General features: G+C 64.1%; 52 protein-coding genes, 4 tRNA genes and 2 pseudogenes (2 of these 58 running past the window's edge). 36 read left to right on the top strand and 22 right to left on the bottom strand.

Annotated elements, in window-relative coordinates:
- Both GGQ64_RS16090 and GGQ64_RS16085 read right to left on the bottom strand, forming a co-directional pair.
- On the bottom strand, positions 1-1,846 hold the 5' portion of the coding sequence (locus GGQ64_RS16090) for an ATP-dependent helicase (RefSeq protein ID WP_183806128.1). 83 nt of this gene lie to the left of the window's left edge; 1,846 of the gene's 1,929 nt are visible here — the first part of the coding sequence; the start codon lies at positions 1,844-1,846; its stop codon lies off the left edge, out of view.
- Positions 1,847-1,937: 91 nt separating this feature from the next.
- A complete protein-coding gene (locus GGQ64_RS16085) occupies positions 1,938-2,486 on the bottom strand; it encodes a hypothetical protein (protein WP_183806126.1) in 549 nt (182 codons plus the stop codon).
- A gap of 79 nt (positions 2,487-2,565) precedes the next feature.
- Between GGQ64_RS16085 and GGQ64_RS16080 the strand changes: the two genes are divergently transcribed.
- A complete protein-coding gene (locus tag GGQ64_RS16080) occupies positions 2,566-4,167 on the top strand; it encodes an adenylosuccinate synthetase (RefSeq protein ID WP_183806124.1) in 1,602 nt (533 codons plus the stop codon).
- Positions 4,160-4,849: a DUF7002 family protein gene (locus GGQ64_RS16075; RefSeq protein WP_183806122.1), complete on the top strand. Its 690-nt coding sequence runs from the start codon at positions 4,160-4,162 to the stop codon at positions 4,847-4,849. Before GGQ64_RS16080 ends, GGQ64_RS16075 begins: the two co-directional genes overlap by 8 nt.
- On the opposite strand, the gene GGQ64_RS16070 is transcribed toward GGQ64_RS16075, so the two are convergent.
- Positions 4,846-6,219: a hypothetical protein gene (locus tag GGQ64_RS16070; protein ID WP_183806120.1), complete on the bottom strand. Its 1,374-nt coding sequence runs from the start codon at positions 6,217-6,219 to the stop codon at positions 4,846-4,848. The genes GGQ64_RS16075 and GGQ64_RS16070 overlap by 4 nt on opposite strands.
- Before the next feature lie 1,428 nt (positions 6,220-7,647).
- Between GGQ64_RS16070 and GGQ64_RS16065 the strand changes: the two genes are divergently transcribed.
- Positions 7,648-8,754 carry a hypothetical protein gene (locus GGQ64_RS16065; protein WP_210300271.1) on the top strand — a complete coding sequence of 369 codons (1,107 nt, stop codon included), beginning with the start codon at positions 7,648-7,650 and terminating at the stop codon, positions 8,752-8,754.
- A gap of 18 nt (positions 8,755-8,772) precedes the next feature.
- Here GGQ64_RS16065 and GGQ64_RS16060 read toward each other — a convergent pair whose 3' ends face one another.
- Positions 8,773-9,228 (bottom strand): hypothetical protein, encoded by a 456-nt coding sequence (locus tag GGQ64_RS16060; RefSeq protein WP_183806116.1) that lies wholly within the window; start codon positions 9,226-9,228, stop codon positions 8,773-8,775.
- A gap of 24 nt (positions 9,229-9,252) precedes the next feature.
- A tRNA-Lys gene (locus tag GGQ64_RS16055) sits at positions 9,253-9,328 on the bottom strand.
- 285 nt (positions 9,329-9,613) lie between these two features.
- On the opposite strand from GGQ64_RS16055, the gene GGQ64_RS16050 reads away from it, so the two are divergent.
- The gene (locus tag GGQ64_RS16050; RefSeq protein ID WP_183806114.1) at positions 9,614-10,363 is read left to right on the top strand and encodes a cytochrome c biogenesis CcdA family protein; all 750 of its coding nucleotides are present in this window, start codon (positions 9,614-9,616) and stop codon (positions 10,361-10,363) included.
- 82 nt (positions 10,364-10,445) lie between these two features.
- The gene (locus GGQ64_RS16045; RefSeq protein ID WP_183806111.1) at positions 10,446-11,408 is read left to right on the top strand and encodes an AEC family transporter; all 963 of its coding nucleotides are present in this window, start codon (positions 10,446-10,448) and stop codon (positions 11,406-11,408) included.
- Here GGQ64_RS16045 and GGQ64_RS16040 read toward each other — a convergent pair.
- Positions 11,376-12,581: a UbiH/UbiF family hydroxylase gene (locus GGQ64_RS16040; protein ID WP_183806108.1), complete on the bottom strand. Its 1,206-nt coding sequence runs from the start codon at positions 12,579-12,581 to the stop codon at positions 11,376-11,378. The two genes, GGQ64_RS16045 and GGQ64_RS16040, sit on opposite strands and share 33 nt — an antisense overlap.
- 262 nt (positions 12,582-12,843) lie before the next feature.
- Here GGQ64_RS16040 and pcsA point away from each other — a divergent pair, with 262 nt between their 5' ends.
- From pcsA to GGQ64_RS15985, 11 genes are all read left to right on the top strand, one after another.
- On the top strand, positions 12,844-13,569 hold the full coding sequence (gene pcsA, locus GGQ64_RS16035) for a phosphatidylcholine synthase (protein ID WP_183806106.1): 726 nt from the start codon (positions 12,844-12,846) through the stop codon (positions 13,567-13,569).
- Between the two features lie 18 nt (positions 13,570-13,587).
- Positions 13,588-14,559, top strand: coding sequence for a quinone oxidoreductase family protein (locus tag GGQ64_RS16030; protein ID WP_183806104.1), 972 nt, complete (start codon positions 13,588-13,590; stop codon positions 14,557-14,559).
- Between the two features lie 42 nt (positions 14,560-14,601).
- On the top strand, positions 14,602-16,176 hold the full coding sequence (locus GGQ64_RS16025) for an ATP-binding cassette domain-containing protein (RefSeq protein WP_183806102.1): 1,575 nt from the start codon (positions 14,602-14,604) through the stop codon (positions 16,174-16,176).
- Positions 16,166-17,263, top strand: coding sequence for an ABC transporter permease (locus tag GGQ64_RS16020; RefSeq protein ID WP_183806100.1), 1,098 nt, complete (start codon positions 16,166-16,168; stop codon positions 17,261-17,263). The genes GGQ64_RS16025 and GGQ64_RS16020 overlap by 11 nt, the downstream gene beginning before the upstream one ends.
- On the top strand, positions 17,263-18,183 hold the full coding sequence (locus GGQ64_RS16015; RefSeq protein WP_183806098.1) for an ABC transporter permease: 921 nt from the start codon (positions 17,263-17,265) through the stop codon (positions 18,181-18,183). The genes GGQ64_RS16020 and GGQ64_RS16015 overlap by 1 nt, the downstream gene beginning before the upstream one ends.
- Before the next feature lie 47 nt (positions 18,184-18,230).
- Positions 18,231-19,301: a BMP family ABC transporter substrate-binding protein gene (locus GGQ64_RS16010; RefSeq protein ID WP_183806096.1), complete on the top strand. Its 1,071-nt coding sequence runs from the start codon at positions 18,231-18,233 to the stop codon at positions 19,299-19,301.
- 234 nt (positions 19,302-19,535) lie between these two features.
- Positions 19,536-20,498: a galactofuranose ABC transporter, galactofuranose-binding protein YtfQ gene (gene ytfQ, locus GGQ64_RS16005; protein WP_183806094.1), complete on the top strand. Its 963-nt coding sequence runs from the start codon at positions 19,536-19,538 to the stop codon at positions 20,496-20,498.
- A gap of 151 nt (positions 20,499-20,649) precedes the next feature.
- A complete protein-coding gene (ytfR, locus tag GGQ64_RS16000; RefSeq protein WP_183806092.1) occupies positions 20,650-22,197 on the top strand; it encodes a galactofuranose ABC transporter, ATP-binding protein YtfR in 1,548 nt (515 codons plus the stop codon).
- A complete protein-coding gene (locus GGQ64_RS15995) occupies positions 22,194-23,219 on the top strand; it encodes an ABC transporter permease (RefSeq protein WP_183806397.1) in 1,026 nt (341 codons plus the stop codon). The genes ytfR and GGQ64_RS15995 overlap by 4 nt, the downstream gene beginning before the upstream one ends.
- Complete coding sequence (yjfF, locus tag GGQ64_RS15990) at positions 23,216-24,184, top strand: galactofuranose ABC transporter, permease protein YjfF (protein ID WP_183806090.1); 969 nt, start codon at positions 23,216-23,218, stop codon at positions 24,182-24,184. Before GGQ64_RS15995 ends, yjfF begins: the two co-directional genes overlap by 4 nt.
- 53 nt (positions 24,185-24,237) lie before the next feature.
- Positions 24,238-24,996, top strand: a complete 759-nt coding sequence (locus tag GGQ64_RS15985) for a FadR/GntR family transcriptional regulator (protein WP_183806087.1) — start codon at positions 24,238-24,240, stop codon at positions 24,994-24,996.
- A 44-nt stretch (positions 24,997-25,040) separates the two neighbouring features.
- Here GGQ64_RS15985 and GGQ64_RS15980 read toward each other — a convergent pair whose 3' ends face one another.
- From GGQ64_RS15980 to GGQ64_RS15965, 6 genes and pseudogenes are all read right to left on the bottom strand, one after another.
- Positions 25,041-25,385 (bottom strand): hypothetical protein, encoded by a 345-nt coding sequence (locus GGQ64_RS15980; protein WP_183806085.1) that lies wholly within the window; start codon positions 25,383-25,385, stop codon positions 25,041-25,043.
- Between the two features lie 93 nt (positions 25,386-25,478).
- Complete coding sequence (locus GGQ64_RS15975) at positions 25,479-25,823, bottom strand: hypothetical protein (RefSeq protein ID WP_183806084.1); 345 nt, start codon at positions 25,821-25,823, stop codon at positions 25,479-25,481.
- 162 nt (positions 25,824-25,985) lie between these two features.
- Positions 25,986-26,120, bottom strand: coding sequence for a hypothetical protein (locus tag GGQ64_RS28100; RefSeq protein ID WP_263814420.1), 135 nt, complete (start codon positions 26,118-26,120; stop codon positions 25,986-25,988).
- 91 nt (positions 26,121-26,211) lie between these two features.
- Positions 26,212-26,523, bottom strand: a pseudogene (locus GGQ64_RS28320) (helix-turn-helix domain-containing protein); the annotation flags it as partial.
- 74 nt (positions 26,524-26,597) lie between these two features.
- A pseudogene (locus tag GGQ64_RS28315) lies at positions 26,598-27,129 on the bottom strand (response regulator); the annotation flags it as partial.
- A complete protein-coding gene (locus tag GGQ64_RS15965) occupies positions 27,122-30,508 on the bottom strand; it encodes a hybrid sensor histidine kinase/response regulator (RefSeq protein WP_183806082.1) in 3,387 nt (1,128 codons plus the stop codon). The pseudogene GGQ64_RS28315 and the gene GGQ64_RS15965, both read right to left, overlap by 8 nt.
- 223 nt (positions 30,509-30,731) lie before the next feature.
- On the opposite strand from GGQ64_RS15965, the gene urtA reads away from it, so the two are divergent.
- From urtA to ureG, 16 genes are all read left to right on the top strand, one after another.
- Positions 30,732-32,024, top strand: coding sequence for an urea ABC transporter substrate-binding protein (urtA, locus tag GGQ64_RS15960; protein WP_183806081.1), 1,293 nt, complete (start codon positions 30,732-30,734; stop codon positions 32,022-32,024).
- Between the two features lie 256 nt (positions 32,025-32,280).
- On the top strand, positions 32,281-33,912 hold the full coding sequence (gene urtB / locus GGQ64_RS15955; protein ID WP_183806080.1) for an urea ABC transporter permease subunit UrtB: 1,632 nt from the start codon (positions 32,281-32,283) through the stop codon (positions 33,910-33,912).
- Positions 33,909-35,072, top strand: coding sequence for an urea ABC transporter permease subunit UrtC (urtC, locus tag GGQ64_RS15950; protein WP_183806079.1), 1,164 nt, complete (start codon positions 33,909-33,911; stop codon positions 35,070-35,072). Before urtB ends, urtC begins: the two co-directional genes overlap by 4 nt.
- Before the next feature lie 5 nt (positions 35,073-35,077).
- Positions 35,078-35,830 (top strand): urea ABC transporter ATP-binding protein UrtD, encoded by a 753-nt coding sequence (gene urtD, locus GGQ64_RS15945; protein ID WP_183806077.1) that lies wholly within the window; start codon positions 35,078-35,080, stop codon positions 35,828-35,830.
- 195 nt (positions 35,831-36,025) lie between these two features.
- Positions 36,026-36,721: an urea ABC transporter ATP-binding subunit UrtE gene (gene urtE / locus GGQ64_RS15940; protein ID WP_183806075.1), complete on the top strand. Its 696-nt coding sequence runs from the start codon at positions 36,026-36,028 to the stop codon at positions 36,719-36,721.
- Between the two features lie 79 nt (positions 36,722-36,800).
- Positions 36,801-37,613, top strand: a complete 813-nt coding sequence (locus GGQ64_RS15935; protein ID WP_246422722.1) for an urease accessory protein UreD — start codon at positions 36,801-36,803, stop codon at positions 37,611-37,613.
- Positions 37,614-37,634: 21 nt separating this feature from the next.
- A complete protein-coding gene (locus GGQ64_RS15930) occupies positions 37,635-37,937 on the top strand; it encodes an urease subunit gamma (protein WP_183806070.1) in 303 nt (100 codons plus the stop codon).
- A 4-nt stretch (positions 37,938-37,941) separates the two neighbouring features.
- Entirely contained in the window at positions 37,942-38,196 is a 255-nt protein-coding gene (locus GGQ64_RS15925) for a DUF1272 domain-containing protein (protein WP_183806068.1), read from the top strand.
- A gap of 10 nt (positions 38,197-38,206) precedes the next feature.
- Positions 38,207-38,512, top strand: coding sequence for an urease subunit beta (locus GGQ64_RS15920; protein WP_183806066.1), 306 nt, complete (start codon positions 38,207-38,209; stop codon positions 38,510-38,512).
- Position 38,513: 1 nt separating this feature from the next.
- On the top strand, positions 38,514-38,870 hold the full coding sequence (locus GGQ64_RS15915) for a GFA family protein (RefSeq protein WP_183806056.1): 357 nt from the start codon (positions 38,514-38,516) through the stop codon (positions 38,868-38,870).
- 27 nt (positions 38,871-38,897) lie between these two features.
- A complete protein-coding gene (locus GGQ64_RS15910) occupies positions 38,898-39,323 on the top strand; it encodes a lysozyme inhibitor LprI family protein (protein ID WP_246422695.1) in 426 nt (141 codons plus the stop codon).
- 13 nt (positions 39,324-39,336) lie between these two features.
- Positions 39,337-39,975, top strand: coding sequence for a Urease operon accessory protein (locus GGQ64_RS15905; protein ID WP_183806052.1), 639 nt, complete (start codon positions 39,337-39,339; stop codon positions 39,973-39,975).
- A gap of 3 nt (positions 39,976-39,978) precedes the next feature.
- Positions 39,979-41,688, top strand: coding sequence for an urease subunit alpha (gene ureC / locus GGQ64_RS15900; protein WP_183806050.1), 1,710 nt, complete (start codon positions 39,979-39,981; stop codon positions 41,686-41,688).
- A 276-nt stretch (positions 41,689-41,964) separates the two neighbouring features.
- Positions 41,965-42,462, top strand: a complete 498-nt coding sequence (ureE, locus tag GGQ64_RS15895) for an urease accessory protein UreE (protein ID WP_183806048.1) — start codon at positions 41,965-41,967, stop codon at positions 42,460-42,462.
- A 6-nt stretch (positions 42,463-42,468) separates the two neighbouring features.
- Positions 42,469-43,140, top strand: coding sequence for an urease accessory protein UreF (locus GGQ64_RS15890; RefSeq protein ID WP_183806046.1), 672 nt, complete (start codon positions 42,469-42,471; stop codon positions 43,138-43,140).
- 147 nt (positions 43,141-43,287) lie between these two features.
- Complete coding sequence (ureG, locus tag GGQ64_RS15885; RefSeq protein ID WP_183806044.1) at positions 43,288-43,902, top strand: urease accessory protein UreG; 615 nt, start codon at positions 43,288-43,290, stop codon at positions 43,900-43,902.
- Between the two features lie 41 nt (positions 43,903-43,943).
- On the opposite strand, the gene GGQ64_RS15880 is transcribed toward ureG, so the two are convergent.
- The 8 genes from GGQ64_RS15880 to GGQ64_RS15845 all read right to left on the bottom strand — a co-directional run bounded on the left by GGQ64_RS15880 (position 43,944) and on the right by GGQ64_RS15845 (position 53,272).
- Positions 43,944-44,636, bottom strand: a complete 693-nt coding sequence (locus tag GGQ64_RS15880) for a response regulator (RefSeq protein WP_183806042.1) — start codon at positions 44,634-44,636, stop codon at positions 43,944-43,946.
- Complete coding sequence (locus GGQ64_RS15875) at positions 44,633-47,329, bottom strand: sensor histidine kinase (RefSeq protein ID WP_183806040.1); 2,697 nt, start codon at positions 47,327-47,329, stop codon at positions 44,633-44,635. The genes GGQ64_RS15880 and GGQ64_RS15875 overlap by 4 nt, the downstream gene beginning before the upstream one ends.
- An 8-nt stretch (positions 47,330-47,337) precedes the next feature.
- Positions 47,338-47,907: a potassium-transporting ATPase subunit KdpC gene (gene kdpC, locus GGQ64_RS15870; protein WP_183806037.1), complete on the bottom strand. Its 570-nt coding sequence runs from the start codon at positions 47,905-47,907 to the stop codon at positions 47,338-47,340.
- Between the two features lie 2 nt (positions 47,908-47,909).
- Positions 47,910-49,946 (bottom strand): potassium-transporting ATPase subunit KdpB, encoded by a 2,037-nt coding sequence (gene kdpB / locus GGQ64_RS15865; RefSeq protein WP_183806035.1) that lies wholly within the window; start codon positions 49,944-49,946, stop codon positions 47,910-47,912.
- Between the two features lie 11 nt (positions 49,947-49,957).
- Positions 49,958-51,667 carry a potassium-transporting ATPase subunit KdpA gene (kdpA, locus tag GGQ64_RS15860; protein ID WP_183806033.1) on the bottom strand — a complete coding sequence of 570 codons (1,710 nt, stop codon included), beginning with the start codon at positions 51,665-51,667 and terminating at the stop codon, positions 49,958-49,960.
- Positions 51,668-51,685: 18 nt separating this feature from the next.
- Positions 51,686-51,772 (bottom strand): K(+)-transporting ATPase subunit F, encoded by an 87-nt coding sequence (gene kdpF / locus GGQ64_RS28310; RefSeq protein ID WP_183806395.1) that lies wholly within the window; start codon positions 51,770-51,772, stop codon positions 51,686-51,688.
- A 422-nt stretch (positions 51,773-52,194) separates the two neighbouring features.
- Positions 52,195-52,270: transfer RNA gene (locus tag GGQ64_RS15850), tRNA-Thr, on the bottom strand.
- 54 nt (positions 52,271-52,324) lie between these two features.
- On the bottom strand, positions 52,325-53,272 hold the full coding sequence (locus tag GGQ64_RS15845) for a LysR family transcriptional regulator (protein WP_183806031.1): 948 nt from the start codon (positions 53,270-53,272) through the stop codon (positions 52,325-52,327).
- 138 nt (positions 53,273-53,410) lie between these two features.
- On the opposite strand from GGQ64_RS15845, the gene GGQ64_RS15840 reads away from it, so the two are divergent.
- A complete protein-coding gene (locus tag GGQ64_RS15840; RefSeq protein ID WP_183806028.1) occupies positions 53,411-54,034 on the top strand; it encodes an FMN-dependent NADH-azoreductase in 624 nt (207 codons plus the stop codon).
- 185 nt (positions 54,035-54,219) lie between these two features.
- A complete protein-coding gene (locus GGQ64_RS15835; RefSeq protein WP_183806008.1) occupies positions 54,220-54,495 on the top strand; it encodes a hypothetical protein in 276 nt (91 codons plus the stop codon).
- 51 nt (positions 54,496-54,546) lie between these two features.
- Here the strand turns inward: GGQ64_RS15835 and GGQ64_RS15830 are convergent, their stop codons facing one another.
- Positions 54,547-55,422, bottom strand: a complete 876-nt coding sequence (locus tag GGQ64_RS15830; protein ID WP_183806006.1) for a TrmH family RNA methyltransferase — start codon at positions 55,420-55,422, stop codon at positions 54,547-54,549.
- Between the two features lie 214 nt (positions 55,423-55,636).
- On the opposite strand from GGQ64_RS15830, the gene GGQ64_RS15825 reads away from it, so the two are divergent.
- Together GGQ64_RS15825 and GGQ64_RS15820 are read left to right on the top strand one after the other, a co-directional pair.
- Positions 55,637-55,721, top strand: a tRNA-Tyr gene (locus GGQ64_RS15825).
- Between the two features lie 24 nt (positions 55,722-55,745).
- Positions 55,746-55,819, top strand: a tRNA-Gly gene (locus GGQ64_RS15820).
- A gap of 127 nt (positions 55,820-55,946) precedes the next feature.
- On the opposite strand, the gene GGQ64_RS15815 is transcribed toward GGQ64_RS15820, so the two are convergent.
- A protein-coding gene (locus GGQ64_RS15815) for a ParB N-terminal domain-containing protein (RefSeq protein WP_183806004.1) crosses the window boundary here: on the bottom strand, positions 55,947-56,036 show its 3' end. The gene runs 816 nt beyond the window's last position; only the last 90 of its 906 coding nucleotides appear in the window; the start codon falls outside the window, past its right edge; it ends in the stop codon at positions 55,947-55,949.

Raw genomic sequence — 56,036 nt, 5'->3', positions numbered from 1 at the left:
CAGACTTAGTCCTAAACGCCACGTTAGCGCCGTAGGCATCCTTGATCGACATCTGCTGTGGATAGCTGATGAAGAGACTGCCGGGCCAACCTTTCGCCAAGTCGGATTTCACGCGCGTGATACCGACATAGAAGAGCCTCCGCGCTTCCTCTAGGGCGGCATCCTTTACCGCTTTAGGCCAGTCCGGATCGGGCGCCGGCGGCAGAATACCCTCGACGCAGCCAGCGACGAATACGAACGGCGAGCTGAGGCCCTTGCTCTTGTGGAGGCTCATGAGTCGCACTTCCTCGACGGTAGGAGGAATGTCGGGCTGGGTGATTTCTTCCATCATGCCGCCGAGCAGTTCCCCCGGATCCCCAGCCGTCTCCAGTTTCGCAAGGGCCAAGTCCCGCAACTCCGACAGGTTCTCGTCGCCTGTTGGGAAGAGCGCATCAACGAATGCGGGCAGATCCGTCTTCAGTCCGTTCAGAGCATCCAGCTCCGCCTGGATCGCCTTGAACCGCTCCACGAGCGGCTTTGTATAGGGTAGCGTCAGCACTTCGTCCGCGAGCTTGTGCATCGCGGTCCATGGGCTGTCTCCGCTCGCCTCGCAACGCGTTCGTACTCGCGCATAGGCATTCCGTCGAAATTCATCATCGCCGGCGCCAAGCAGATATCGGAGCGCCACCCGGTCCTCGTTGTTGAGCAGGAGCTTGAAAGTCGCGAAGCGCTCTTGCGCCACCTCGGAGGCGAGCTGACTTTCCTCGTAGTAGGATTTGGCGGGAACACCCGCCTGTCTCAGCGATTCGAGAATAGGACGGCCGGCGACGGCGCGCTGGACGAGAATGATGATTTCGCTCGGGTGAACGCCGCTCTCGAGAAGGCCCGCCACCTTATTGGTGATCCACTTCGCCTCACTGGAAAGGTAGGGCACCTGGACGATAGCTACCTCTCCTGGACCCTTTTCTTGCAGCGGGTTGAGGGCGCGAGGCTGGCGGTTCTTGTTCACGGCGATCAACGCGTTCGCCATGTCGACCACAGTTGTCGGGCATCGGTGACAGTCCGCCATCTCGAGGTCCGCGCACTCGGGATGGAGATTCTTCCATTCCCGGATGCCATCGGGGTGCGCATTTTTAAAGCTGTAGATGGATTGGTCGTCATCGCCGACGATGCAGATCTCCGCCGCCTCGCCAAGATAGTAGAGAACTGTTTGCTCGGCTTTGTTGAGGTCCTGGAACTCGTCGATCAAGAGATGCCTGAACTCCGTCCGTTCGGCGGCAGCCGGGTTGTCCCTCAGGTAACGGACCAAGTACGGGATGAGCTCGCCGATCAGCATGCCCTGATGGAAATCCAGCCAATCCAGCAGATGGGCCTGGAACTGCTTTTCCTCGTTCGTCTTCGCGAAGCCCGGCTCGTCTCCCTGGCTCTGAGCCCAGGCAGCCATATATCCTTGGATCATGCTCCTGACCAAGCGCTTCCCGCCGTTGTCGCCGGCAAGGTCGCAGATCATCGCCTTTGTCTCGAAGGCGTTCAATGGCCGGGGAGCTCGACCGACTGCCTCTAGAACGTGCTTCCGCGAGAGGATGCGCATTGCGAGGCTGTGCAGCGTTTGCCCCTGAAGTTCCTCGCAGCCCGGAGTGTCCAGCTTTTGCAGTTCGCGGTGTAAGTCCTCCGCCGCCACCCGAGTGAAGGTAACCGCCAGAATCTCGTCAGGCGCGATGCCCGACTCGAGCAGACGCGCTACGCGCCGCTTCATCGCGAATGATTTGCCCGTTCCTGGTCCCGCGATCACCCGCACCCGAGGCTCCGGCGCCGCCGCGATTCCGTAGGCAACACTGCCCTGATCAAGTCCTGTATCCCAAGCCAATGCTTGCCCCCTTGTTCTCCGTCGAACCCTCGTCGACACAGCTGAAGCGATATTTTCGAGCGAATGCCAGCCTACACTTCCAGCCGGAGGCCTACCGGGTGAGCAAAGAGAATTTATCCAAGAAGATTTCGCGCGCTTCTGCCGGGGGAAGGAAGCCGATCTCAATGAAAGCAGGCTTTACGTTCGAAGGGGCAGCCCAAAAATCAGTGCCCAACGGCATGAGTTGGGCTTGCTCCGCGGCCAGAACACGCAAATCTGCCGCTTTGACAGCTGACTTTGATCTAGGGTCTAAGTTGAAGCGACGAGATATTGCGTCCTCTACGTTAGCTTCTATTTCTTTGTATTGAGGTAGAAGCTGCTTTAGCGGACGCGTGATGTCACCGACAAATGCCTCTGCGGCATCATGCAGAAGTGCCTCAAGATGGAACTGCTCCACGGTGTCACAGACATGGATTGAATGCTCGGCAACTGAGTAGAAACCCTTGCATTGACCGGAAAACCGGCAGATATTCGACAAGCCTTGTGCTATATCCTCGATTGTGAACTCGCTGTTCCATGGATCGAGAAGGTCGAACCAGTTTCCACTTGCCAACATGATGCTGGGTCCGGATTTGATTTTAACAGCGACTTGAGCATTCATCATCATCTCCCTTGAGCGAATCACCTCGACGCTGCTACCTATGGTCGATCGTGGTCGACACTTGGGGCGGGAGCAAGAGTTGAAGCAGATAATTGTCCTTTCAGGTCCGATAGCCGTCGGAAAAACAGCATTTTCAGACGAACTTATGCGCCGCTATCCTTGTGAAAAGGTCTCCACCAGAAAATACTTATTGAAGGTTAAGCAAGTTGCTGACGAGCGTAAGGCGCTGCAACAGGCTGGTGCTGAGCTTGATATGGAAACGAACGGTTCTTGGGTTGCCGACGCGGTAAGTGCATCGCTTCCAGATAACGACAAAAGCTTCATGCTCGTTGATAGCGCACGAATCGTCGCCCAAGTTAGGGCTCTCAGGGATCGGTTCGGAAAAGAAAACGTTCACCATTTCCATTTGACGGCCCCTGATGGCGTTCTCGAGAAGCGCTACCGAGAGCGAGCTGGCCTTGGAGACCAAGCGGTGACCTACAAGGAGGCAAAAGCCGACCTAATCGAGGCGGAGATAGACAGCCTTGCCGAGGTTGCGGATGTCGTTGTCCACACTGAGAAGTCCGAAGTTCCGTCTTGTGTAACTTATGCAGCAGCCGGCCGGCTCTCTGTGGCGAGGCCTCCTCACCACGTCGATTTAATCGTCGGGGGGCAATGGGGAAGCGAGGGAAAGGGCAATATTTGCGCCCTTCTTGCGCACGAGTATGACGTTTTGGTCCGAGTTGGGGGACCAAATGCGGGACACAAGGTGAAGAACCCTGAGTACACCTATCGGCAGCTTCCATCCGGCACAGGATCAAACCAAAAGGCCGAAATTTACATCGCAGCCGGCTCGACAATATCGCTCGAGACACTTCTAAAAGAAATCGATGATCATCCATGGCTGAAAAAAGGGGGGCTTGTGATCGACCCCCAGGCAATGATCATTGAGGAAAAGGACAGAGAAATTGAGGAAAAGCTGCTCGCTGGAATTTCGTCGACTAAGCAGGGCGTAGGATCAGCAACTGCCCGCAAGATCCTTGGAAGAGATGGTGAGCTCGAGTGGGGGCCTCCTGTTAGACTCGCTCGCCACGTGGAGGTACTCAAGTCATATATTGACAATGTCAGTCAACGAATTGAGCAAGCGCTGGCTTGCGGCAAAAAAGTAATGTTGGAGGGTACCCAGGGCACCGACCTCAGTATCCACCATGGTTCTTATCCTCATGTCACCTCTCGGGAAACCTCAGCCGCAGGATGTCTCTCGGATGCAGGTGTCCCCTTTACAAAGCTCAGGCGCGTTATCGTGGTTGCTCGTACCTATCCAATACGGGTCGGTGGCCAGTCGGGACCCATGGGGGTTGAAATCAGTTTTGACGCTATCGCGCAGCGTTCAGGCTTGCCGGTTGAGCAAATCGGAAAAACCGAAATTGGAAGTGTATCAGGTAAACGCCGCCGAATGGCAGAATTTGATTGGGAAAGGATGAGGCGCTCAGTCTACTGGAATGGAGCGACCGATATCGCCCTGACATTCGTAGACTATCTCGGAGCGGAAAATGTTGAAGCGGTGGATTTCAATGATCTAAACGCCGAAGCGAAGAAATTCATTGCCGACCTTGAGCGAATATGCGGTGTGCCGGTCTCCCTAATTTCCAAAGGCTTCGGGCGCGAGGGGCTGATCGACCAGAGGAACTGGAATGACTGAAGAGGAACTAGTTACGGCATATCCGCGCCTTTATCATATGGCACACGACGGCGCGTGGCCTGCCATTAAACAACATGGGCTGATGAGTGCGAGCGCGTTGCTCGACTTGTACGGTGTCGATGGCGAGCGGCGCTTTACGCTTGAATCGCAGCGGCGCCCCGAGTCCGTCGAATTGCAACGCCAAGGCTTGTTGGGCGCGGTTATCAGGGACCAGAAGCCCATGCGCGATCATCTGCTGGCGCGTTGTTTGCAAGACGGGCTTACTCCACAGGAGTGGTACCAGACTCTCAACTCGCGCAGCTTCTTTTGGTTATCTTCCGAGAGAATTTGGAGATTGTTGAGAGCTCGTGCCTATCGTGAACAACCTCAAACGGTGCTGACAATAGATACCATCGGCTTGGTAGCCTCACATCGTGAGAGGATATGGCTCACTCCCATTAACAGCGGTTCGACGCTTTTCAATCCTCAACCACGTGGAAATGAGACATTCCGACGGATAGCCGACTTCCCGTTTCAAGAAAGATCTAGACGTCGGAAGGAAGACAACGTGGTGGAGCTTGTCGTTGATCACTCGGTACCAGATGTCGCAGCACATGTGCTGGCTGTCCATCGCGTGCAAGACGACCGAATTGTGGAGGAGATCTGGCGCAACGAACGTGCCACTGCCACTGACCGCCCCTAAGCTCTGTCATGCATCGGTTTGAGCCTTGCAGGAAATTTCGCTTTTCTCAGAAGGTCGGCAACGTGGCTCGTCAAGCCAACGCTGCCGACAATCAAGATACCTTGCCCCTCCGAAATCGTCGCAAGCAAATCACGCAGGGCTTCAAGACCCGCCGCAGTCTTAAATTCCACCCAAGATTTTGCCTCACCCGGAACAACGACATCTGCCTGCGTGCCGGTCGCGCCACAGTGAAGCTGTACGATCCAGACGACATCACCATCATGGACCCACTCAAATCGCACTGGTCCAAGCCGACTTGCCAGCACCGCATATGTTGCTCGCACATTTTCGATCACAAAAGCCGGTAGATATTCAGGTGAGTCTAGGCCAAGCATAAAGCGGTCACCTTCTCCGCGTCGGCCTTCAACTATTATGAGATCCTTCGCCCCCGCAACGGCCGCCCCAGAGTATTTAGCTCGAACTGCCGACTGACATAGGACCGACTTAAGCTGGGTTCCTTCTGGATCTTCTTTCGACAGAAGTGCAAACGGATCGATCCATCCCTTGACTGTTGTATAGAGCCCAGGCTGGGGTTCGACTGGCGAAGTTCTCGTCCAAACTTCAAAGGATCCTGTCTCCCGACCGAAGGTAAATGGCGCGACACGTCTACCCACGACAGTGGTCTTCGGTACGGGCAATCCGAGACAATCCGCTATGAGCAGACCGAAAGCTTTATCTCCAAGATGGCGGCTAAATCGGTTTGGCCAACTTATGGATGGTGACAGGAAATTTGGTGTATCCCGCTCGTACTCCCACACAATCGTATGCCGCTGATGATAGCCACGCGGTTTTGGATGGATACTGAATTCGACTCGAGCGTTTGCTGCAAAGCTCAGGTCAGGAGCGAAGCCGTAGACGGTCTCCAGAACTCTAGTTCCAAGCGTAAATGGCAACGATGCTACGCCAGGTTTTTCCACACAACGCGGTGTGTCGTCTGGTGAAAACTCGATCAACTGCCCTTGTGCCACGCCTGATACGCCACCGTCTTCGACATCTATCGTTTCGTTGACAATAAGGTGTAGCCGCTCGGCCGATAGCCTCTGAAGTTCAGCCATAACGGCCTCCACCGAACTCAAACCGTATATGAATTCACGGCTACGAGGACTTTGCGGTTCGTAGCTTCTGATATTCACCATCTTGTCTGAGCTATTGGTCAGCAGGGCGGCGATGGCCTCCCAGACGCTCGAAAAGCGGTAGTTTTCCTCATACCCGGTTATCCTGCAGTAGCTTTGAACAAGAGAGCCATCTTGGTTCGGGCGAAAGCTTGCGAATTGCGCCACATTCGCGGTCGCAGACAGTGAATTGAGGATTTCGTCTTTGTGAAGCGGCATTACTCTTCCCGGTCGCTGTTGTTGGTCGCTCTTACAAATCTGCAGCTTCACAGACAACCGTTTTCGTGGCCGCTCAGTGGGGTATGGGCGTCCATGTTGACCCGCAATCTCTGTCATACTGTTACTTTTGAGCCTGGACGATATCGAACCGTCTCAAACCTGGACCACCCAGATCTGAGTCTTCAGAAATCAAAGCAGTTGCATCGGCACTCCACTTACGTTGCCATATCGTCCGTGGGAACCTGTGATGGTGTGGCTAGATGGAGGGCTATGCGGCATTTGGCATCAGCATCCTCCGATGACGCGGAACGTTATTCCGCACTACCTCAAAAGGGTAATTTATAGAATTAGCAGTTTGTGATATGCAGTCTCTATGGGTTGCGACATCGTGCGCAATATCCAAGATTTCTCAAGAGAACGCACCTGCATATATATTCCTCCGCCGGCGGACGGAAGACTGTACTTTCGATTATCAGCGAGGGAAGCCATAGCGGTGGCGGCGTGGTTATGAATGGCACGAGTTACCTGCCGCGATTAAGTGTTTGTGGTGGCGCTGTTCCACTGATCGAGAATGGCGGCACGAGTAGGTCACGATGCAGCGCTTTGAGCGTGGGTTCTATGGCACCTCCGATCCGACATGAGTTTGAATATACAGTTCAGAGTTAGGATAGAGGCGCAACAATTTGGAGGCCGACAATGCGAACACTTGCGATAGCTGCCGGTTTTCTCTTCGGGCTAACTTTGTCTGGCCAGGCGCAATCCCTTCAGATTTTGTGGATCCATCCCGTAGCAGGTCCAATCTGCGCCGGCCCGATGGGGCCTGGCCCATGCGCTCAGATCCAGCAGTTTATCCAACGGCAAGGTAAAACGTCACCTCCGCCAGCGCTTCCTCCACTTCAACAAATTGGGTTTGATCCCGCCGTCGGTCCAATCTGTGCTGGTCCGTTAGGTCCGGGCCCCTGCGAGGCAGTGGGGCGCTATCTCCAGCAACAGTTCGGCCAGGCACCCCCGATAGTCAACGTGAATATCCCCGATCCGCCACGCGTCGGCAATGACCCCGTCGCCGGTCCAATCTGTGCCGGCCCGCTCGGACCGGGGCCCTGCGCCGCAGTGAAGGCGTATTTAGCTCGGCTAAAGGGAGGGTTTCAAGCCACGTTGCCCGACATAGCCTCGGTACAGGTGGAGCGTAGTGACATACCTGGCGTAGAGGCCATGTGTGAGGGTGTAGCGGGTAGGCAGCCATGTTCAATCTTTCAGCAGGAAATCGTCGACTCTGGTCGAGGCCCCACGGTAGGTCCGCTACCGAATCTCGATGCACTTACCGATATAGAAAAAGCTCAAGAATGCGCGAGGCAGGTAGGCCTAGATGTGGTCAATTTCGCCGCGTGCACAGGGGGCGGGGCCGTCCTCCAACCAAATCAACAAGACATGGTCGATTGCGCGGTAGACTCCACGGATACTAAGGAGTTTGCGAAGTGCGCTGCGCCGCTCCTTGGCGTCAAGGTTACGAACCGTCAGCAGAAACTAGCGGAATGTGCGTCTGAGAGCGACGGCGATTTTCGCAGACTCGCGGAATGTGCTGGCGGCGCAGCGCTTGGCCGAAACACCACCACTACCCTGAAGTGCTATCGAGAAGCTGGCGGCGATACGGAATCATTTGCGGAGTGCTCAGCAAGAAACATCCTGGGTGAAAACGCCACCGAGGAACAGAAGAGAGCAATTGAGTGCGTGTCGGAAGCACAAGACCAGAACGATATGTTGTTGTGCTCGACGAACTTCGTAGAGCTAACAGACGATCAAAAGGCCCTAATTGAATGCACTGTCAATTCTGATGGAAATTCATCAGTTTTCGTTGATTGCGCGGGATCTGCAGCCCTGGATAAGTATCTTGGGCGCGACGCGAAGACCGCAGTGCGTTGTGCGCAAGACTCCGGCGATGATGCCGAGCAGTTCGCACTCTGCGCAGCTTCGGGTATCCTCGGCGAAGACGCGTCCAAGGAGCAAAAGATTGCGCTCTCATGTGCAGCACAGTCCGGCGGTGATATCGAAGGCATGGCCACCTGCGCCGGGGCCAATCTTCTGAACATGGAACTTGGGCTTAATCCGGAGCAGCAGATCGCGGTACAGTGTCTAGTTTCCACTGGGGGGCAGCCATATGCCGCTGCGGGCTGTATGGCGACTAGGCTGACGGCGCGTGAACTCACGAAATGCTTCACGGATGGCATAGGCGGCGATGGCTGTTTCGGTGATAACAATGACTTGACCGGAAGAAACGGCTGGACGGCGCGGACGCTAGGACAGATCGCTGGCGGGCCGAATTCGGTGATCAACAATCCTGACCAAATTTGGGGCGGCAATAACTCATTCGTTCGAAATCCCAGTCAGATTTGGGGCGGAGACAACTCGTTCGTTCGAAATCCCAGTCAGATATGGGGAGGGGATAATTCGGTGTTCAATAACCCCAGTCAGCTGGCTCCTGCACCCGTGCAGATCGGGAAGATTGGAAACACACGGATATGTCTTCCTTGGTGCTAACAACGATATTGGGCTTTGCTATGACGGGATGAAGTGAGCCACAATATCAAGTTCATCCCGATCTAAGGGCCGCTTTTGACCGAGCTGGTGGTGATCAATCGCCCGCAGACCGGCAACGATCAACTCATCATTGCCCTGCGTGCCAAGCCACTTGGCGAGGTCGCGCAGCCCGGCAGTGACCGCTGCGGCTTGCAGGACAACCCTATCGGCGGCTAGTAGTCTTTGGGATGGATGGGCGGGACGTAAGGCCGTCAGGCCGCAAAGGGGCGCAAGCCCCGCCAGCGCTTTAAGATGCAGACGAGCCGCCCTTCGCCGGGCGGCTTTTTTATGCGCCATTTTATGCGCCATTTCTTTGCGCCAAGAATGCGCCACGGAAACACTTGCAGTCGCTGGGAAAGAGCCGGAAAAGCCCGGAAAATCAGGGAAGGCGAATTTCTGCCATGGCGCAAAAAAAGGGCGCGACATTACTGTCAAGACTCTGATTTTTCTACGTTTTTTTGGTGAGCGCGCAGGGATTCGAACCCTGGACCTACTGATTAAAAGTCAGTTGCTCTACCGGCTGAGCTACGCGCTCCCGAAAGCGGGCGGCTGCCCCCTTGGAAGTGGGCGGACATATAGCAGGCGTCTTTTTCCGGTCAACCCGTAAAATCGCGTCGAATCGAAGCTTTTGCTGCATTTCGCCGCGCCCGACGAAACGTACTTGGCGCAGCCCGGCCGGGCGGTTATGGAAGCCATGGACATTGGCGCCGCAAGCGCGATAGCGCAGCCGGCGTGGAATGGTGGTAAGTGGTATCCGGACGAGACCGGGAAGAGGCGGACCGGACGCTGTAGCGGGCGTGGGCCTGCGGCGGAGAAGCAGTTGTCGATTGCCGAAATATCCCTGCTGAGCGCGCTTCTGGCCGGAACCCTGTCGTTCCTGTCGCCCTGCGTGCTGCCGCTGGTGCCGCCCTATCTGTGCTACATGGCGGGCATTTCCGTCGAGCAGTTCCGCAACGGCGCGGTTGCCGTCGACGATGGCCGCGCGCGCCGGGCGGTCCTGTTCTCCGCCCTGTGTTTCACCCTCGGCTTCGCCACCGTGTTCGTGGCACTCGGGGCTGGCGCGTCTACGATCGGCATGGTGCTGAGGCGGCACATGGACATCCTGGCGCAGGTGGGCGGCGTCATCATCATCCTGATGGGGCTGCATTTCCTGGGCGTACTCCGGATCGGCCTGTTCTCCCGCGAGGCGCGCTTCCAGGGAGGCGGCAAGCCGGCGACGCTGTCGGGCGCCTATGTGATGGGCCTCGCCTTCGCCTTCGGCTGGACCCCCTGCATCGGCCCGGTTCTCGGCGCGATCCTCGGCGTCGCCGCAGCCCGCGAGACGGTGGGCGAGGGCGCCGCCCTCCTGGCCGTCTATTCGCTGGGGCTTGCCGTGCCCTTCTGGATTGCGGCCGGCTTTTCCGGCGCCTTCATGCGGTTCCTGATGCGCTTCCGCAAGCACCTCGGCGCGGTGGAGCGCATCATGGGCGTGCTGCTCGTCCTGACCGGTCTCGCCTTCATGTTCGGCTACATCAGCTCGGTGGCGATCTGGTTCCAGCAGACCTTCCCGGTCCTTTCGCTGATCGGCTGACCTTTCTTTCCTGGCTGCAGTTCCGATCGGCGCCGACTTGCGCTAGAGGCAATCGAATGCATTTCGAAAGACGGCGGGTGGCATGGCGGAAATTATGGGATTGGTCCTGCCGTTCTTCGGCATGATCCTGCTGGGCTATCTCGCCGCGAAGATCACGCGCCAGCCCGCCGAGGCGCTCGGCTGGCTCAACACCTTCATCATCTACATCGCCCTGCCGGCGCTGTTCTTCAAGATCGTCTCCAGGACGCCGATCGAGCAGTTGACCCGTGTCGATTTCATCCTCGCCAATGTCAGCGCCACCTACCTCGTCTTCGGCCTGATCTTTGCCATCGGCATCGCGTTCCGGCGCGCCCGCGTCGCCGAGGCCACCATGCACGGCCTGGCCGCGGCCTACGGCAACATCGGCTTCATGGGCCCCGGGCTGGCGCTGCTGGCCTTCGGCGAGCCGGCGGCGGTGCCTGTGGCGCTGGTCTTCTGCTTCGAGAACATGCTGCATTTCATGGTCGCCCCGGCGCTGATGTCGTTTTCCGGCGGCGACCGGCGGGGGACGGCGGCGATCGTCAGGGACGTGGTCCGCCGCATCGTCACCCATCCCTTCATCCTGTCCACCGCGGTGGGCTTCGTTGCGGCCTTCTGGCATTTCGAGGCGCCGGCGCCCCTGCAGCGGCTGATCGACTATCTGGCGCAGGCGGCAGCGCCCTGCGCGCTGTTCGCCATGGGCGTGACGCTGGCGCTGCGGCCGCTGAAGCGCGTGCCTGCCGAGATCGGCTACATCGTGCCGGCGAAGCTGTTGCTCCTGCCGCTGACGATGTACCTGCTGCTGGGGTTTGCGGGCAATTTCGATCCGGTCTGGGTCCAGACGGCGGTCCTTCTCGCCGCACTGCCGACGGCGACGAACGTCTTCGTCATCGGCCAGCAGTACGGCGTCTGGCCGGAGCGCGCCTCGGCGACGATCCTGATCACGACGGTGCTGTCGGTCGCGACCGTGACGCTCCTGCTCTACGCGATCAAGTCAGGCCTGCTTCCGGGAGACCCTTTCCCGTAAGCTGTCGCGGACAGCCTTCCACGATCCGCCCGGCTCGACGCCCTCGCGCATGACGACGCTGCGCAGCGGCCCGATGGCCGAGAGCATGTGCAGCCCGGCCGTCCGCATGATCTGGACCGGCAGGAAGCCGGAAAGCAGCGAGCGGTTGAGCAGGTCGACGCTCATGGTGCGGCTCTTGATGTCGGCGCGGCGGCTGCGGTCGAAGGCCTCGCCGAGCGTCGCGGCGGGCTGGGCTGGGTCGGCCAGCAGGTCGCGCAGCGCCATGACGTCGCGCAGGCTGAGATTGAGGCCCTGGGCGCCGATCGGCGGAAAGGCGTGCGCGGCCTCGCCGAGCAGGAGGACGCGCCCCTTGCCGAAGCGCTCTGCCTGCATGCCGGAAAGAGGAAAGGCCTGCGGCGCGGCCTCGACGGTAACCTTGCCCAGCACCGACTGCATGCGCTCCTCGACCGCGCGGCCGAGTGCGTCGAGCGGCAGTGCCCGCATGACTTCGGCCTCCCTGGGCGAAAGCACCCAGACGAGGCTGGAGCGGCGGCCCGGCAGCGGCACCTGCGTGAACGGCCCGTGCTCGGTGTGGAACTCGGTCGAGGTGTTCGCATGCGGCAGCTCGTGGGCGAAATTCAGGACCAGTGCGGTCTGCGGATAGGTCCAGTTGCGCACCGAAATGCCGCACTGGCGCCGCACCTCGGACTGCCGGCCATCGGCACCGACGACCAGCCCGGCAAAGATCGAGCGCCTGTCGGAAAGGTGCAGTTCGACGGTGGTCTCGGTGACGACGAGCCGCTCGAGCTTCGCCTCGAAACGGCCGATCGCCTGGTGGGCGGAAATCCTCGTCTCCAACTCTGCCAGGAAGGGCGCATTCGGGATGTTGTAGCCGAAGGCGGGCAGGCCGACCTCGCTGGACCTGAAGCTGACCGGCGGCGCGCGGAAGAGCCGCCCGGTACCGTCGAGGATGCGCATCGTCTCCAGCGGCGCTGCGACGGCTGCGATCTCGTCGAAAAGCCCTAGGTCGCGGATGAAGTCCATCGACTGCGCCATCAGCGCCGTCGTGCGGCCGTCCGCGCTGCGGCCTGCCGGTGCCACGAGCGCCACCCGCTTGCCCGAATCGGCAAGGGCGAGTGCGGTGATATTGCCGGCGAGCCCGGCTCCGACGATAGCGATATCAAAGGCTTCCATGCGACGTGTTGCTTTCCGTTCATGCTTTCCCACAGAAATGCCTGCGGGGCTTGAGCCGCAAACTACGCCCGGAATCGGCCAAAATCCATGGGTTCCAGTGCCGCGGGTCGCGCGCACCGGTCGCAGCAACGGGCAGCTTTCCGGATTTCCGCTGGAAGCGGCAGACAATCGGTGCATATTACCGGGCAAAATCCCGCGATGACGGCGGGTCTTGTCGTGCGGCGCAATGGCCGGGGCGCTTGGGAGATAACAAGGGCAAGCGATGAAGTTCTTCAATTACAGGCGCGTTCCCTATGCGGAAATCCGTGCCTTCTCCGTGCATATCCTGACGGCGTCGGGCTCGTTCCTGGCCTTCCTCGGTGTCGTCGCCGCAGCCGAGCATCGCTTCGTCGACATGTTCTGGTGGCTCGGGCTGGCCCTGCTCGTCGACGGGATCGACGGCCCGATCGCGCGCAAGGTGCGGGTGAAAGAGGTGCTGCCGAACTGGTCGGGCGACACTCTCGACAACGTCATCGACTACGTGACCTACGTCCTCTTGCCGGCGTTTGCGCTCTACCAGAGCGGCATGATCGGCGAGCCCTGGTCCTTCGTCGCCGCCGGCGCCATCGTCGTTTCCAGCGCCATCTACTATGCCGACATGGGCATGAAGACCGAGGAGTATTTCTTCTCCGGCTTCCCGGTCGTCTGGAACATGGTCGTGTTCACCCTGTTCGTCATCAAGGCCAGCGAGATGACGGCCTCGATCGTCGTGTTCGTCTCGGTGTTTCTGACCTTCATGCCGATCAACTTCCTGCACCCGGTGCGCGTGGAGCGGCTGCGGCCGCTCAACCTCGCCGTCTTCTTCGCCTGGGCGGCGCTCGGCGGCTACGCGCTGCTGTTGCATTTCGAAACGCCGCAATGGGTTGTCCTCGGCGTGGTCGGAACGGGGATCTACCTCTATGGTATCGGCGCGGTGCTGCAATGGCTGCCGCGCCTCGGCAAGCATTGATTTTCCGGGAGAGTTAGAATGACAAAGGCCATCATCGTCCGGTCGCTCGGCGGCCCCGAAGTGCTCAGGATCGAAAACGTGGAGCTTGCCCCGCCGGGTCCGGGCGAGGTTCGCATCAAGCAGGCTGCGATCGGCCTGAACTTCATCGACGTCTATTTCCGCACCGGCCTCTACAAGACCGAACTGCCCTTCATCCCCGGCAAGGAGGGCGCCGGCACTGTGACGGCGCTCGGAGACGGCGTCACCGACCTCGCCGTCGGCGATCGCGTCGCCTATGCGTCGGCGGAAGGGGCCTATGCGGCCGAGCGCAATGTCGCGACCCGTCATCTGGTCAAGGTCCCGGATGAGATCTCTCTGGAAACGGCGGCGGCGATGATGCTCAAGGGCATGACCGCGCAGTATCTGCTGCTGCAGACCTTTCCGGTCAAGCCGGGCATGACGATCCTCTTCCATGCGGCTGCCGGCGGCGTCGGCCTGATCGCCGGCCAGTGGGCCAAGGCGCTGGGTGCCACAGTGATCGGCACGGCGGGTTCGAAGGAGAAGGTCGAACTGGCGCTGGCGCACGGCTACGACCACGTCATCGACTATTCCAAGGAGGATTTCGTCGCCCGCGTATCGGAACTGACCGGCGGCAAGAAGTGCGACGTGGTTTACGATTCCGTCGGCAAGGACACGTTCCCGAGGTCGCTGGACTGCCTGAAGATGCGCGGCACGTTCGTCTCCTTCGGCAACTCCTCCGGTCCGGTGGATGCCTTCAACCTCGGCCTGCTGGCACAGAAGGGCTCGCTCTATGCGACGCGCCCGACGCTGTTCCAGTACATCGCCACGCGACCCGAACTCGATGCGTGTGCAAACTCGCTGTTTGATGTTGTGCGCAGCAACAAAGTGCGTATCAATGTCAACCAGACCTATCCGTTGGCCGATGCGGGGCGCGCGCACACGGATCTGGAAACAAGAAAAACAAGCGGAGCGTCGCTGCTCATTCCCTGAAGGGCGCAAGTTCGGGAAGGGCCGCGAGAGGAGAGGGGCATAGTGTCAGTCGCTGGAGCGTCCGCGGGCAGCCCGTTGCTGGCTGTGCGCAATCTGACGAAGCTTTTCGGCACTTTTGCCGCCTGCAACGGCATCGATCTCGACATCCGGCCGGGGGAAATCCACGCGCTTCTCGGCGAAAACGGCGCCGGCAAGTCGACGCTGGTGAAGATGCTGTTCGGCGTTCTGGCACCCACGGCCGGCGACATCCTCTGGCAGGGCGCGCCGGTTTCGATCGCAAGCCCGGGCGCTGCCCGCAGGCTCGGCATCGGCATGGTCTTCCAACATTTCTCGCTGTTCGAGGCGCTGACGGTTGCCGAAAACATCGCCTTGTCGCTGCCACCGGGCATCTCGCTCGCAAGGGTCGCCGAAGAGGCGGCCCGTCTGTCGCATGCCTATGGCCTGCCGCTCGATCCGAAGGCGCATGTTGCCGACCTCTCCGTCGGCGAGCGCCAACGCATCGAGATCGTCCGCGCGCTTTTGCAGAACCCGCAACTGATCATCCTCGACGAACCGACATCGGTGCTGACGCCGCAGGAGGCCGACCGCCTGTTCGAGACGCTGGCCAAGCTGAAGGGGGAAGGCCGCTCCGTCCTCTATATCAGCCACCGGCTGGAGGAGGTGCAGCGCATCTGCGACCGCGCCACCGTGCTGCGCCACGGCAAGGTCAGCGGCGCCTGCGACCCGCGCAAGGAAACGCCGGCCTCGCTCGCCCGCATGATGGTCGGAAGCGATGTAGCGGCCGTCTCGGCGGATGGAACGAGCACGAAGGGCGACGTGCTGCTGGAGGCGCGCGATCTGAGCGCCGCCGCCCGCACGCCCTTTGCGGTCTCGCTCAAGGGCGTCTCGCTCAAGGTCCATGGTGGCGAAGTCCTGGCGATCGCCGGCGTCGCCGGTAACGGCCAGGGTGAGCTCTTCGACGCGCTTTCCGGCGAGTATCCAGTATCGAAGGCCGAGGGCGTGCTGATTCGCAACCGTCCCGTCGGCACCCTCGGGATCACGGCGCGCCGACTGATCGGCGCAGGCTTCGTGCCCGAGGAGCGCCACGGCCACGCCGCCGTCCCCGGCATGTCGTTGTCCGACAATCTCGTGCTCGCCCGCAGCCAGTCCGATCGCAAGGCGTTTCTCGGAGGCGGCGCGCTCGGCATCATCAAGTCCGCGGCCGTGCGAATGGCCGCAAGGCGCATCTCCGCGGCGATGGACGTGCGCAAGAGCGGCGAGGACCCGCCGGCAGGCTCGCTGTCGGGCGGCAACCTGCAGAAATTCATCGTCGGCCGCGAACTCGACCGCCAGCCGGCCGTCCTCGTCGTCAACCAGCCGACCTGGGGCGTCGATGCGGGGGCTGCCAGCCGCATCCGCCAGGCGCTGGTGGATCTGGCGAAATCCGGCTCGGCCGTGCTCGTCATCAGCCAGGATCTCGACGAGATCTTCGAGGTGGCGACCGAGATCGCCGTCATCAGCGAGGGGCGGCTGTCGGACGTCTATCCGGCGCGAGACATGACGCGCGAGAAGATCGGCCTGCTGATGGGTGGCATGCACGGCGAGGCGAAGGTGCCGGAGGCCGCGCATGCGCATTGAACTGGAAAGGCGGCCCCGCGCCTCCGCCCTCTACGCCGTCCTCTCCCCCTTCATAGCGCTCATACTGACGGTGATCGCCGGCGGTGTCATGTTCTGGCTGCTCGGCAAGGATCCGGTCTCCGCCCTCTACAGCTTCTTCGTCGAGCCGCTGCTGGATGTCTGGTCCCTGCACGAGATCGCGATCAAGGCGGCCCCGCTGATCCTGATCGGCGTCGGCCTTTCGGTCTGTTATCGCTCCAACAACTGGAACATCGGCGCCGAAGGGCAGTTCATCATGGGCGCGATTGCCGGCTCGATCGTGCCGGTGGTATTCCACGAATGGCATTCGCCGCTGGTTCTGCCGCTGATGCTGGTCTTCGGCATGATCGGCGGCGCGCTCTATGCGGCGATCCCCGCCTTTCTCAAGGCGAACATGAACACCAACGAGATCCTGTCGAGCCTGATGCTGGTCTATATCGCCCAGCTCTTCCTCGACTGGATGGTGCGTGGGCCCTGGCGCAGCCCGGAAGCCTACAACTTCCCCGTGACGCGCGATTTCGCCCCCGAAGCCGTGCTGCCGGAGATTCTCGCTTCCGGCCGCACCAATCTCGGCTTCGTCTTCGCGATCGTCGCTGCCGTCCTGATCTGGTTCATGATGCGCTATACGCTGAAGGGCTTCGAGATCACCGTGCTCGGCCAATCGGAGCGGGCAGGGCGCTTTGCCGGCTTCTCCTCGCGCCGGATGATCTGGTTCTCGATGCTGCTGTCGGGCGCGCTCGCGGGTCTTGCCGGCATCTCCGAGGTCAGCGGCAACATCAACAAGCTCCAGCCGATCATTTCGCCCGGCTACGGTTTCACCGCCATCATCGTCGCCTTCCTCGGTCGCCTCAATCCGCTCGGCATCATCGCCGCCGGCCTGTTTCTGGCGCTGACCTATGTCGGCGGCGAGGCGGTGCAGTTGACGCTCAGCGTCTCCGACAAGGTGACGCGCGTGTTCCAGGGGCTGCTGCTCTTCTTCGTGCTCTCCTGCGACACGCTCATCCTGTACAGGATCAGGCTCGTCTTTCCGGGCCGGGCAGTGCCGGCAGCCCACGGAGGAGCCGAGTAATGGGCATCGTCGAGGCGATCCTGCTGACCGTGATTACCGCCGCCACGCCGCTGGTGCTGGCAGCCCTCGGCGAACTCGTCACCGAGCGCGCCGGCGTGCTCAATCTCGGCGTCGAGGGCATGATGATCATGGGCGCGGTGCTGGCCTTCGCGGCCACGCAGGCGACCGGCTCTCCCTATGTCGGCATTCTCGCCGGCATTGCCGGCGGCGCGCTGTTCTCTCTGCTGTTCGGCTTCCTGACGCTTACGCTGGTCGCCAACCAGGTGGCGACCGGCCTGGCGCTCACCATCCTCGGGCTCGGCATTTCCGGCCAGATCGGCGAGGCCTATGTCGGCATGTCCGGCACCAAGCTGCCGCAGATCGCAATCCCGCTGCTTTCCGACATCCCTTATCTCGGGTCGCTCCTGTTCCGGCAGGACCTGATCTTCTACATGTCGATCGCGCTGGTGGCCGGCACGAGTTGGTTCCTGTTCAAGAGCCGCGCCGGCCTGAAGATCCGCGCCATCGGCGACAATCATGCCTCCGCGCACGCGCTCGGCATCGGCGTCATCCGCATCCGTTACCTGGCCGTGATGTTCGGCGGCGCCTGCGCCGGGCTCGCCGGTGCGCAGTTGTCGCTCGTCTACACGCCGCAATGGGTGGAGAACATGTCGGCCGGCCGTGGCTGGATCGCGCTGGCGCTGGTCGTCTTCGCCTCGTGGCGCCCGTGGCGGCTGCTGGCCGGCGGCTATCTCTTCGGGGCTGTGTCGATCAGCCAGTTGCATGCCCAGGCGCTCGGTCTCGGCATCCCCTCCCAGTTCCTGTCGGCGCTTCCCTATGCGGCCACGGTTGTCGTCCTCGTCCTGATATCGCACAATCGGCGAACGACGTTGATCAACACGCCGGCATCGCTCGGCAAGCCTTTCGTGCCCGACCGATAAAGAAGAAGCGACGGGAAATTCAAGTCTCAACCTACAGAGGTCAAAAAATGAAAAAACTGCTACTCGCACTTGCAACTTCGGCCGCGATGCTGGGCTTCGCAGCCTCCGCCGGCGCCCAGGACAAGACCAAGATCTGCTTCATCTATGTCGGCTCCAAGACCGACGGCGGCTGGACGCAGGCGCACGACATCGGCCGCCAGGCGCTGCAGGACCATTTCGGCGACAAGATTGAGACGCCGTTCCTCGAAAGCGTTCCCGAGGGCCCGGATGCCGAACGCGCGATCGAGCGCATGGCCCGTTCCGGCTGCGCGCTGGTCTTCACCACCTCGTTCGGATTCATGGACCCGACGATCAAGGTCGCCGAAAAATTCCCGGACGTGAAGTTCGAGCACGCGACCGGCTTCAAGTCGGCGCCGAACGTCGCCACCTACAATTCGCGCTTCTATGAAGGCCGCTACATCCAGGGCCAGATCGCCGCGAAGATGTCTGAGAAGGGCGTCGCCGGCTACATCGCCTCCTTCCCGATCCCCGAAGTGGTCATGGGTATCAACGCGTTCGTCCATGGCGCCCAGTCGGTGAACCCGGACTTCAAGGTCAAGGTCATCTGGGCCAACACCTGGTTCGACCCCGGCAAGGAAGCCGATGCCGCCAAGGCGCTGATCGACCAGGGCGTCGACATCCTGACGCAGCACACCGACACCACCGCGCCGATGCAGGTCGCAGCCGAACGCGGCATCAAGGCCTTCGGCCAGGCCTCGGACATGATCAAGGCCGGCCCGGAAACGCAGCTGACGGCGATCGTCGACACCTGGGGCGCCTACTACATCAAGCGCACCCAGCAGTTGCTCGACGGCACCTGGAAGTCCGAGCAGGTCTGGGATGGCCTCAAGGACGGCATCCTGACGATGGCGCCCTACACCAACATGCCCGACGACGTGAAGAAGCTGGCCGAGGACACCGAGGCGAAGATTCGCTCCGGCGAACTGCACCCCTTCACCGGCCCGATCAAGAAGCAGGACGGCTCGGACTGGCTGGCGGATGGCGAGAAGCCGGAGGACAAGGTGCTGCTCGGCATGAACTTCTACATCGCCGGCGTCGACGACAAGCTGCCGCAGTGAGGACTTCGATCGCTCAGGATCGGTCCGCCTGAAAGGCGACAGACAGAGGCCCCGGAAGCGGAAACGCTCCGGGGTCTTTCTGCTTCACGGGAGAGATGGTGCGCTGCACAAGATCGCGTGAAAATTTGTGCTTTGCGAATTTTGCGTCGTCGGGGAGTTTTGAGTTTACAATAGTCATACAATATGATTTTTCTTGCATGGCTGCTGAGGAGCAGCTTTCTTTGGGAGGATATCATGACATTGAAGACCGCACTCGCGAGTGCCACTGTTCTGGCTGCCTGCATGTTCGGCTCGGCTCACGCCGCCGACCTGACCGTAGGGTTCTCGCAGATCGGCTCGGAATCCGGCTGGCGCGCCGCTGAGACGACGTTGACCAAGCAGCAGGCCGAACGCCGCGGCATCGACCTGAAATTCGCCGACGCCCAGCAGAAGCAGGAAAACCAGATCAAGGCGCTCCGCTCCTTCATCGCCCAGGGCGTCGACGCGATCCTCGTCGCTCCGGTCGTTGCGACCGGCTGGGACGACGTGCTGACCGAGGCCAAGGACGCCGAGATCCCGGTCATCCTGCTCGACCGCACGGTGGATTCGTCCGATGACCTCTACATGACCGCCGTGACCTCGGACCTGGTCCACGAGGGCAACGTCGCCGGCAAGTGGCTGGTGGACACGGTTGCCGGCAAGCCCTGCAACGTCGTCGAGCTCCAGGGCACGACCGGCTCCTCGCCGGCCATCGACCGCAAGAAGGGCTTCGAGGAGGCTCTGGCCGGCAAGGACAACCTGAAGATCATCCGCAGCCAGACCGGCGACTTCACCCGCACCAAGGGCAAGGAAGTCATGGAGAGCTTCCTGAAGGCGGAAGACGGCGGCAAGAACATCTGCGCCCTCTATGCCCACAACGACGACATGGCCGTCGGCGCCATCCAGGCGATCAAGGAAGCGGGCCTGAAGCCGGGCACCGACATCCTCGTCGTCTCGATCGACGCCGTTCCGGACATCTTCCAGGCCATGGCCGCCGGCGAAGCCAACGCCACTGTCGAACTGACGCCGAACATGGCCGGCCCCGCCTTCGACGCGCTTGCCGCCTTCAAGAAGGACGGCACCCTTCCGCCGAAGTGGATCCAGACCGAATCGAAGCTCTACACCCAGGCAGACGATCCGGCGAAGGTCTACGAGGAGAAGAAGGGCCTCGGCTACTGATCTCTCCCGGCTCCCGCAACGCGCCGATGCGTGTGCGGGGCTTTCTGTGCTTATCCGTCTCCCCGCTCGCGGGGAGACGGTGCCGGCAGGCGGATGAGGGGCCTTTGCGCTCCACGCCTGCACGGTACGGCATCCAATTCGGGCAGGGAAAATGCCAGGAAACACACTCGCAGAAAACACACTAGGCAGCGACGACATCATTCTCTCCGCGACGGGGATCGACAAGGTCTTTCCCGGCGCCAAGGCCCTGAACAAGGTCAATTTCCAGCTCGCCCGCGGCGAGGTGCATGCGTTGCTCGGCGAAAACGGCGCTGGCAAGTCGACGCTGGTCAAGTGCATCACCGGCGCCTATCGCCGCGACGGCGGCCGGCTCGTCCTGGATGGCGCCGACATCGATCCACGCGATACCTTCGAGGCGCAGCGCCTCGGCATCGGCACGGTCTACCAGGAGGTGAACCTCCTGCCGAACCTGACGGTCGCCGAAAACCTCTTCCTCGGCCGCCAGCCGAAGCGCTTCGGCCTGGTCGATTCGCGCGAAATGAACCGGCGCGCCGAAACGCTTCTGGCCGGATACGACCTCGATATCGACGTCAAGGCGGAGCTTTCCAACTGCTCCGTCGCCGTGCAGCAGGTCGTCGCCATCGCCCGCGCCGTCGATCTCTCCGGCAAGGTGCTGATCCTCGACGAGCCGACCGCGAGCCTCGACGCCCACGAGGTGGAGATGCTGTTCGGCATCGTCCGCCGGCTGAAGGCGCAGGGGCTCGGCATTGTCTTCATCACCCACTTTCTCGAACAGGTCTATGCGATCTGCGACCGCATCACCGTGCTGCGCAACGGCCAACTCGTCGGCACCCGCGAGGCGGCGGCGCTGCCGCGGCGCGAACTGATCGCCATGATGCTCGGCCGCGAACTCGGCGACGAGATCAAGGCCGTCGCGCGCACCGAGGCCGCCGAAGGCCCCGTCCGCTACCGTTTCACCGGCTTTGGCCGCAAGGGGCATATCGAGCCGTTCGACTTGGAGGTCAGGAAGGGCGAGGTCGTCGGTATTGCAGGCCTTCTTGGCTCAGGCCGCACGGAGACCGCCGAAATCCTCTTCGGTGCCGAGAAGGCGGACAGCGGCACGGCCGAGATTGACGGCAAGCCGGCCGAGCTGAATTCGCCGCGCGCCGCCATCCGTCACCGCTTCGGCTTCTGCCCCGAGGACCGCAAGATCGACGGCATCGTCGGCGACCTGTCGGTGCGCGAGAACATCGCGCTGGCACTGCAGGCCCGGCGCGGCTGGGCGCGGCCGATCCCGCGCGCCGAGCAGGACAGGCTGGCCGACCAGTACATCAAGGCGCTGGACATCCGCACCACCGACCGGGAGAAGCCGATCCGGCTTCTGTCCGGCGGCAACCAGCAGAAGGCGATCCTTGCCCGCTGGCTGGCTACCAATCCGGAATTCCTCATCCTCGACGAGCCGACGCGCGGGATAGACGTCGGCGCGCACGCGGAAATCATCCGCCTCATCGAGAACCTTTGCGAACAGGGCATGTCGTTGATCGTCATTTCTTCCGAGCTCGACGAGCTCGTCGCCTACAGCCGCCGCGTCATCGTTCTGCGCGACCGCGCCCATGTCTCCGAGCTGGTCGGCGATGCCGTGACGACTGACCACATCGTCGAGGCGATCGCCGCCGGCGAAAAGCAGGGGGCCGCCTGATGAACGCGCTGAAGCCCCACCTGATCCGGCTGGCCCCGCAGTTCGCCGTCCTCGTTGCGGTCGTCCTTCTGATCTCGCTGGCCTTTCCCGATTTCCTCAAGCTGCAGATCCAGAACGGCCGCGTCTACGGCAGCCTCGTCGACGTCCTGAACCGCGGCGCGCCGGTGGCGCTGCTTGCGATCGGCATGACGATCGTGATCGCCACCCGCGGCATCGACCTCTCCGTCGGCGCTGTCATGGCGATCTGCGGCGCGGTCGCCGCCGCCTCGATCACGTCGGGCCATTCGCTCGTCTATACGCTGGCGCTCGCACTGTCCGTCGGCCTGCTCTGCGGCCTGTGGAACGGCATCCTCGTCGCCGTGCTCGATATCCAGCCGATCATCGCGACGCTGGTCCTGATGGTCGCCGGCCGCGGCATCGCCCAGCTGATCACCGAGGGCGCGATCCTGACCTTCAACGATCCCGGCCTGATCTTCATCGGCAGCGGTTCGTTCCTCGGCCTGCCGATGCCGGTGATCATCTGGGTGGTCTTCGGCATCGCCGTCACGCTGCTGGTCCGGCGCACTGCGCTCGGCATGCTGGTCGAGGCGCTCGGCATCAACCGCCGCGCCAGCACGCTTTCGGGCGTATCGACCGGGGTGCTTCTGATCGCAGCCTATGTCCTGAGCGGCCTTTGCGCCGCCATCGCCGGCATCATCGCCGCCGCCGACATCAGGGGCGCGGACGCCAACAATGCCGGCCTCTGGCTGGAACTCGACGCGATCCTGGCCGTCGTCGTCGGCGGCAACTCGCTGCTCGGCGGCCGCTTCAGCATCGCAGCCTCGCTGCTCGGCGCCCTGATCATCCAGTCGATCAACACCGGCATCCTGCTGTCGGGCTTCCCGCCCGAGTTCAACCTGATCATCAAGGCGGCGATCATCGTCCTGATCCTCGTCGTCCAGTCGCCGCGTATCCGCGATCTCGCCACCTGGTTCGGCCGGTCGGACAGCGCCGAGGCGGCCGTCAAGCAGGAGGCGAAATGAACCCGCGCTACGTACCGCTCGCCGCCACCATCGCGATCTTCATCGCAGCCTACGTGCTCTGTGTCCTGCAGTACCCGAACATGCTGTCGACCCGCGTGATCGGCAACCTCCTGACCGACAACGCCTTCCTCGGGATTGCCGCCGTCGGCATGACCTTCGTCATCCTCTCCGGCGGCATCGACCTGTCGATCGGCGCGGTGATCGCCTTTACCGGCGTGTTCATCGCCGTCGTGCTGGAAAGTACCGGCCTGCATCCGCTCGTCGTCTTCGCCCTGGCGCTCGGGATCGCCACCCTCTTCGGCGCGTTGATGGGGGCGATCATCCACCATCTGGAGATGCCGCCCTTCATCGTCACGCTCGCCGGCATGTTCCTCGCCCGCGGCATGGCCTTCGTGCTGTCGATCGATTCGGTGCCGGTGAAGCATCCGTTCTACGCAACGATGAAGGCGTTCTACTACCGGTTGCCGGGGGGAGGGCGGATCACGCTGATCGGCGGGCTGATGCTGCTGGTCTTCGCCGCCGGCATCCTGATCGCCCACCGCACCCGCTTCGGCGCCAATGTCTATGCGCTCGGCGGCGGCGTGCAGACCGCGCGGCTGATGGGCGTTCCGGTGGCGCGCACGACAATTGCGATCTACGCGTTCTCCGGGCTTCTGGCTGGTCTTTCGGGCATCGTCTTCTCCCTCTATACCTCGGCCGGATATTCGCTGGCTGCCGTGGGTGTCGAGCTGGACGCGATCGCGGCCGTGGTCATCGGCGGCACGCTGCTCACCGGTGGTTCCGGCTTCGTCGGCGGCACGCTGATCGGCATCCTCATCATGGGGCTGATCCAGACCTACATCACGTTCGACGGTTCGCTCTCAAGTTGGTGGACGAAGATCCTGATTGGGCTACTTCTGTTCGGCTTCATCCTGATGCAGAAGGGATTTCTCTATCTGTCGAAGGGCGGTAGGCGGCTGGCGTAACGAGATGGAATGCAACCGGTCGGGAGTGGCCGGACGGGGGAGGAACGGGTCGATTGCGCAAGGGACTTCTCGAAACCGTCATCACGGGCGCCAACACGCGCACCAGCCACGCCCAGGTGGTCAACGAGCTCGGACGCGCCATCGTGGCCGGCGAGTTCCCGGTGGGCGCCACCCTTCCGGGCGATGCCGACCTCGCGGCGCGCTTCAAGGTTTCCCGGACGGTGCTGCGGGAATCGATGAAGACGCTCGCGGCCAAGGGGCTGGTCGTCCCGCGTGCGCGGATCGGAACGCGCGTCACCCCGCGCGCGCAATGGAACCTGTTCGACAGCGACATTCTCAATTGGCAACTGGCGAAGGGCGTGGACGAAGTCTTCCTGCTCGATCTCAGCGAGGTCCGGCTGGCCTTCGAGCCGCACGCCGCCGTGCTTGCGGCCCGCTTCTCCACGGACGCCGACATCAGTCACATGATGCGGCTGGCGATGGCGATGGGCGACCCGGAACATACCGCCGAGACGCTGGCGCTCGCCGACCTCAGGTTTCACTTGAGCGTGCTCGACGCCTCGCGAAACCCCTTTTTCCGCACCATCGGCAGCCTGATCGAGGCGGCCCTCGTGGGGGTCTTCCGCCTCAGTTCGCCGGCCCGAGACCGCAGCAAGATCGACGACGTGGCGGCGACGCATATCCGCATCGTCGAGGAGATTCGCCGGCGTGACGAGGAAGGTGCGCGCCGCGCGATGGAAAATGTCATCCGCGTCGGCCGCGACCGGGTGGTGGAGGCGCTGAACGAGCGCCGGCGTGCATCGACGCTCTGAGCGGCGCACCTTGAAGAACGCGATGCGCTACGGGCGACGCCCTGTCAGTCGTCGTTGCTGGCGTTCAGCTCCTCGGGGCGCAGCCCGTCGTCGCCATGGTGTTCCAGCTGCGCCTCGCCCATGGACTGGTAGAGGTTGAAGAGGGCCTCGCTCGCCCTTGAGGCGTAGCGGAACCATTCCGGGTTTGCCGCGATCGCCGGATGGTGCAGCAGATGCTGGTCGACCAGGTCGAGGACGATCGACGCCGTATGCGTCGCCTCATGGCAGGATCGCGTGCCCGGTGCACTGCGCGCCAGCAGTTCGGCGGATGTGGTGCCTCTCGCCTGCGCCAGTTCGGTAATCAACTTGAGGCGCTCGTCCTCGACTTCGATATCGCTGCTTTCGATCATGGCGGGAGTTTCTCATAGCGTGGATGGACTGTCGAGCGCTCTTGGCGCGGGCATCGGACGGGCAACGCAGCCATCGGCCTTTGGTTCCGGCCATCAGTAGATCATGAGTCGCGTCAGATCGATCACAATCGACATGATGACGCCGACCGCCGTCAGCAGCAGGCCGAGGGCGAACAGCCGGTTGCCGGCCTCGAACACCGTCTTCTTCAGCGAATTGGGCCGAAGCAGCCGCCATAGCGCACGCGCCTGGAAGATGATGCCGGTGGAGATCAGCACGAGCGTCGGCAGGTCCGTCAGCGCCCACTCGTTCGGGTTGCTGGCCCAGGTGTTCAGGAAACCGAGGGAGAAGGAGAGGACGATCCCGAACACGGTGAGGTTGCCGTTGCGGAACAGGACGCCCACTTCCGGCTCGCCCTTGTGGTCTTCGCTCGTATCCATGCCGTCTCCCGATTTTGCACGGTAACCCGCCAGGGCAGCCCCGGATCATGCCTTGAGGTCACGGTGGGCCGGCTGCCTGCGCCACGCATGTTGGGCCCGAAAGCCTGCCGTTGGCAAGGCCCGTCGCGATGGCCGGTGGTCTTCGGCATGGAAAAGCGGCCGTCAGAACGGCGGCGTGATTTCGTCGTGATGGTGCGGCCGCTGGTGCTCGCGCTGGCGGCGCATCGCCTGTGCGAGCACGAAGCCCAGCACGGCGGTTCCAAGGACTATGGCAGATAATGCAAAAAAGTTTTCCATCACAGCTCCTCCCCGCAAGAAGGATAGCATGGGTAGGGGTAAGTCGGAAACCGCTTCGAAAGCTATGGTTTCCGCCGTATCTCAGGGCGCCTCAGACCGCGTGCAGGACATGCGCCGCCTTCACCGCCGCCGAAGCGCGGTTCTCCACGCCGAGCTTCACATAGATCTGCTCCAGGTGCTTGGTCACTGTGCGCGCGCTGAGGCCCAGGATCTCTCCGATGTCGCGGTTGGCCTTGCCCTTGGCGATCCACAAAAGCACCTCGGATTCGCGTTGCGTCAGCTGGAAATGCTGGCGCAGGATCTCGTCGTCACGCAGTCGGTTCTCGGCGCTCAGCCGAAACAGGTACTCGTCCGCCCCGATCGCCCCGAGATAGGAGAGCTGCAGGGTGGCCTGGCCGTTCTGGCGGATCGTGAAGCTGCCGTCCTTGCCCGTGGTCTCGCTCTCCTTCATCCACCGGCCGACATGGGTGGTCAGCGTCTCCAGCCCGTCGTCGGAGCCGGTGGCGGCGTTGATCAGCCGCGTCGCCTGCGGCGTCGACCAGCGCACCCTTCCGTCGCCGCGCACGGCGAGCAGGTGGCGGCCGGCGGCGTCCAGCGCCACCCGCGCGCTTTGGGCGGAGCGGGCATTGGTCAGGTGGACGCGAATGCGCGCGCGCAACTCGTCGATGTTGATCGGCTTGGTCAGGTAGTCGACGCCGCCGGCCTCGAGCGCGCGGACGACATGCTCGGTCTCCGTCAGCCCGGTCATGAACACGACCGGCGTCTGGCTGACGGCCGGGTTGGCCTTCAGCCGCTGGCAGGTCTCGAAGCCGTCGAGCCCCGGCATGACGGCGTCGAGCAGGATGATGTCCGGCGTGATCCGCTCGACGATCCCGAGCGCGGAGGTGCCCGATGTGGCGATCAGCACCGAAAAGCCGGATTGCTCCAGCGCCTCGGTCAGAAAGCCGAGCGCCTCGGGGCTGTCGTCCACAAGCAGCACGATGTCGCGCGGGCCGGGTATTTCAGTCACGCGGTTCGGTCCTTTCTTCGGAAATGTTCTTCAGGAAGGCATCGTAGCCCGAAAGGTCGAAGGCCTGGACATAGTCCCTGAGCGCATCGGCGAAGGGCTTGTGTTCAGGCAGTCGGGCGATCTCGGTGAGCTTCGCCTCGATGCCGCGGACATAACCGATCTCGCCGAGCCGGATCAGTTCGGCGACGTGGGCGGGGCCGGGATCGATGATCCGCCGGAGCACTGCCGGGGCGGATTCGGCCATGTGCGCGTCGGAGGTGATCCAGTCGAGCTTCAGGTGCAGGGCCAGCTTGTCGCAGAGCTGGCCGAGATCGAAGGGCTTGGCGATCGTGTCGTCGTGTCCACTGGCGCCCTGCGCCGAGCCATCGCCGATATTGGCCGACAGCATGATGATCGGCGCCGTCTGCCCGGCCTGCCGCAGCCGTTCCACGAGCTCCCAGCCGCTCATGCCCGGCATGGAAATGTCGACGAGGAACAGGTCCGGCCGCAGCGCCTCGGTCAGCGCCAGGCATTCGCCGCCGTCGCCGGCGGTCAGAACGTTGAAGCCGAGCGGCGAAAGCGTCTCGCCCATCAGGTTGCGATGGTCCTCGTTGTCGTCGACGACGAGGATGCTGCGGCGCAGCCCGCCGTAGCCGCGGATGCGGCTGGTCGGTTCGAGCAGGGATTGCGGGCGGTCGACGGCCGACAGCATCAGCCGGACGCGGAAGCTCGTGCCGCGATCCTTGGCGCTCGTCACCGATATCTCGCCGCCGAGCGTCTGGGTTAGAAGCCGCGTGATGGTCAGCCCGAGGCCGAGGCCCGGCATCCGGTTGACGTGCTCGGCCTCGCCGCGCTGGAAGGGATCGAAGATGCGCGGCAGGTCCTTCTCGGCGATCCCGCGGCCGCTGTCCTCGACGGTGAAGGTCGCCACCTGGCTGCGATAGCCGACGTCGAGCCGGATATGGCCGCTGTCGGTGAATTTCAGTGCGTTGGAGACGAGGTTGACGAGGATCTGCCGCAGCCGCTTCTCGTCGGTGCGCACGAAAGGGGGCAGGGAGGGGCTGCGGACATGCTCGAAGGCGACGCCCTTGGCCTGCGCCTGCGGCTTGAACATGTCGACGATCTGCTCGAGGAAATCGTGGATGTTGATCTCGTTCGAATAGACCTGCAGCTTGCCCGCCTCGATCTTCGAGATATCGAGCAGCCCGTCGATCAGGCCCGACAGGTGCTCGGCGCTGCGCCGGATCACCTTCACGGCCGGCTGCCGCGGCGCCGGGATCGTCTCGTCTCGCTCCAGAAGCTGGGCATAGCCGAGCACGGCGTTCAGCGGCGTGCGCAGTTCGTGGCTGAGGCCGACGACATAGCGGCTCTTGGCGCGGTTGGCCGCCTCCGCCGCCTCCTTCGCCTCCTGCAAGGCCGCGTCCGTCTTCTTGTGGGCCGCGATTTCCTTCAACAGCAGCGTATTCTGCCGTGAGGATTCCTCCTCGGCCACGACCCGGCTGTCGTGCGCGAGCACGTAAAACCAGCAGACGACACCGGCCGCGACGGCGAAGACGAAGAAGACGATCGCGACCGTGCCCTCGACGACGGCCGCCGTCTCCGGCGAGGCGCCGCCTGCCTGGTGGGCGATCATGGCGAGGATCACGCCGATGCCGGCGATCGAGAGCGCGGCCGAAAGCCCGTAGCGGCCGAGCCGGGTCTTCAGCTTGTCGACCACGGGAGCGGGCAGGACGGCGCGGGCGACGTGGGCGGCCTGCGCATGGAAGCGCGCCTTCGGCTTGCACATGTCGTGGCAGCGGCTGTCGAGCGAGCAGCAGAGCGAGCAGATCGGCGCGGCATAGGCCGGGCACCAGGCCATGTCCTCCGGCTCGAAGGGATGCTCGCAGATCGAACAGGTGATGGTGTTCTGCAGGTGCCAGTTCCGCCGCGGCTTGCGGGCGAGGTAGAACTTGCCGTCCGTCTTCCAGGCGATCAGCGGCGAGGCGACGAAGGAGGCGGCAGCGGCGATATAGGGCGCGAGCGAGGCGGCGATGTCGCCGAAGGCGCCGAAATGGGCGATAAGCGCCAGGCTCGCGGAGAAGAACATCGCGCCGAGGCCGACAGGGTTGATGTCGTAGAGATGGGCGCGCTTGAACTCGATGCCGGGCGGGGACAGGCCGAGCGGCTTGTTGATGAAGAGATCGGCGGAGATCGTGCACAGCCAGGCCATGGCGACGATGGAGAAGATGCCGAGCGTCTCTTCCAGCAGCCGGTAGATGCCGAGTTCCATCAGGAGCAGCGCAATCGCGACGTTGAACACCAGCCAGATGACGCGGCCGGGATGGCTGTGGGTCAGCCGCGAGAAGAAGTTCGACCAGGCGAGCGAACCCGCATAGGCGTTCATCACGTTGATCTTCAGTTGCGAGACCACGACGAAGGCGGCCATCAGCAGCAGTGTCGCCCACTCCCAGGGGATCATGTAGCCGAAGGCGGTGTAGTACATCTGCGCCGGGTCGGCCGCGCGCGTCGACGGCACCCCGGCATTCAACACAAGCACCACGAGGAAGGAGCCGGCGAGCAGCTTCGGCGCACCGACGACGACCCAGCCGGAGCCGGCGAGGAAGATCGCGATGCGGTGGCTAAGCTTGCGCTGGCCGTCGGGCGGCAGGAAGCGCAGGAAGTCGACCTGCTCGCCGATCTGCGCCATCAGCGCGAAGATGACGGCGGACGCCGCACCGAATTCCACCAGATGGAACGGCGCGAGCGTGCCGGGCGGACCGGAGGCGTGGCGGATGCCGGAATAGGCGAGCCACTCGCCGAAGGCGTTCCAGTCGGCAAAGGCGATGAAGACGAAGGGCAGGATGTTGAGCACGATCCAGAACGGCTGGGTGACCAGCTGGAACTTCGAGATCAGCCGCACGCCGTAGGTGACGAGCGGGATCACCGCCACAGCGCTGATGATGTAGCCGATCCAAAGCGGGATGCCGAGCGCCAGCTCCAGCGCGCCCGACATGATCGAGGCCTCGATGGCGAACAGGATGAAGGTGAAGCTCGCATAGATCAGCGAGGTGATGGTCGAGCCGATATAGCCGAAGCTCGCCCCGCGGGTCAGAAGGTCGATGTCGACGCCGTGGCGGATCGCGTAGCGGCTGATCGGCAGGCCGACGAGCAGGATCATCAGGCTGGCGACGAGGATCGCGGCGATCGCGTTCGTCGTGCCGTAGGACATGGTGATCGTGCCGCCGATGGCCTCCAGCGCCAGGAACGAGATCGCCCCGATCGCCGTCTGCGAGATCCGCTCCGACGAGAACCGCCGCGCGCTCTTGGCGGTGAAGCGCAGCGCATAGTCCTCCAGCGTCTGGTCGGCGACCCAACGGTTGTACTGACGTCGGACCGGTATGATGCGCTGGCGTGCTGCCATGGGCGTCCTTCGAGCGGGCGGGCAAACCCTGCCCGTGACCCGGTCCTAGCACATCGCGGCGGCGGCGAGAATTGGTGCGCTGCGGCAGAGGTGCCGTTCTTTACCCCGGCGTCTACGTAGAATGACGTATGTGCACTGCAACGCGATCGTCCGATGATCCCTTGAGCAACGGTTAAGCGGCCAGACCGTCCGTTGTCCGTCAGAACTAGAGGGGTTCACAACAATGACTATCAAGGCACGCCTGACCGGCGCATTTCTCGCCGCCGTTCTCTCCACCACGGCGCTTAACGGCGCATTCGCGGCCGATGACACGATCAAGGTCGGCATCCTGCATTCGCTGTCCGGCACCATGGCGATCTCGGAAACGACGCTCAAGGACGCCATGCTGATGCTCATCGAGGAGCAGAACAAGAAGGGCGGCCTGCTCGGCAAGAAACTGGAAGCCGTCGTCGTCGACCCGGCTTCCGACTGGCCGCTGTTTGCTGAAAAGGCCCGCGAACTGGTCTCCGTCGACAAGGTCTCGGCCGTGTTCGGCTGCTGGACCTCTGTGTCGCGCAAGTCGGTCCTGCCGGTCTTCGAAGAGACCAATTCGATCCTGTTCTACCCCGTCCAGTACGAGGGAGAGGAAAGCCAGCGCAACGTCTTCTACACGGGTGCTGCACCCAACCAGCAGGCGATCCCGGCCGTGGACTACCTGATGGAGAACGAGGGCGTCGAGCGCTGGGTACTCGCCGGCACCGACTACGTCTATCCGCGCACCACCAACAAGATCCTCGAGGCCTACCTGATCGCCAAGGGCGTTGCGCCCGAGGACATCATGATCAACTACACGCCGTTCGGCCATTCCGACTGGCAGACGATCGTCTCCGACATCAAGGGCTTCGGCGCGGCCGGCAAGAAGACGGCGGTGGTCTCCACCATCAACGGCGACGCCAACGTTCCCTTCTACAAGGAGCTCGGTAACCAGGGCGTCAAGGCCGAAGACATCCCGGTCGTGGCCTTCTCCGTCGGTGAAGAGGAACTCGCCGGTCTCGATACCGCACCGCTCGTCGGTCATCTTGCCGCCTGGAACTACTTCCAGTCCGTCGACAACCCGGCCAACGCCGAGTTCATCAAGACCTGGAAGGCCTACACCAAGAACGACAAGCGCGTGACCAACGACCCGATGGAAGCGCACTACATCGGCTTCAACATGTGGCTGAAGGCCGTCGAGAAGGCCGGCACCACCGACACCGACGCCGTGCTCGACGCGATGATCGGCGTCTCGGTCCCGAACCTCTCGGGCGGCTACTCGACCATGATGCCGAACCACCACATCACCAAGCCGGTGCTGATCGGCGAAATCCAGGCCGACGGCCAGTTCGAGACCGTCTGGGAGACCCCCGGCCTCGTGGTCGGCGACGAGTGGTCGGACTATTTGGCCGACTCGAAGGACCTGATCTCCGACTGGCGCGCACCGATGTCGTGCGGCAACTTCAACGTCGCCACCGGCAAGTGCGGCGGCAAGGGCTCCTGATCCGCCTGATCGATCGGTCGGCCACGCGGGATTTTCCCTCGCGGCCGGCCGGATGCGTCCCGTCATTCTCCGGTGGCGGGATGCATCCGGGCTTTCGCTGCCTGCCCCGTCTCGTGGGGAGATTGCTGCGGCGGGTCCGGAATGCCGGGGCAACCTTCGGGCGCCTGTACTCGTCGCATCCACAATTGCGGCGTGACCCTGCACTGCACATGCCGGCCCCGGAAGCGGTAAGGCCCGGCCTGGCAAGGATGATCTCATGTTGACGCGGCTAGCCTATCGATCGTTCCAGTCCCTGCTGGTGACCTTCTGCCTCCTGATCACCGTATTTGCGACCGACCTGAGGGCGCAAGACGATCTCCGCGCGATGGTCGACGCCTTGGGCGAAGGCAGCTTTGCAAAGACCGTCGAGCAGGTGGAGGCACTGGCGAGGACCGGCGATCCGAAGATCGTCCCCGCGCTGGAGGCGCTGGCCGCAGGCGACCTCTACCAGCGCAATTCCGACAAGCAGGTCTTCCTGACGAGGACGGCCGGCGGCACACTGACCCTCGTGGATCCTCTCACCGGCGAGGAGGTCGGCACCGAAGCCGCAAGCGCGCTGACCAAGATCCGCGTCAACAACAGCCTCCGCCGCGCGGTCCGCACCGCGCTCGGCGGCCTGACGCTGATGAGCCCCGACGCCGGCGTTCGCCTGCAGGCGGCGCAGACCATGCTGCGCTCGCCTTCCGCCGATGCGCTCGAGCAGGTCGAGACGGCGCTCGCGGCCGAAACGAATGCCAACGTAAAACCGGTACTGGAGCGCGCCCGCGCCGCGGCGCTGCTGGTCTCTGACCGGCCGGACGACGAGAAGAAGGCGGCCGTCGCGGTCATCGGCAATGCCGGCGGACAGGACGCCCTGTCGCTGCTGTCGGCAGCCCTTGCCTCCGCCGACGACAATCTCCGGCCCGACATTGAGGCCGCGATTTCAAGCATCAAGGAGCGGCAGGCGCTGTGGAGCGTGGGGCAGAACGTCTGGTATGGCCTGTCCCTCGGCTCCGTGCTGCTTCTGGCCGCGATCGGGCTTGCCATCACCTTCGGCGTCATGGGCATCATCAACATGGCGCATGGCGAGATGGTCATGCTTGGGGCTTACACCACCTTCGTCGTGCAGGAGGTGATCCGCACCTCGTTTCCCGGCCTGTTCGACTGGTCGCTCGCCATCGCGCTGCCGCTGGCCTTCCTCGTCACCGGCGCGGTCGGGCTGGCGATCGAGCGCGGCGTCATCCGCTTCCTCTACGGCCGGCCGCTCGAGACGCTGCTGGCCACCTGGGGCATCTCGCTGATCCTGCAGCAGGCGGTGCGCTCGATCTTCGGCCCGACCAACCGCGAAGTGGGCAACCCGTCCTGGATGTCCGGCGCCTTCGAGCTGGGCGGTCTGACGGTCACCTGGAATCGCCTCTGGATCATTGTCTTCGCGCTCGCCGTCTTCACGGCACTGCTGTTCCTCCTGAAAAAGACGCCGATGGGCCTGCAGATGCGGGCAGTGACGCAGAACCGCCGCATGGCCTCGTCGATGGGCATCAGGACGCCCTGGGTCGACGCGCTCACCTTCGCGCTCGGCTCCGGCATCGCCGGCATCGCAGGCGTAGCACTTTCGCAGATCGACAACGTCTCGCCGAACCTCGGCCAGGGCTACATCATCGACAGCTTCATGGTCGTGGTCTTCGGCGGGGTCGGCAATCTCTGGGGCACGCTGGTCGGCGCGTTCACGCTCGGCATCCTCAACAAGTTCCTCGAACCCTATGCGGGTGCGGTGCTCGGCAAGATCCTCGTCCTCGTGCTGATCATCCTCTTCATCCAGAAGCGGCCGCGCGGGCTGTTCGCACTCAAGGGCAGGGCGGTGGAAGCATGATCACCTCGTTTCTCCTCAAATCCTTCGATCGCACCGTCATCGTTGCCGTCGGCATCATCCTCGGGCTCGGCCTGCTGATCCCGGCACTGAACCTCTTGACGGCGCCGGACCACCCGCTGCACGTGCCGACCTACCTGGTCTCGCTGTTCGGCAAGTACCTGACCTATGCGCTGCTGGCGCTCGCACTCGACCTCGTCTGGGGCTTTTGCGGGATCCTGTCGCTCGGCCACGCCGCCTTCTTCGCGCTCGGTGGCTATGCCATGGGCATGTACCTGATGCGCCAGATCGGCGCGCGCGGCTCCTACGGCAACCCGCTTCTGCCGGACTTCATGGTCTTCCTCAACTGGAAGGAGCTGCCCTGGTTCTGGTACGGCTTCGACATGTTCTGGTTCGCAGCGCTGATGGTGGTGCTGGTGCCGGGCCTGCTCGCCTTCGTCTTCGGTTGGTTCGCATTTCGCTCGCGCGTCAACGGCGTCTATCTCTCGATCATCACCCAGGCGATGACGTTTGCGCTGCTGCTCGCCTTCTTCCGCAACGACATGGGCTTCGGCGGCAACAACGGCCTGACCGACTTCAAGGACATCCTCGGCTTCAATATCCAGGCCGACGGCACGCGCGCAGCCCTGTTTGCCGCCTCCGCCGTGGCACTCGCAGCCGCCCTGGTGATGACATCCGGTATGGTGCGCTCGAAATACGGCAAGATCCTCGTCGGCGTGCGCGACGCCGAAAGCCGCACCCGCTTCCTCGGTTACCGCGTCGAGCACTTCAAGCTCTTCGCCTTCACCGTCTCGGCGATGATGGCGGGCGTGGCCGGCGCGCTCTACGTGCCGCAGGTCGGCATCATCAACCCCGGCGAGTTCGAGCCTGGCAATTCGATCGAGGTGGTCATCTGGACAGCGGTCGGCGGGCGGGGCACGCTGATCGGCCCGATCATCGGCGCGATCCTCGTCAACGGCGGCAAGAGCATCTTCACCGCCGCCTTCCCGGAATTCTGGCTGTTCGCGCTCGGCGGCCTGTTCGTCCTCGTCACGCTGTTCTTGCCCAGGGGCATCGTCGGCACGGCCCAGGCCTGGCGGGCGAAGCGCAAGGAATATCGCAAGGCGGCCGACGACGAGGCGGTAAAGGGCATGGCCGCGGCAGAGCCGCTGGCGGCGGAGTAAGCACCATGAACGACAAGAAACCGACAAGCCTGCTCTATCTAGACGGCGTCTCAGTCTCCTTCGACGGCTTCAAGGCGCTGAACTCGCTCTCCTTCGTCATCGAGCCCGGCGAACTGCGCGCCATCATCGGCCCGAACGGCGCCGGCAAGACGACGATGATGGACATCATCACCGGCAAGACCCGGCCCGATTCAGGCGATGTGTTCTTCAAGGGCGATATCGACCTGACCAGGCGCGACGAGGCGGAGATCGCCCAGCTCGGGATCGGGCGGAAGTTCCAGAAGCCGACAGTGTTCGAGAGCCACACCGTCTGGGACAATCTGGAGCTGGCGCTGAACCGCAGGCGCGGCGTCTTCGCGGCCCTGTTCTACAGGATGACGGCGGAGGACGAGGCCCGTATCGAGGAGATCCTGTCCACGGTACGCCTGTCGAACCGTCGCAACGACCTTGCCGCCAGCCTCAGCCACGGGCAGAAGCAGTGGCTGGAGATCGGCATGCTTCTGGCGCAGGAGCCGGAACTGCTTCTGGTCGACGAGCCCGTCGCCGGCATGACGGATGCCGAAACGGCAGAAACGGCGCTCCTGCTGAAGGAGATCGCCAGGACCCGTTCGGTCGTCGTCGTCGAGCACGACATGGGCTTCATCCGCGAACTCGGCGTCAAGGTGACGTGCCTTGCCGAAGGTTCGGTACTGGCCGAAGGCTCGATCGACTTCGTCAGCGCGGACCAGAAGGTCATAGAGAACTATCTGGGGAGATGAGGATTCCGGGACACGAACTTCCTTCACCCTGACCCTCTCCCGCCGCACTCGGGAGAGGGGACAGACAAAGGGTACCGCCGGCGTTGCGTAATCGGCGGTGCGGCACCGGGCCTTCTCCCCGTTCGCGGGGAGAAGGTGCCGGCAGGCGGATGAGGGGCAGATGTGCCTCCGCGACGGCCATATCGAGGAACGAGAATGCTGACAGTCGAAAAAGCCAGTCTCCACTACGGCGCCGCCCATGCGCTGCGCGGCATCTCGCTTTCGGCCGAGATGGGCAGGATCACCTGCGTGCTCGGCCGCAACGGCGTCGGCAAGTCGAGCCTGCTTCGCGCCGTGACCGGCCAGCACCCGCTCTCCTCCGGCACGGTCAGCTTCAACGGCGTGGCCCTCGACGGCATGGCGCCCTATAACCGCGCCAAGCAGGGCATTGGCTATGTGCCTCAGGGTCGGGAGATCTTCCCGCTGCTGACGGTGAAGGAAAACCTCGAAAGCGGCTATGCCCCGCTGAGACGGGCGGATCGATCGATCCCCGATGACATTTTCAGCCTGTTTCCGGTGCTGCAGACCATGCTCGGCCGCCGCGGCGGTGACCTCTCCGGCGGTCAGCAGCAGCAACTGGCGATCGGCCGGGCGCTGGTGACGCGGCCGAAGATCCTGGTGCTGGACGAGCCGACCGAAGGCATCCAGCCGTCGATCATCAAGGACATCGGCCGGGCGATCAAATACCTGCGCGATTCCACCGGGATGGCAATTCTGCTTGTGGAACAATATCTTGATTTCTGCCGGGAGCTTGCGGATCATGTCTACATCATGGATCGTGGCGAGATCGTGCACGAGGGACCGGCCGAGACGCTGGATACGCCCGAGGCGCGACGGCACCTGACGGTCTGACGGCTCGCTTATCGATATGTTCGCCGCGACAGCCACCATCTTCGAGGCCGCACGCTGCAGCCGGAGAACCGACGTGACGATGCAAGCTTCGATTGCCCCCCAGCGCGCCCGCGGGGCGGGGCGTCTTTCGACCAAGGCCCGCGACGGGCGCACCCGCCTCGACACGTTCTACCAGGAAGGCTGCGCCAAGATCCGGCTGCCCGAGACCTTCGATGCGGGGATGGAAGCGGTGCTGATCAACACCTCCGGCGGGCTTACGGGCGGCGACGTCGTCGACTGGTCGTTCGAGGCGGGTGAGGCGACGCAACTGACGCTGACGACGCAGGCTTGCGAAAAGATCTACAAGGCCGCCGCGGGTACCGCCTCGGTCGGCACGCGCATTATGGTCGGCGCCGGCGCGCGCGTGGACTGGCTGCCGCAGGAGACGATCTTGTTCGATCGCGCCTCGCTGACCCGGACGCTGACGGTGGATCTCGCGCCGGATGCCGAATTCGTCGGGGTCGAGGCGGTGATTCTCGGCCGCAGGGCGATGGGGGAGACGATGGCGAACGGCCTCTTCCGCGACCGCTGGCGGATCCGGCGCGCCGGCCGGCTGATCCATGCGGAGGAAGCGCTGTTGTCCGGCGCCATTGCAGATCAGGTCTCGCAGCCTGCGGTCCTTGGCGGGGCAGGGGCCTTTGCCACGCTCCTCTATTGCGGCGGGCGGGCGGAGGCGATGCTCGCGGGAACCCGCGCGCTGCTCGGCGAGGCGCTCGCCGGCGCAAGCCATTGGCAGGACAAGCTCGTGGCGCGCGTGACCGCCGCCGACGGCTTCGCGCTGCGAAAAACCCTCATCCCGGTCATTTCGCACTTGCGCAACGGCGCCAGCCTGCCGAAAGTCTGGACTCTGTAAGATGAAACGGACGAGCAATCCATGAACCTGACCCCCCGCGAAAAAGACAAGCTGCTGATCTCCATGGCGGCCATCGTCGCACGCCGGCGCCTGGAGCGCGGCGTGAAACTCAACCATCCCGAGGCGATCGCGCTGATCACCGACTTCGTGGTGGAAGGCGCGCGCGACGGCCGCTCGGTCGCCGACCTGATGGCGGCCGGCGCCCATGTCATCGGCCGCGCACAGGTGATGGAGGGCGTGGCCGAGATGATCCACGACATCCAGGTCGAGGCGACCTTCCCGGACGGCACCAAGCTCGTGACCGTCCACGAACCGATCAGGTGAGCCCATGCTGGACCTTCGTCCCAACTGCGAATGCTGCGATCGCGACCTCGCCCCCGACAGCCGGGAGGCGATGATCTGCACCTTCGAGTGCACCTTCTGCACAGACTGCGCCGGCGGGGCGCTTGCGGGCGTCTGCCCGAACTGCGGTGGCGAACTCGTCCGCCGTCCGGTCCGGCCGGCGGCGATGCTTACGAAACACCCCGCCTCGACGAAACGCGTGCTGAAGGCCGAGGGCTGCGGCCCCGCCAGGGCAGCCTAGGAGAAAGCCGATGATCCCCGGTGAAGTCATTGCCGCAAGCGGCGACATCGAACTCAATGCCGGCCTGCCGGTCACGGAGCTGGACGTCTCCAACACCGGCGACCGGCCGATCCAGGTCGGTAGCCACTATCACTTCTACGAGACCAATGCCGGCCTCGTCTTCGACCGCGAGACGGCCCGGGGCCTGCGGCTCGACATTCCGGCCGGGACGGCGGTGCGCTTCGAGCCGGGCCAGACCCGCACGGTGCGGCTGATCCCCTTTGCCGGCAAGCGCGAGATCTACGGTTTCCGCCAACAGGTCATGGGAGGACTCTGACATGGGAATTGCACACTACCGCGGCAGCTGCCAGTGCGGCGCTGTTTCTTTCGAGGCCGATGTCGATCTCGACCAGACGATCGTCTGCAACTGCTCGCGCTGCCAGCGCCTCGGCTCGGTGCTGGCCTTCGCCCCGCGCGACGCCTTCACGCTGAAATCGGGCGAGGGGAACCTGTCGGAATATCGCTTCAACACCAGAACGCTCCGTCATCTCTTCTGCAAGACCTGTGGAATCCAGGGCTTCTCCTTTGGCGAGAAGCCGGACGGCACGTCGATGGTCGCCGTCAACGTCAATTGCCTGGAGGGCGTGAACCCCCGCGCACTGTCGTCGCACGCCCATGACGGCGCATCGGCGTGAGCGCCGCATGAAAGGGGGAAGGCGATGATGAAGGCTGGAATTCTGACGATGCTGTGCGGCTGCGTCCTGCTGATGGACGCCCCCGCCTCGGGCGAGGACGCGCATCACGTCGATTGCAAGAATGCCGAGACGCAGATGGATATGAATGCCTGCGCGGCTGGCGACTTCGAGAAGGCGGACAAGGCCCTGAACGCGCGGTGGCTGGCGACGAAGAAGGCCGCGGCCGCATGGGACCATCGTGTCGGCTCGGCGGAACAGCCGCGCGGCGCGGAGGAGCGCCTGCTGAAGGCTCAGCGCGCCTGGCTCGCCTATCGCGACAGCCAGTGCGCGGCGGTGGGCTTCACCGTCGAGGGCGGATCGATGCAGCCGATGGTCGTCTCCGGCTGCCTCGCAGACCTGACCCGCAAGCGGACCGAAGAACTCGGGACGCTTTCGGACAGCTTCGTGAACTGAGGGCCGGGGCTGGATGGGGCGGCGCATCGTGATCGTGGGAAACGGGCAGGTGGCGGCGGGAGCGGCCGCGACCATCGATGCCGCCGATTTCGTCGTCCGTTTCAACCTCAGCCGCAACACCGGGCAGTCGGGCACCCGCACCGATGCCGTCGCCGTCTGCAACACGGGACGGCCGGCAAACGAAATGCTGGATGGCCCCGAATGGCGCGAGAGCGCCCCCGTCAGGGCCAGCCGCGAGATTTGGTCCGTGCGCGACCCTGAAAAATTCGCAGGCTTGCGGCCGCAATTGGCCATAAGCCATCCCGAACTCGACGATTTCTGCGACGATCGCACCGAGGGCTTTGCCCGGTTCGCCGCCGAAAGCGGCAAGCTGCACCGGATCATTCCCGCAGCCGTGCACGAGGCTGCCGATACCGCGCTGGCTGCACTGGGCGCGGGATCCTACGTGGTGCCGAGCAGCGGCCTGGTCACGCTCTTTCATGTCCTCTCCGCACCCGAGCATTCCGGGTCGGATATCTTCCTGACCGGCTTCAGCCACGAGGGCTGGGACGGCCATCCCTTTGCCGCCGAGCGCCGCCTCGTCGCCGGCCTTGCCGCCGAGGGGCGCCTGCACCTCCTGGCCTCGCCCTCCGCCCCCTCCCAAGGAACCTGATCCATGTCCTACAAGATGTCCCGCGCGTCTTACGCCTCCATGTTCGGTCCGACCACGGGCGACAGGGTGCGCCTGGCCGATACCGAGCTCTTCATCGAGGTGGAGAAGGACTTCACCACCTACGGCGACGAGGTGAAGTTCGGCGGCGGCAAGGTCATCCGCGACGGCATGGGCCAGAGCCAGGCGACGCGCGGCGAAGGCGCGGTCGATACCGTCATCACCAACGCGCTGATCGTCGACCACACCGGCATCTACAAGGCCGACGTCGGCCTCAAGAACGGCCGCATCCACGCGATCGGCAAGGCCGGCAACCCGGATACCCAGCCCGGCGTCACCATCATCGTCGGTCCCTCCACCGAGGCGATTGCCGGCGAAGGCAAGATCCTGACGGCCGGCGGCATGGATGCGCATATCCACTTCATCTGCCCCCAGCAGATCGAGGAAGCGCTGATGAGCGGCATCACGACCATGCTCGGCGGCGGCTCCGGACCCGCGCACGGCACGCTCGCCACCACCTGCACCGGCGCCTGGCATATCGAGCGGATGATCGAGAGCTTCGACGCCTTCCCGATGAACCTCGCGCTCGCCGGCAAGGGCAACGCCTCGCTGCCTGCGCCGCTGGAGGAGATGATCCTCGCCGGTGCCTCGTCGCTGAAGCTGCACGAGGACTGGGGCACGACGCCGGCGGCGATCGACAACTGCCTTACCGTTGCTGATGCCTTCGACGTGCAGGTGATGATCCACACCGATACGCTGAACGAGAGTGGCTTCGTCGAGGATACGGTCGCCGCCATCAGGGGGCGCACCATCCATGCCTTCCACACCGAAGGCGCGGGCGGCGGCCATGCGCCCGACATCATCAAGGTCTGCGGCCATCCGAACGTGATCCCGTCCTCGACCAACCCGACGCGGCCTTACACGGTCAACACGCTCGCAGAGCATCTCGACATGCTGATGGTCTGCCACCACCTGTCGCCGTCGATCCCCGAGGACATCGCCTTTGCCGAAAGCCGCATCCGCAAGGAGACGATTGCAGCGGAGGACATCCTGCACGACATCGGCGCGTTTTCGATCATCTCATCCGACAGCCAGGCCATGGGCCGCGTCGGCGAGGTGGCGATCCGCACCTGGCAGACGGCCGACAAGATGAAGCGCCAGCGCGGCAAGCTGAAGGAAGAGACTGGCGACAACGACAATTTCCGCGTCCGCCGCTACATTGCCAAGTACACGATCAACCCGGCGATCGCCCATGGCATCTCCCATGAGATCGGCTCGATCGAGGTGGGAAAGCGCGCCGACCTCGTTTTGTGGAACCCGGCCTTCTTCGGCGTCAAGCCGGACATGGTGCTGCTCGGCGGCTCGATCGCGGCTGCCCCGATGGGCGATCCGAACGCCTCGATCCCGACGCCGCAGCCGATGCACTACCGGCCGATGTTCGCAGCCTACGGCAAGCTGCGCACCAGTTCCTCGGTCACCTTCGTCTCTCAGGCCTCGCTCGACGGCGGGCTGGCCCTGCGCCTCGGCGTCGACAAGAAGCTGGTGGCGGTGAAGAACGTCCGCGGTGGCATTTCCAAGGCCTCGATGATCCACAACTCGGCGACCCCGCACGTCGAGGTCGATCCGGAGACCTACGAGGTGCGCGCCGACGGTGAACTGCTGACCTGCGAGCCGGCGACGGTGCTGCCGATGGCGCAGCGCTATTTCCTGTTTTGAGGCGGTTCGCGCTCACGGCCGGCGACGGCGGCGCCGTGGGGCCAGAGCAGGGTAGTCGCATATGAATGAATACCCCTCCCCACCCGGCCGCTCCTCCGGAGTTCCATTTGGGCAGACGGGTGCCGCGGGTCTTCTCCCCCCTTGTGGGGGAGATGGCCGGCAGGCCAGAGGGGGACTTGCCATAGGCGATTGCCCGAGACCAGTCCGCCGGCCTCTGGAAACTGCGTCCGCCGGCGCGTAACCTACCCCGACCATTTCAATTGACCGGAGACTTCCATGCAGCACGTCCATTCCTATCGCCCGGCCGGCGAGGTGTCCGATCCGCCGGTGGACACCGTCACCTTGCCCTCCCACCTGCGCCATCTGCGCCGCAAGGTCCTGCACCTGTCCAACGGCGACATGGTGATGCTCGACCTCAAGGAGGCGGTGCTGTTCCATCACGGCGACCGGCTGGTGCTCGACAACGGCGACACGGTCGAAATCCATGCGGCCCCCGAGAAACTCTTCGCGATCAAGGGGCTGGGTACGCTGCATCTCATCGAGCTCGCCTGGCACCTCGGCAACCGGCATCTGTCGGCGCAGATCGAGGAAACGCGCATCCTCGTGCCGCGCGACCATGTCATCCGGGGCATGCTGGAAGGGCTCGGCGCGACGGTGGAGGAAGTCGAGGAACCGTTCCAGCCGGCGCGCGGGGCCTATCACGCGCATGGCGGCCACGATCACGGTCACGGACAGGGGCACGGCCACGATCATCACCATCCCGCCCATGATTGATCCTCGATGAGTGGGGGGCTCGATACCCGGGCGCTGCTGCGGCTGATGGCCTGGCTGTCGCCGGCCTTCCCGATCGGCGGCTTTGCCTGGTCCGGCGGGCTGGAACGGGCGGTGCACGACGGGCAGGTGGAAGATGCCGCCGGCCTGTCGGGCTGGCTGTCGACACTCTTGCGGCATGGCTCGCTCTGGAACGACGCGGTGCTGTTTGCGGGAGCCTGGCGCGCATTCGACAACGGCGCGGCCTTGCGGGAGGTCGCGGAGCTGGGGCTGGCCATGGCCGGCTCGGCGGAGCGGCATGCCGAAACCCTGTCGCTGGGCAGGGCGTTCGTTACGGCTGCTTCGGCCTGGCCGGATCCGGTGTTCGATCGCCTGCCGGGCGAGGTGGGCTTTCCCGTCGCCGTGGGTGCGGTGGCGGCCGCCCATGGCGTACCGGTGGAAGATGCGCTGGCCGCCTACCTGCACGCCACGATCTCGCAATCCGTCTCGGCCGGCATCCGGCTCGGCGTCTGCGGGCAGGCGGAAGGGGTGGCCATCCTCGCCGCCCTCGAAGGCATGGTGGCCGGGACGGCGCATCGCGCCGGCCGGTCCACGCTCGACGATCTCGGCGGCGCGGCGATCCGCACGGACATCGCCTCGCTCAGGCACGAAACACAGACTTCGCGGCTTTTCCGCTCCTGAGAGCGGGTCTAGAGCATGTCTCCCGAAAGTGGGAACCGGTTTCGGGATAAAGACATGCGTTAAAACAAAGGCCTAAAGCGCCAAAAGCGAATCCGAAGGATCGCGACGCGCTTTAAGCTGCGCTTCGACCATGGAAAGGGACAGCAAATGAAATCGGCAAACGGCCCGTTGCGCGTCGGCATCGGCGGCCCCGTCGGCTCGGGCAAGACGGCATTGACCGAAAAACTCTGCAAGGCGATGCGCGAGCGCTATTCGGTCGCCGTCGTCACCAACGACATCTACACACGCGAGGATGCCGAGGCGCTCGTGCGCATGCAGGCGCTGTCGTCGGACCGCATCATCGGCGTGGAGACCGGCGGCTGCCCGCACACGGCGATCCGCGAGGATGCGACCATCAACCTGCAGGCGATCGCCGACCTCAACCGGAAATTTCCCGATCTCGACGTCGTCTTCATCGAATCGGGCGGGGACAACCTGGCGGCGACCTTTTCGCCGGATCTTGCCGATATCACCATCTACGTCATCTCCACCTGCCAGGGCGAGGAGATCCCGCGCAAGGGCGGCCCGGGCATCACCCGCTCCGACCTACTGGTGATCAACAAGAAGGACCTCGCCCCCCATGTCGGCGCCGACCTCGACGTGATGGACCGCGACGCCACCCGCATGCGCGAAGCCAAGCCCTTCGTCTTCACCGACATGAAGCGCGGCGAGGGGATCGACCGCATCGTCGACTTCCTGACGATCGAGGGCGGCCTGGCCTGAACCACCGGGCCTGGATCGGTAAGCAAGTGCCGGTCGCGCTCCTACTCGTGATCCACGACCAGCCGGTAGCCGACGCCGGCTTCCGTCCGAACGATCGCGGGCTGTGTCGGGTCGCGCTCGATCTTCTGCCGCAACTGGCCGATGAAGACGCGCAGGTAATGCAGGTCTTCGGTATGGGCGGGTCCCCAGACCGAGGTCAGCAGCGTGCGGTGGGTGACGACACGGCCGGCGTGGCGCCCCAGCAGGGTGAGAAGGTCATATTCCTTCGGCGTCAGGTGGATGGCCTCGTCGTCGCGCGTCACCAGCCGGTGCACGGTGTCGATCGTAAGCCCGTCCGCCAGGATGAAGGGCGCCTGCACCTCGTTTCGGCTACGGCGGCGCAGCGCGTTGCGGATGCGGGCGGTCAGTTCGCCGATGCCGAAGGGCTTTTCGACATAGTCGTCTGCACCGAGGTCGAGGGCTGCGATCTTCTCGCTCTCGCGGTCGCGGGCAGACAGGATCACGATGGGGATCTCCGACCAGCCGCGCAGGCTGGCGATGATGTCCTTGCCGTCCATGTCGGGCAGGCCGAGGTCCAGCACCATCAGGTCGGGGGCCTGCGTCGCGACGGCCTTGAGCGCCTCGGCGCCCGTGGCGGCCTCGACCACGTCGTAGCCCGCGGCCATCAGCGCCGGTTTCAGGAAACGCTGGATCTGCGGCTCGTCGTCGACGACCAGAATGCGCGCGAGCGTCATGATGTCTTCTGCACCTTTCCCTGATCGACTGCGGGGAACCGCATGACGATGCGCGTGCCCTTCTTCCTGACCGCCGGACTTTCGGCATGGATCCGGCCCCCCATCGCCTCGACGAACCCGCGAGCGATGGACAAGCCTAGGCCGGTTCCTGGCGCGCGCCCGTCGGGCCTGCCCCGGCGATAGAACTTCTCGAAGATCCGTTCGAGGTCTTCGGCCGGTATCCCCTTGCCGAGGTCGGTCACGGATATCAGCACGTCCTGGCCGTCGCGCCGCGCGTAGACGTTGATCGGTTCGCTGCCGCCATATTTGACCGCGTTGTCGAGCAGGTTGAACACCACCTGGCCGAACAGGACGCTGTCGCCCTCGATCAGCGGCAGGTCGGCTGCAATCCCGGTCTCGATGAGGCGGCCGCCGGCATGCTTGCGTGTCCGCTCGACGGCCGACTGGATGGCGTCCGCCACATCCACCCAGTCGTGCTTCGGCTTCAGCGTGCCCGCCTCGATCCGGGTCATGTCCAGGAGGTTGGCGACGAAACGACTCATGCGGCCGCTTTCCTCCTCGATCGACTGCAGGAGGTCGTCGCGGCTCTCCGGGCTCATCCGGTCCCCCAGCTGGCGCAGGCTGGTGACGGCGCCGGTGATCGTCGCAAGCGGTGTCCTGAGATCGTGGGAAATGGAGGACAGCAGTGCCTCGCGGTAGCGCTCGCCCTCGAGCTTTGCGGCCTGCAGCACGCTTTCTTCGGCAAGCCGCGAGCGGTCGAGCGCGATCGCCGTCTGGTCGAGGATGGCGGCGAGCGCGCGCTCGGCATTGATGTCCAGCGGCTCGCCCGTCTGCTCGATCCCGCAGACGCCGAGGGCGGCATGTGGCCCGAGCAGCGGGCGAAACTCGAAGCGACTGTTCGGCAGGGTGCCCGTGCCATGCCCGGCCGGTTCGCGCTTGTCCTGCGCCCAGCGGGCCGCCGTCAGGTCGGTGACGTCGAGCTCGGTGTCCGGCGGCCAGGCCACGGCGATGCGCAGGTCGTCACCTTCCGGCAGGAGCAGAACGATGTTGCGCCGGAGGCTTGCCTGGAGTTGCGAGGCGGCGAGCCAGATGGCGTCGTCGGTCTTCGCCGCACCAGAAAGTTTGCGCGAGAAATCGTGCAGCGATTGCAGCGCCGTCGCCCTGACGCGGGCCACCTCCGCCTGTTCGCGGATCCGCGAGGCGAAGCCGCCGGCGACCATGGCGACCACCAGGAACGCCAGCAGCGCAAAGACGCCGTGCGGCGTCGAGATGGCGAAGTTGTGCAGCGGATCGATGAAGAAGAAATTGTAGGCGACCGTAGACAGCAGCGCCGCCAGGAACGCAGACAGGTAGCCGCCGGTGACGGCCGCACCGAGGACCGCCAGCAGGAACAGCAGCGAGATATTCGGCAGGTTGACGAAGGCGGCGATCATCTTGCCGATCACGGTCGTCGCTGCGACGAAGCCGACCGCGATGGCAGCCGACATCCGGACGGTCGCCAGGCTGACCGTCGATGGCCGCAACCGCTTCGGTCGCTCTTCGGCGGCCCGCTCCGGCGTGACCATGTAGACCCCGATCCCGGCCGCGCGGCGCGCCAGGGCATGGGGCAGCGACCGGAACAGCAGCCTTGCGATCCCACTGCGCCATTTGGCCCCGATGACGATCTGGGTGGCGTGCTCGCGGCGGGCCAGCTTGAGAATCTCTTCGACGAAATCGTTACCGACGATGCGCCGCGTCTCGGCCCCGAGCTGCTCGGCCAGCCTGAAAAGCGCATCGATCCGCTGCAGGCGCGCGGACGTCTCCACCTCGCGGTCGGCGCGCTCGATCGACACGACGATCCAGGCCGCGTTCAGCCCCGAGGCCAGCCGGCTGGCGACCCGGACGACCTTTTCCGACAGATCGTCCGGCCCGACGCAGACGATCAGGCGTTCCCCTGTCGCCCATGGCCCCTCGATCGCGTTCTGCTTGAGGTAGTCGACCATCTGGTCGTCGACCCGATCCGCGGTGCGTCGCAGCGCCAGTTCGCGCAGGGCCGTCAGGTTTCCGAGCCGGAAGAACCGGTCGACGGCGCGGCTGGCGCTTTCGGGCAGGTAGACCTTGCCCTCCTTCAGCCGCTCGATCAGTTCGCTCGGCGGCAGGTCGACGAGCAGTACCTCGTCGGCACGCTTGAGGACCAGGTCCGGCACCCGTTCGCGCACCGTCACGCCGGTGATCTGGGCGACCAGATCGGCGAGGCTTTCCAGGTGCTGGATGTTCAGCGCGGTCCAGACGTCGATGCCGGCGTCGATCAGTTCGCCGATATCCTGGTAGCGCTTGGGATGGCGGCTGCCTTCGGGGTTGGAGTGGGCGAGCTCGTCGACCACGACGATGCGCGGCTTGCGGGCCAGCGCAGCATCGAGATCGAACTCCTCCAGCATCCGGCCGCGATGGGCGACGCGCGCCCGCGGCAGGACTTCCAGGCCGGTGAGGAGGGCGGCCGTCTCGTCGCGCCCATGCGCCTCCACGACGCCGATGACGATATCGACGCCGTCGGCCTTCAGCCGCCGCGCGCGCGACAGCATGGCATAGGTCTTGCCTACCCCGGGTGCGGCTCCCAGAAAAACGGTCAGCTTGCCCCGGCGATCCTTCTTCGCCAGGGCAAGTAGTGCGTCCGGATCGGGTCTGCGTTTGTCGTCGCGGTCGTCTTCCGCCATTCATTCTCTCACGTCTTCAGTGCATCGAGCGCCAGATTGAGCTGTAGCACATTCACGCGCGGTTCGCCGATCACGCCGAACCCGCGCCCCTCGATCTGCCGCTCGACGAGACCGCTCACGTCGCTCGCCGCCAGTCCCCGGGCCCTTGCTACACGAGACACCTGCGCGCGCGCAAACGCCGGCGAGATATGCGGATCGAGGCCGGAGCCGGACGTCGTTGCGGCATCGGCCGGGACGGGGGCTGCCGCCCCGGCCGCCTTCAGCTTCTCGATATCGAGGGCGACCCGGTCGCGCAACTTCGCAGACGTCGTGCCAAGGTTCGATCCCGACGAGGCGGAGGCGTTGTAGGGTTCCGGTCCGGTCGCAGACGGCCGCGGCCAGAAATAGCGCTCGGAGGTGAAGTTCTGCCCGATCAGGGCGGAACCGACGACGGCGCCGTCCCTTTCGACGAGGCTGCCGTTGGCGAGCGCCGGCAGGACGGTCTGGGCCAGGCCGTTGACCGCCAGCGGATAGGCGAGGCCGGTGAGCGCGGTCATGGCGACGACGAGGGTGATTGCGGGGCGAAGATGGTTCAGCATTTTTACACCAGTTGCAGGGCGCTGACGGCGACGTCGATGAGCTTGATGCCGGCAAAGGGCAGGACGAGGCCGCCGAGGCCATAGACGAGGAGGTTGCGGCGAAGCAGGGAGGCCGCACCGGACGGCCGGTAGGCGACGCCACGCAGCGCGAGCGGGATCAGCGCCACGATGATCAGGGCGTTGAAGATGACAGCCGAGAGGATGGCCGACTGCGGTGAGGCAAGCCCCATGATGTTGAGCGCATCGAGGGTCGGGTAGGTGGCGACGAACAGCGCCGGGATGATCGCGAAGTACTTGGCCACGTCATTGGCGATGGAGAAGGTCGTGAGCGAGCCGCGCGTCATCAGGAGCTGCTTGCCGATCTCCACGATCTCGATGAGCTTGGTGGGGCTCGAATCGAGATCCACCATGTTGGCGGCCTCGCGGGCGGCCTGGGTGCCGGTCTGCATGGCGACGCCGACATCGGCCTGGGCCAGCGCCGGCGCATCGTTGGTGCCGTCGCCGCACATGGCGATCAGCCGTCCGCCCTGCTGTTCGCGGCGGATAAAGGCGAGCTTGTCTTCCGGCGTGGCCTCGGCGAGATAGTCGTCGACGCCGGCTTCCGAGGCGATCGCAGCCGCGGTCACCGGATTGTCGCCGGTCACCATGACGGTGCGGATGCCCATGGCGCGGAGCGCGGCGAAGCGCTCCTTGATGCCGGGCTTGACGATGTCCTTGAGGTGGATCACGCCCAGCAGCGTCGTGCCGTCTGCCACCGCCAGCGGGGTGCCGCCGCTGCGGGCGATCGCATCCACGTCGCGGCGGAATTCGGAAGGTGCGGTGTCTTCCGTGCGGCCGGCGAAGCGCAGGATCGCGTCTACCGCGCCCTTCCTCAGCCGGCGCTTGCCCTGGTCCACGCCCGACAGCCGGGTCTCGGCGGCAAAGCCGATCACCGCGTCGAACTCCGCCTTCGGCATCGGGATTGCGAATTCGCCGGTGGCGAGGGCGACGATGGAGCGACCTTCCGGCGTCTCGTCGCTGAGGCTCGCCAGCAGTGCGGCCTCGGCGAGCTCCGACTGGGTTACGCCCGGCGCCGGCAGGAAGTCGCTGGCCATGCGGTTGCCGAAGGTGACGGTGCCGGTCTTGTCGAGCAGGAGCGTGTCGACGTCGCCTGCCGCCTCCACCGCGCGGCCAGAGGTGGCGATCACGTTGAAGCGCACGAGGCGATCCATGCCGGCGATGCCGATGGCCGAGAGCAGGCCGCCGATCGTGGTCGGAATGAGGGTGACGAGCAGCGCCGCCAGCACGGTCACCGAGAGCACCGTGCCGGAGTAGCCGGCAAGCCCCCAGATCGCGACGCAGACGAACAGGAAGATCAGCGTCAGGCCCGAAAGCAGGATCGACAGCGCGATCTCGTTCGGTGTCTTCTGGCGTTGCGCACCCTCGATCAGCGCGATCATTCGGTCGACGAAGGACGAGCCGGGGGCAACCGTGATCTTCACCTTGATCTCGTCGGACAGCACCTGCGTGCCGCCGGTCACGGCCGAACGGTCGCCGCCGGATTCGCGGATGACCGGCGCCGACTCCCCGGTAATGGCGCTTTCGTTGACCGAGGCGACGCCGTCGATCACCTCGCCGTCGCCGGGGATCAGTTCGCCGGCCGAGACCAGCACCACGTCACCGACCTTCAGCGTCGTCGCGGGGACGGTCTCCGTAGCGCCGCCGGCGGTGAGCCGGCGGGCCAGGAGTTCCGATTTGGTCTTCTTCAGGCTGTCGGCCTGCGCTCGCCCGCGGCCCTCCGCCACCGCTTCCGCAAAGGTGGCGAAGAGGACGGTGAACCAGAGCCAGGCGGCGATCTGGCCGGAGAAGATGGCGTCGGCCGTGCTGGTGGCGAGGTCGCGCAGGAAGAGCAGCGTCACGACAGCCGCCACGACCTCTGTGACGAAGATCACGGGATTGCGCAGCAGTTGCCGCGGATCGAGCTTGCGGAAGGCGTCGCGCGCTGCCGGAAGCAGGATTTGTGGGTCGAGAAGACCAGGTGCCTTGCGGTCTTTTGACATGGGGTGTTCCTTCAGAAGGTCTGGCCGGCGAGCATCGCCAGGTGTTCGACGATGGGGCCGAGGGCGAGTGCCGGGAAGAATTGCAGACCGCCGAGAATAAGGATGATGCCGAGCAAGAGCCCGACGAACAGCGGACCGTCGGTGGGGAAGGTGCCGGCGGAGGCGGGAACCTTGACCTTAGCCGCCAGCGATCCCGCGATCGCCATGACAGGAACGACATAGGCGAAGCGGCCGAGCAGCATGGCGATGCCGAGCGTGGTGTTGTACCAGGGCGTGTTGCCGGTCAGCCCGCCGAAGGCGGAGCCGTTGTTGCCGGCGGCCGAGGTATAGGCATAGAGGATTTCGGAAAGGCCGTGCGGGCCGGCCGTGCCGACGCTTGCCACAGCAATGGGCAGCATGGCGGAGACGGCGGTGAAGCCCAGGATCGCCAGCGGCAGGATCAGGATGGCGAGGATGGCAAATTTCATCTCGCGGCCCTCGATCTTCTTGCCGAGGAATTCCGGCGTGCGGCCGACCATGAGCCCGGCGACGAAGACGGACAGCAACGCGAAGACGAGCATGCCGTAGAGCCCCGAGCCGACGCCGCCCGGCAGCACTTCGCCGAGCTGCATCAGAAACATCGGCACCAGTCCGCCGAGGCCGGTGAACGAGCCGTGCATGCCGTTGACGCCGCCGTCCGAAAGCCCGGTGGTCACCGCCGCATAGAGGGCGGTCATCGCCTGGCCGAACCGGACTTCCTTGCCTTCCGTGTTGCCCTGAGCGGGATCGAGGCCGAGCGCCGTCAGGATGGTATTGCCCTGGCCTTCCGCCCAGTAGGTGGCGGCGACGCCGGCAACGAGCAGGATGGTGATCGCTGTGATCAGCGCCCAGCCCTGGCGGCGGTTGCCGACCATCTGGCCGAACGTGTAGACCATCGCCGCCGAGATCGACAGCATGGCGAAGATGTTGAGATAGTTGGAAAGCGCCGTCGGGTTTTCGAACGGATGGGCGGCATTGACGTTGAAGAAGCCGCCGCCATTGGTGCCGAGCTGCTTGATCGCTTCCTGCGAGGCGACGGGGCCAAGCGCGATGACCTGCTGGCCGCCCTCAAGCGTGGTCGCCGTCACCGACGCGTCGAGCGTCTGGGGCAGGCCCATGGCCACAAAGGCGAGCGCCACGACGAAGGAGATCGGCAACAGCACGTAGAGCGTGGCGCGCGTCATGTCGACCCAGAAGTTGCCGAGCGTTGCGACCCTGGAGCGCGCGAGCGCGCGGGTGAAGGCGATCGCAAGCGCCATGCCGGTCGCAGCCGACAGGAAGTTCTGGACGGTGAGGCCCGCCATCTGGCTGAAGTGGCTGAGCGTGCTCTCGCCGGCATAGTTCTGCCAGTTCGTGTTGGTGACGAAGGATACGGCCGTGTTGAAGGCGAGGTCCGGCGCCATGCCGGCAAAGCCCTGCGGGTTCAGCGGCAGATGGGCCTGCAGCCGCAGGATCGCGTAGAGCGCGACGAAGCCGGCGAGCGAGAAGACGAGCATGGCGACGGCATAGGAGAGCCAGCTCTGCTCCTTGTCCGGGCGGATGCCGCCGAGCCGGTAGAGGCCGGTCTCCAGGCCCCCGAGCACGGGCGAAAGAAGGGTGCGCTCGCCGGAAAAGACCCGCGCCATGTAGAGCCCGAGCGGCTTTATCACGACGAGCACGGCGAGAAAGAGGAGGCTGATCTGCAGCCACCCGATGAGTGTCATGGGAATTCTCCGGATAGATCAGAAGCGCTCGGGTCGCAGAAGCGTGACCACGAGATAGACTGCGAGCGCGATGGCGACAAAAAGGCCGAAAAGAGGCTCGATCATGCGGGCCTCACCTCACAGGCTGTCGAGGACGCGGGCGTAGACCGCGAGCGCCAGAAGCGTGCCGCAACCCAGCGCCATATAGATGATATCGGACATGTGCGTTCTCCTGTTGGTACAGGAGAAGCATTAGGGGATGGCGAGGTCAGGTTTCGATTGCGAAGACGCCGGTGGGGCGTAAGGAAAGGATAAAGGGGGCGGGACGGCGTCGCGCGGCCGGAGGATTGCGCGCGCTGCGAGCTAGCAGGCTGCCCCAGACTGTCCGCCGATAGTGTCCATGTCGAACGGTCGACCCAACCGTCTGGCGCCAGTTAGGAATGTGAATCGGGCAGGGGGAAACCTGCCGGTGACGACGAGAAACTTGTGTGACGGCCGCAATATGGGGAGAGCTCGCCGCCCGGCACCCGGGTCGGACAGGATTTTTATGGTGCCCCCAGCAAGACTCGAACTCGCGACCCCCTGATTACAAATCAGGTGCTCTACCAACTGAGCTATAAGGGCACTCTGCGACGGAGTTAGCATATTCCGCCGGGCTGTAAAGCGAAAAAGCGCGTCTCAGATGGTCCAGTCCGCCGTCGCCGGCGATTGCGGGATCACTTCCTTGCAGAGCTGGACGGTGCGGGGCAGGACCTCGGCGAGATGGTCGATGAGCGCGCGGACGGCGGGCAGCATGCCGTGTCGCGAGGTGAAGGCGGCGTGCATGCTCTGTTCGGGCGAACTCCATTCGGGCAGCACGGCCACGAGCACGCCGGCCCGAAAGCCGCGCTCGACGATGCTGTCGGGCAAAAGGCCGATGCCTACCCCCTCGATTGCGGCGCGCTCCAGCATGCCGAATTCCACGGCGGAGAGGATGGGGTTGTGGGCGATGTCGCAAACCTCGCCGGTCGTGTTCACGAGCGACCAGACGGCCCGCCCCGTATGCTCCTGTATGGCGAGCGTCGGCAGCTTCGAGAGGCTTTCCAGCGTGATCGGCCCGTGTGCGGCTACGAAGGACGGGCTCGCCGCCAGGAACTGGCGCGTGCTGGTGAACTTGCGGACGACGACCGACTGGTCGCCCTCGTAGCTCTCCCGCACCCTCAGCGCGACGTCGATCCGTTCCTCGATCAGATCGACCGGCCGATTGGTCATCACGACGGCAAGCCGGACCTGCGGATACCGCTTCAGAAAGGTCGGCAGGATGTGGGCCATCATGGGGGCGAAGCCCGGGGGCATGGAAAGGCGGATCGGCCCGGCCGGTTCCGACTTGGCGGCGGCGACGATCGTCTCCGCCTCGTCGACGCCCGCCAGGATCGTCTCGCAGCGTTCATAGAAGGTCTGTCCGATGTCGGTGACCCTGAGCTTACGGGTGGAGCGCTCGAGCAGGCGCACGCCGAGGCGGTCCTCAAGCTGTGCGACGCGCTTGGAGATCTTCGACTTCGGCACGCCGAGCGCGGTGGCGGCGGCGGTGAACCCCTTGTTCTTCACCACCGCGGCGAACAAGGCGAGATCGTTGAGGTCTTGCATGGCGGAACTCCAAAGCGCCTTCGATATCCTCTTATTGTTTCCCTCAGGAAACAGTCAATTGAATTTTGACCGGCTAATCCTTCGATTGTTTTCAGGACATATAGCTTTCACCGAAACTCATTTCAGAGGCACCACACAATGAACGTCCTCCACATCGACTCCGGCATCCTCGGCGACCACTCCGTCTCCCGCCGCCTGACCGCCGCGATCGCAGCCCAGGTCAAGGCCGATCATCCCGATGCGACGATCACCTATCGCGACCTCGTTGCCGACGCGCTTCCGCATCTGACCGGTGCGCACCTGATGGCCGCCAACGCCAAGCCGGAAGATGTCGACGCGACGGTGGCCGGCGACGTGGCGACGAGTGCCGTCGTGCTCGAGGAGTTCCTGGCTGCGGATACCGTCATCGTCGGCGCGCCGATGTATAACTTCTCGCTGCCGAGCCAGTTGAAGGCCTGGGTTGACCGCATCGCAGTCGCCGGCAAGACCTTCCGTTACGGCGAGAACGGTGCCGAAGGCCTCGCCAAGGGCAAGAAGGTCGTCGTCGTCTCCACGCGCGGCGGCCACTACAGCTCCGGCCCTGCAGCGATCATGGATCACCAGGAAAGCTACCTCACCGCCGTCTTCGGCTTCCTCGGCATCACCGACATCGAGTTCGTTCGCGCCGAAGGCCTGAACCTCAGCGACGTCTCCAAGGCGTCCGCGATCTCCGAGGCAGAGCGCAACATCACCGATCTCGGCAAGTTGAAGCTCGCAAGCTGAGCCGTCGTTCCTGATTGATCGCAAGCCCGCCGGGGTATGCCCCGGCGGGCTTTTTCTTGCTGTGAGCGGTGTCGCATGCGGCCGACCCGCGGCCTGTGTCGCGATCCGTGCTCGACACGTAGAAATATCGGTCTAGACTCTGCTGACATGCCAGGAAGCAGGCCAGGAACCAGGGGAGATCGCCGATGCGTCTCTTGTCTTGCATGCTGCTCGTCGCAGCCGTGCTGGTGGTACCGGATTGGGCCGCGGCCGGACCGCCCGACGCGCGTTGCACCTGCCGCAACCGCGATGGATCCAAGCACGCGCTCGGCGCGGTCGTCTGTCTCAATGTCGACGGACGCAAGTATCTCGCCCGATGCGAGATGGTGCTGAACGTCAGCAGTTGGCAGAAGGTGCAGGACGGCTGTCCGGTGGCGGCAACGGTCGGTCCGCTCGCTTCAACGCCCTACGAAGTACGGTGACCGCAGGACGCCTGCCTCGCCTTGGTCTGCTGGACCATGGCCGCCAGGCTCCTACCGGGCCAGATACTGGCGCGCGGCGTAGAGCGCGATGGCCGCCGCGTTGGAAACGTTCAGGGACTTGATCGCGCCGGGCATGTCGAGGCGGGCAAGCGCCTTGCAGGTCGTCCTGGTCTTCTGCCGCAAGCCCTTGCCCTCCGAGCCCAGCACCAGCGCCACCTTTTCGCCGGCCAGCGTCGCCTCGAAAGACTCAGGTCCCTCCGAATCGAGGCCTACCGAATGGAAGCCGTGCGAGTGCAGTTCCTCGAGCGCGTCTGCGAGGTTGGTGATCTGGATATAGGGAATGAGCTCGAGTGCGCCGGAGGCTGATTTCGCCAGCACGCCCGACTCGGTCGGCGAATGCCGCATGGTCGTGATCACGGCGCCGGCGCCGAAGGCGACGGCCGTACGCAGGATCGCCCCGACATTGTGCGGGTCCGTGACCTGGTCCAGCACCAGGATCAGCGGGCTCTCCTTCAGGGCGCCGAGCCTGCGCACGGGCAGGGGCCGCGTCTCCAGCATCACGCCCTGATGGATCGCATCCGCCCCGAGCACCTTGTCGATGTCGGACGGCAGCACGGTCTCGACCGGGTAGGGCAGGGTGGCCGGATCGGGCAGTTCCAGCCGCAGCGCGGCGTTCTTGGTGACCGACAGCCTGACGATCTGCCGCTCCGGATTGTCGAGTGCCGCGCGCACCGTGTGCAGCCCGTAGAGGAGCACCTGGTCGGGGGCGAGCGACGGCGCCTTCCAGTCCTCCGCCTGCCTGTGGCGGCGGTCGGTCTTCGGCGTCGGAATCTCGCCACGCTCGCGCTTCTGGTCGCGGTGCGCCCGGCGCAGCTTGGCGTAGTGGGTGTCCTTGGCGTTCTTGCCGCCTGCATCGTCCTTGCTCATGCTGCCTTATAGCGGCCGGCGCGAAATCCGCAAATCCAATGATCGCTGCGGCAGCGCCGGAGCCGTCATATTTTTCCCAACTTTTTCCAGAGCATCGTGTTGACAGGAAGAAACGGGCCGGTCATATACCCGGCGCAGATCGAAGGGGCGCCTCGCTCCGGCAGGAAACCGCTTCGTTCTGAAATGCTTGGTCGCTTGATCCCGACAGAAAAACGGAGGGATGCCCGAGTGGTTAAAGGGGACGGACTGTAAATCCGTTGGCTCAGCCTACGTTGGTTCAAATCCAACTCCCTCCACCATTCTGTTGGTACGGATCGAACGCCGCGGGTATAGCTCAATGGTAGAGCAGCAGCCTTCCAAGCTGAATACGCGGGTTCGATTCCCGCTACCCGCTCCAGCCTTTTCAACCACTTAGCTATACCGCTCGTCACTCGTGACAGCCGGCCGGATGACCAGTCAGCGACAGGCAATCCATTGCTGAAGCGAGACGGGGTTGTCGTGTCCCTTGCAGGACGGGAAATCCGTCAGCCGGCACCGCGCTCCGCCAGTGCTGCGGCCAGCGCCTTCGAGGCCGGCAGGCGCCGCTTTTGCATCTCCGCCTGGAGCCAGCCGAG

Source organism: Mycoplana azooxidifex (assembly GCF_014196765.1).
Taxonomy (GTDB): Bacteria; Pseudomonadota; Alphaproteobacteria; order Rhizobiales; family Rhizobiaceae; genus Mycoplana; species Mycoplana azooxidifex.
The sequence above is the reverse complement of the archived record's forward strand: the minus strand, read 5'-3'. Positions and strand labels throughout refer to the sequence as shown.

What these genes read in the sequence shown, in the direction of transcription:
- kdpC (WP_183806037.1), bottom strand. Translation starts at nt 47,907, where the DNA reads ATGCTGAACCATCTTCGCCCCGCAATCACCCTCGTCGTCGCCATGACC.
- GGQ64_RS15880 (WP_183806042.1), bottom strand. Translation starts at nt 44,636, where the DNA reads ATGACGCTCGCGCGCATTCTGGTCGTCGACGACGAGCCGCAGATCCAG.
- GGQ64_RS16030 (WP_183806104.1), top strand. Translation starts at nt 13,588, where the DNA reads ATGACAAAGGCCATCATCGTCCGGTCGCTCGGCGGCCCCGAAGTGCTC.
- GGQ64_RS28100 (WP_263814420.1), bottom strand. Translation starts at nt 26,120, where the DNA reads ATGGAAAACTTTTTTGCATTATCTGCCATAGTCCTTGGAACCGCCGTG.
- kdpF (WP_183806395.1), bottom strand. Translation starts at nt 51,772, where the DNA reads ATGATCGAGCCTCTTTTCGGCCTTTTTGTCGCCATCGCGCTCGCAGTC.
- GGQ64_RS16040 (WP_183806108.1), bottom strand. Translation starts at nt 12,581, where the DNA reads ATGGAAGCCTTTGATATCGCTATCGTCGGAGCCGGGCTCGCCGGCAAT.
- urtE (WP_183806075.1), top strand. Translation starts at nt 36,026, where the DNA reads ATGCTGACAGTCGAAAAAGCCAGTCTCCACTACGGCGCCGCCCATGCG.
- GGQ64_RS16020 (WP_183806100.1), top strand. Translation starts at nt 16,166, where the DNA reads ATGCGCATTGAACTGGAAAGGCGGCCCCGCGCCTCCGCCCTCTACGCC.
- GGQ64_RS16045 (WP_183806111.1), top strand. Translation starts at nt 10,446, where the DNA reads ATGGCGGAAATTATGGGATTGGTCCTGCCGTTCTTCGGCATGATCCTG.
- ytfQ (WP_183806094.1), top strand. Translation starts at nt 19,536, where the DNA reads ATGACATTGAAGACCGCACTCGCGAGTGCCACTGTTCTGGCTGCCTGC.
- ureE (WP_183806048.1), top strand. Translation starts at nt 41,965, where the DNA reads ATGCAGCACGTCCATTCCTATCGCCCGGCCGGCGAGGTGTCCGATCCG.
- GGQ64_RS15965 (WP_183806082.1), bottom strand. Translation starts at nt 30,508, where the DNA reads ATGGCAGCACGCCAGCGCATCATACCGGTCCGACGTCAGTACAACCGT.
- GGQ64_RS15930 (WP_183806070.1), top strand. Translation starts at nt 37,635, where the DNA reads ATGAACCTGACCCCCCGCGAAAAAGACAAGCTGCTGATCTCCATGGCG.
- GGQ64_RS16070 (WP_183806120.1), bottom strand. Translation starts at nt 6,219, where the DNA reads ATGCCGCTTCACAAAGACGAAATCCTCAATTCACTGTCTGCGACCGCG.
- GGQ64_RS15925 (WP_183806068.1), top strand. Translation starts at nt 37,942, where the DNA reads ATGCTGGACCTTCGTCCCAACTGCGAATGCTGCGATCGCGACCTCGCC.
- GGQ64_RS15905 (WP_183806052.1), top strand. Translation starts at nt 39,337, where the DNA reads ATGGGGCGGCGCATCGTGATCGTGGGAAACGGGCAGGTGGCGGCGGGA.
- GGQ64_RS15935 (WP_246422722.1), top strand. Translation starts at nt 36,801, where the DNA reads ATGCAAGCTTCGATTGCCCCCCAGCGCGCCCGCGGGGCGGGGCGTCTT.
- ureG (WP_183806044.1), top strand. Translation starts at nt 43,288, where the DNA reads ATGAAATCGGCAAACGGCCCGTTGCGCGTCGGCATCGGCGGCCCCGTC.
- GGQ64_RS16010 (WP_183806096.1), top strand. Translation starts at nt 18,231, where the DNA reads ATGAAAAAACTGCTACTCGCACTTGCAACTTCGGCCGCGATGCTGGGC.
- GGQ64_RS15830 (WP_183806006.1), bottom strand. Translation starts at nt 55,422, where the DNA reads ATGAGCAAGGACGATGCAGGCGGCAAGAACGCCAAGGACACCCACTAC.
- urtA (WP_183806081.1), top strand. Translation starts at nt 30,732, where the DNA reads ATGACTATCAAGGCACGCCTGACCGGCGCATTTCTCGCCGCCGTTCTC.
- ytfR (WP_183806092.1), top strand. Translation starts at nt 20,650, where the DNA reads ATGCCAGGAAACACACTCGCAGAAAACACACTAGGCAGCGACGACATC.
- kdpB (WP_183806035.1), bottom strand. Translation starts at nt 49,946, where the DNA reads ATGTCAAAAGACCGCAAGGCACCTGGTCTTCTCGACCCACAAATCCTG.
- GGQ64_RS16075 (WP_183806122.1), top strand. Translation starts at nt 4,160, where the DNA reads ATGACTGAAGAGGAACTAGTTACGGCATATCCGCGCCTTTATCATATG.
- urtD (WP_183806077.1), top strand. Translation starts at nt 35,078, where the DNA reads ATGAACGACAAGAAACCGACAAGCCTGCTCTATCTAGACGGCGTCTCA.
- urtC (WP_183806079.1), top strand. Translation starts at nt 33,909, where the DNA reads ATGATCACCTCGTTTCTCCTCAAATCCTTCGATCGCACCGTCATCGTT.
- GGQ64_RS15875 (WP_183806040.1), bottom strand. Translation starts at nt 47,329, where the DNA reads ATGGCGGAAGACGACCGCGACGACAAACGCAGACCCGATCCGGACGCA.
- GGQ64_RS15975 (WP_183806084.1), bottom strand. Translation starts at nt 25,823, where the DNA reads ATGGATACGAGCGAAGACCACAAGGGCGAGCCGGAAGTGGGCGTCCTG.
- GGQ64_RS15915 (WP_183806056.1), top strand. Translation starts at nt 38,514, where the DNA reads ATGGGAATTGCACACTACCGCGGCAGCTGCCAGTGCGGCGCTGTTTCT.
- GGQ64_RS15840 (WP_183806028.1), top strand. Translation starts at nt 53,411, where the DNA reads ATGAACGTCCTCCACATCGACTCCGGCATCCTCGGCGACCACTCCGTC.
- pcsA (WP_183806106.1), top strand. Translation starts at nt 12,844, where the DNA reads ATGAAGTTCTTCAATTACAGGCGCGTTCCCTATGCGGAAATCCGTGCC.
- GGQ64_RS15890 (WP_183806046.1), top strand. Translation starts at nt 42,469, where the DNA reads ATGAGTGGGGGGCTCGATACCCGGGCGCTGCTGCGGCTGATGGCCTGG.
- GGQ64_RS15980 (WP_183806085.1), bottom strand. Translation starts at nt 25,385, where the DNA reads ATGATCGAAAGCAGCGATATCGAAGTCGAGGACGAGCGCCTCAAGTTG.
- GGQ64_RS15920 (WP_183806066.1), top strand. Translation starts at nt 38,207, where the DNA reads ATGATCCCCGGTGAAGTCATTGCCGCAAGCGGCGACATCGAACTCAAT.
- urtB (WP_183806080.1), top strand. Translation starts at nt 32,281, where the DNA reads ATGTTGACGCGGCTAGCCTATCGATCGTTCCAGTCCCTGCTGGTGACC.
- kdpA (WP_183806033.1), bottom strand. Translation starts at nt 51,667, where the DNA reads ATGACACTCATCGGGTGGCTGCAGATCAGCCTCCTCTTTCTCGCCGTG.
- ureC (WP_183806050.1), top strand. Translation starts at nt 39,979, where the DNA reads ATGTCCTACAAGATGTCCCGCGCGTCTTACGCCTCCATGTTCGGTCCG.
- GGQ64_RS15910 (WP_246422695.1), top strand. Translation starts at nt 38,898, where the DNA reads ATGAAGGCTGGAATTCTGACGATGCTGTGCGGCTGCGTCCTGCTGATG.
- GGQ64_RS16085 (WP_183806126.1), bottom strand. Translation starts at nt 2,486, where the DNA reads ATGAATGCTCAAGTCGCTGTTAAAATCAAATCCGGACCCAGCATCATG.
- GGQ64_RS15845 (WP_183806031.1), bottom strand. Translation starts at nt 53,272, where the DNA reads ATGCAAGACCTCAACGATCTCGCCTTGTTCGCCGCGGTGGTGAAGAAC.
- yjfF (WP_183806090.1), top strand. Translation starts at nt 23,216, where the DNA reads ATGAACCCGCGCTACGTACCGCTCGCCGCCACCATCGCGATCTTCATC.
- GGQ64_RS15835 (WP_183806008.1), top strand. Translation starts at nt 54,220, where the DNA reads ATGCGTCTCTTGTCTTGCATGCTGCTCGTCGCAGCCGTGCTGGTGGTA.
- GGQ64_RS16015 (WP_183806098.1), top strand. Translation starts at nt 17,263, where the DNA reads ATGGGCATCGTCGAGGCGATCCTGCTGACCGTGATTACCGCCGCCACG.
- GGQ64_RS16065 (WP_210300271.1), top strand. Translation starts at nt 7,648, where the DNA reads ATGGTCGATTGCGCGGTAGACTCCACGGATACTAAGGAGTTTGCGAAG.